Genomic DNA, 49,602 nt, shown 5'->3' with positions numbered 1-49,602 from the left:
ATACCAACTCAGCCCCTCCAATGTGCAAACCTTTACAGACGCTCTTAAAAATTTGGTTTTAAATTACCATATCCCAAAAGAGTTATTGTCTGGGGTACCCTAAAGGGCAATGAGTTGCCATAGCTTTTGGGAGAAAAACCCTAGAGATTGAGCGTGGCTTGGATTCAAAATGCTACAATAGCACTAGCGGATTAGCCGCAAAAATCTTTTTTGGAGGACATGATGAAAAAGCATGTAGTGTTTTTTGAGGCTGTGGGTGGCACAGATAAGGGTAGAGACGGGCATAGACGCGACACCATGCCCATGATGGATTATCTAAAAAAACTTGGCTGGCAGGCTGAAGTGGTGCAACTCACCGATGAAATCTTAAAAGATAGCGGAAAAACACAGGGCATTTACGAATATGTGCAAAAGGTGGCAGATGCCTATGTTTCACGGGTCAATCCGGGCAATTTGAAAGAAGAGAAACTATATTTTGATCTCTTGCGCAAACTCTGCGACCATGGCGTGGTTGGCATGCCCCACCCAGATGCGATGATTGGTTATGGAGCAAAGGACGCGCTCACCAAACTCGCCGATACCGAGCTAGTGCCTGATGACACTTATGCCTATTATGACAAAGAGGAGGCAAAGCGCATTGGAGTGACTTGGAGCGATAAGCATGACTTGAAAAAGACTTTCCCTAAAACTCTGGCTAAGGGTGAGCGAGTCTTAAAGCAAAATCGTGGCTCCACTGGTGAGGGCATTTGGCATGTGCAACTAGAAGAGCCTCTGCCTGCGGGAGTGAGTGAAGTCCCCCTAAATGCCAAAATTAAATGCATTGAAGCGGTGGATAACCATGTAGAACACCGCCAATTGGGCGAATTTATGGATTTTTGCGAAAAATACCTAGTTGGGGATAATGGCATGCTAGTGGATATGACCTTTTTACCCCGCATTAAAGAGGGCGAGATTCGCATTCTGATGCTCTACAAACACCCCATTTATGTGGTGCATAAAAAACCCGCTGAAGGGGCGGACGCATTTAGTGCCACTCTCTTTAGTGGGGCAAAGTACCGCTATGACAAGCCAGAGCAATGGGATGAGCTCGTGCATTACTTTTTAAGGCAGCTCCCCCATATCCAAACCAAACTGGGCAATTATGACCTGCCCCTGATTTGGACAGCCGATTTCATTTTAGACACGAATGAACATGGCAAGGACAAATACATTCTAGGCGAAATCAATTGTTCTTGCGTGGGCTTTACCACCCCGGTAGAGTTTTTGGACAAAACCGCGCGCAAAGTGGCTAATACGATTATCGATATTCTTGAGGACAAACTAGGCTAATTTAGGTAAATTGGAGGGGTTGGTGCCTAAAAAGTAAGCTTGTATATTGATCTGTTTGTGGTAAAATGGACGAAACCTCCAATCATGATCTTAAAATAAGGGAAATTATGGCTAGCAATAGTATTTATGTTAAAAACCGCATACGGGGCAAAATCTCTTTGCACGAGAGGGGGCAGGGAAACTATCGAGTGCATTTTGAAACCAAAGATGTTGTGGTGCAGGCCAAATGCCCCATTGCAGATGTCGAAAATTGTCAAGTTGATGATGATATCACCATCATCCTTAAGGTCATATCTATGCTGATTCCTAATTTTAGCCAGCACCTAAAGCTAGACCCTATGGCTTTTACCGGACGGATTTTAACTATTAAACCCGACCGCAAGGAAGTTAATATGCAACGCATAGAGGTCCATCTAGATGATTGTAGCGTGGATTTTGTCTTAGATCAAGGCTCCATTGAGCTTTATCGCCTAGAAAATGGCAAGGAGCTTGTGCTTTTTTGCAAGCCCGAACACATCACCATTTACTAACCCCTCTTAGAGTTTAAAGGGTTTTGAGCTCCTCAGGAGATAGTTCTTTGTAGAAGCGTTCAACATCCAAATGCGCACCCAAATATTCGGCGATTTCCTTAGCGTCCTTGAGCGCATTTTCTAAACAGCTGGTCGCGCCCGGGGAGGGAGTCATGTTAAAGGTGATTCCCCGACCAGTAACGATTTTCTTTTCCCCTAATTCTAATTTTTTGCGGGTACGATCGAGCACTTGGGGGCGTACTTCCCCAAAACCATAGGCATACTGCAGATCGCCCAAGTAGAGTGAAGGGATGATCTTGCGCGCATCGTGTAAAAACTTGCGCTTGCCAAAGAAGGGCAATTCAAAAACCAAGTTTTTAAAGACATAGTTGCGGATGTCTCTTTCTGAGAAAAGATCATAGACAATCCCCATTACATCGGGGTTAAAGTCCATTTTAAAGAGCTCCCAACTCACACCCTTTAAGAGATTTTTATTACGCTCTAATTTAGGCATCGCAAAAGCTGTTGGTCCTAAGCGGGTCTTGCCTTTGATCCACACATCCGGGTCGCCATGCAAGGCTGCAAAGGGGAGTTTGGGGTTTTGCACGGTATAGACCTTACCACGCAACAAATTGCCGGGTACAAAGTAGAAACTCCCCGCTACAGGCAAACAACCCAGTTCCAAACCATAGCCCATAGACTGGGCTAGGGGCAAGGAATACGACCCAGCATCAACTAGGACAAACTTCCCATAGATTTCATCTCCCTCTGTAGAGATCACCGCCCATTCGTCATCCATGCACGACTCAATGCGGGACACTTTGAAGTTAAAAAAGACATGGTTTTCGGAGTGGATTTTCATGGCCTCTTGAACAAAATTCTCGCTCAATAACTCAAAGTTCATACCACACCAATATTTCTCAAAACCACTCCCAACAACATTTTCGGGGCGATCTAGGCCTTGTTCGCCCAAAATCACCTTGGGTTCAATTTGCTTGATCTTGGCTTTATCAAAAAAAGTGAGACCAGGGTAAATTTCTTGAAATTCTTCATGCCTTTTGGTTATGAAGGCGCATTCCTTATCACCCACCCCAATTGCCATCTTCTGCATTTCAAAGATAACCGTATTTTGTAGGTTTTTGTTGAGGGCGTAATTTTTGAGTTTTTCAGCTGCAAGCCTAACTTTCTTGGCTTTTTGGGCGGTGTAATTGGTTTCAATCGCACCGTCATGGATAGTTTGAGAGTTGGCTTTGGCATTCGAGCTCACCTTAGCCAAACCACCTCTTCTCTCCACCAAAGCGATTTTTTTTAGGTCTGTATATTGGCTCAACGTCCAAAGTAGGGCACAACCAGACACCCCGCCCCCCACAATCACCACATCAAAATCCCGCTTCATGTAAGTCCTTTATTTGAATTAAAAAGCCCGATCTTAGCATATTATATTTAGCATAATCAATACACCACCAGCTTTAAGCTATAATCATAAAGATCGGACATCGCCTTGACCCGATCGATTAGGAGTTTGGAATGTGCAAACATGTCCTTGTGTTCTTTGCCCAGTCTTAAAGTTGTGATCACTGCTTTACCAATGTTGTAAATGTGGGTCTTTTTGCGGTGCTTGGGCACAGAGATTGCCCAAATATTATGCGCCACGATGGCTTTTCTGTGGCGCGTACCCAGATAGAGCATGATATGCCCTTTGAGCCAAAGAATGGTCGCAAAGGGGGTGGCGTGTTTGATGATGTAGGCTTCTTTTTTATGTGCAGACATGTGGCTAAGGTCGATGGCATTTTTGGCATACTGCACTTGGGCTAGAGAGTTCCGGGGTAATAAAATCCCAAAACTAGCAAAGCTATCCCGCGTGAAAGCCGAACAATCACGGTCTTGATGCGCTCCCCCCCAGCCGTATTTTTGCCCTAGCATGGTGTCTATGATGGTCGCCATAGTCTTTTGGGTGAGCGGACGGGGAAAGGGGGTAAAATCTTTGGGATTGACAAAAGCCGGGCTCAGATACGCATAACCCTCTTGATCTTGTTTGTAGATATAGACCTGCCTAGAAGTATTGGGGATTTTTAAGAAAATCTCACCCATGTGCGCTGTTGCTAGATAGTTCCTGCGTTGATCATAGAGGGCTATTTTGTCGCGTAAAGGGGTGAGGTATTCTTTAAAACGCATCACTTGCTGGATCATTTGGGGTTTGATGGGAGCAATGTCTTCCACACGCACCCAGCCAAAAACAAAACTGCTTTGGATATGGGCGTAAGTGTGTTCCTTGTTGTAATGGGTGATGAGCACGGGTGTACCGGCAAAAATAAAGGAATTTTGCCAGCGATCAAAGGGGTAACCATCTTTGGTGCGGTAATAAGGCTCATCAGTAGGCACAGCGCGTACGCTGGTATCGGCTAAAATGACTGCTTTAAGGGCTGTGCTGGGGTAGTGGGGGATGTCCATACTTTCATAGAGAGCTTGCATGCGTACGGGGTCATTGGGCTTGCCATCTTTGCCAAAACCCAAAGCACTGAAAGTATCCAGCATCCAAAAAACTTCATGAGTATCCATCACGGGCATATCCACCCAAGGGGCATACCATTGCTCCAAATACGCTTTTTTGAGTTTGGCTTTAGAGGGAATGGGTAGGGCGTGTTTGGGGAGGTAATAGGTCGCTTTTTGGGGGAGTCTGATTAAATCCAATAAAACCCCATCATGGGCTAATGCTCCTGCTAAAAACACCACAAGAAGGAGCAAGACTTTAGGCATGGCAATGCTTTAAGAGTTCTTGAACTCCCTGAGTGATGAGCCCATAGACCTGCTCTAAATCTTTCTCTTGGGTGAAGGTGTAAGGATCGGGGATGTCTATTCCGCCTAGTCCAAAGTCCCCTAATTTGTAAATGTGGGGGTGGGTGATGCCCAGCGTGCCTAGAGATTTGACATTGCTTGTATCCATGGCAATGATCCAATCATGACGGGTGGCTAAGGTTTGGGTAATGGGTTTGCTTTTAAAGGGAGTTAAATCAATGCCATGCCTTTTGGCTAGGGCAATGATGGGTGGGTGGGCATGTTCGCCCTCATGGTAGTTAGAAATACCCGCCCCATCGACTTTTAAATTTAATTGTTGCTTTTGGATCAGCTCAAGTGCAATACCCCGTGCCAACATGGAACGGCAGATATTGCCCAAACATAAAAATAAGAGGCTTTGGGGTTTCATATACGCAAGTAGCTTCTGAGCAAACGCCCATATTGGGGGCTACGCAATTTTTTAATGGCACTGCTCTCAATTTGGCGTACCCGCTCGCGCGTAACATTGAGCTCTTTGCCAATCTCTTCTAGCGTGCGATCGCTCTCGTCTTCAAGCAAACCAAAGCGCATACGGATCACGGATTTTTCGCGTTCGTTGAGTTGATCGAGCACCCCATCAATCTGGGCTTTTAAGTCCTCACGCATGATATGTTCCATCGAGCCGACCACATTTTTATCTTCCACAAAGTCCCCAAATTTGCCATCATCATCGTTGCCCACCGGCGACTCGAGGCTAATAGGCTCTTTAGTGATTTTGATCACATTTTTGACCTTATCTAAAGGCAAACCCACCTCCTTGGCCACCAAATCTAAATCTGGCTCCTTGCCATTTTCTTGCATGCACTTGCGCATGACCTTGTTGATGCGGTTGATGGTGTCGATCATGTGGATGGGGATGCGAATAGTGCGGGCTTGATCGGCGATTGCACGGCTAATGGCTTGTTTGATCCACCAAGTGGCGTAAGTGGAAAACTTGTAATTTTTTTCATGTTCAAACTTATCCACCGCCTTCATCAAACCAATATTACCCTCTTGGATCAAGTCCAAAAAGGGCAACCCACGGGAGGTATAGCGTTTAGCGATGCTCACCACAAGGCGTAAGTTGGAGCGTGCCATTTTGTTTTTGGCTTTATCTGAAATGAGCTTGCCCCGCTTGATTTGCTCTAAAATCTCCTTGAGTTTGCTAGGTTCTAAATCAAAGCCATCTTCGCTCGCCTCCTTAGTTTGGAAGAGCTTTTTAATCTCCATGTAAATGCTGATCATGGTTGCCTCTGGGACCATGCTAGCAATCTCCTCCTTGCTCATGGTGGTGATGGTCTTTAAAATGTTTCTGTGGTTCTCAATAAGGCTTTCATTGAACAAAGACAGCTTGTATTCGAGGCGTTTGAGTTCCTTTTCAAACCCATCCCCACTTTTAAGTGAAGTTTCCATTGCTTTGACCAATTCGCTGATGAGCTTGCTTGTGGGTCCTAGGTCGTAGAGCTTTTCTTTCAACACACGGCGTTTATAGGCCAAAGTCAAGGCGTATAAAAGCTCGTCCTCTTGAGAAGTGGGCGGAGTGTTGAGCGATTTGAGCCAATCTTTTTTGGCCTTATCTAGGGCTTTAAAGCTCTCCAAGACTTTTTCAACACGATTTTTATCCTTCTCGGAGAGATTTTTTTTCACCTCCAAGCCTTCCTCATCTTCGCCCTCCTCCATCTCAACTTCCTCGTCTTTCTTGGTCGCACTCTCCTCGTCATCGAAGTTTCTAAACAACTCCTTGACTCGTCTTTCGCGATTGATCAACGCCTCTTTATAGCCATAGATGAAGTCAATCAAATAAGGCACAGAACAGATGGCATCTAAGATAATGTTTTCGCCTAGCTTGATCTGTTTGCTTAATTCCACTTCCTCATCTTTGCTCAAAAGTGGGATTTCGCCCATTTCGCGTAAATACATCCGCACGGGACTATCGCTCCTAGACCACTCGTGCAATTCCTTTTCCTTGATAAAGTCAAGGCTGTCCTCCTCTTCTTCTAAGGCTTTGGATCGTTTGCGTGTCGTTTTTCTTTCCATAGAGTGGAGAGAAGTGAGCGCATATTCTGAGGAGTGTATGAAACTCTTGTGGTATTTGAGTGCCAAATCCTTGATCTTCTTGATCTGTGCTAGCGTGGGGATTTTTTGGATAATATCCACAATGCGCTCATAAGAAACACTAGAGTCGCTCTCTTGGAAGAGTTGTTCTAGCTCTTCTTGAATTTTATGGGGGTTTTTGGTAGATTTGTGGTTAGCATTTTCCATGTTCAAACATCCTATACAATTTGGAGTAGGCGCACCAACGCCACAGCAACAATTTAGAAAGAGAAAAACGTACGTATTATATTTAATTTTAGCTTACAAACAAATTAATACAGAGGTGCTCATCTTATCGAGTAATATGCTATAATCAGGTCATGTTTGGAATGGGTTTTTTTGAGTTATTGGTCGTGCTTGTGGTCGCCATCATTTTTTTAGGACCTGAAAAATTCCCTAAGGCTTTAGTGGATATTGTTAAGTGTTTCCGTGCGGTTAAAAAAAACGCTCAGTGATGCTAAAGAGACTCTAGATAAGGAGATTCACATCGAGGAACTTAGGCAACAGTCTTTGGAATACAAAAAATATTTTGAAGAAAGCGCGCAGAATGTGCAAAACTCTTTAAAAAGAGAACTAGAAGAGGTCAAGGAGATCAAGGAGTTGCAAGAGTTCAAAGAAATCACCCAAAGCATTGCCAAAGACAACCCCTTAGATAGTTTGGCTGAGGAGGTGCATGCTGATGAGAAACCTAAAGTGAGTTTGGAGAAAAAACCCCCCGATGCTCCTAGATGATCTCAAACCCCATTTACAAGATTTACGCAAACGCCTGCTGATCTCCATCGCCGTTTTAGTAGTCACCTTCGGGCTGTGTTTCCATTTTTGGCAGGTTATTTTTGAGTGGATCAAAGCTTCCTACCATGGTAAGCTCATACAGATTTCCCCGATTGAGGGAATCATGGTGGCTATCAAGGTGAGTTTTTTTGCTGCTTTAGTGGTGTCCATGCCCGTGATCTTTTGGCAAGCATGGCTTTTTATCGCTCCCGGGCTTTATAAAAATGAAAAAAAGGTGGTTTTGCCCTTTGTTTTCTTTGGAACTTTGATGTTTATTGCAGGCGCATCATTTTCTTACTACATTGTCTTCCCCTTTGTGATCAATTACCTCTCTACCTTTGGGAATGCGGTTTTTGAGGCCAATATCTCTGCTTCTAGCTATGTGAGCTTTTTTACCCGTTTGATTCTAGGTTTTGGCATTGCGTTTGAATTGCCGGTTTTGGCGTTTTTCTTAGCCAAAGTGGGTTTGATCACCGATGAAAGTTTGAAAAATTACTTCAAATATGCCATTGTGGTGATCTTTATCATCGCCGCCATCATCACCCCCCCCGATGTGATGAGTCAGGTCCTAATGGCACTCCCCCTCATTGGACTCTATGGACTCTCTATTTTAATCGCCAAATGGGTTAATCCCGCTTCCAAACTCTAATGCCCGTCCCTAGAGAGTTCTTGCGCACGAGCTATACCTACCATTTGCCACCACACTTGATCGCGACGCACCCCATTAGTCCCAAAGAAGAGGCTAAATTAATGGTCTATGAACGCACCAGTGACAAACTCACCCACACAACTTTTAAAGAAATCTTTAATTTTTTCCCCCCCAATGCCCTTGTGGTTCTCAATGATACCAAAGTGATCAAGGCCCGCCTTTATGGGTACAAAGAGCAGGGCAAACCAGTAGAGATTTTGATCCACCAGCCTCAAGGTTTATTGGACTGTATGGTGCAAATGCGTGGGAGAGTGCGTGCAGGTTTGGTACTTGATTTAAGGCATGGGTATTGTGTCCAAGTGCAAAAAGTGTTAGAAAATGGCATGCGCTTGGTGCGTTTTATCAAGGAGAGAGAGGGGTTTTTAGAATGGGCAGGGGTTTTAGAGATGTTGGAACTCTTAGGGCATGTGCCCCTCCCACCTTATTTAAAACGCTCTGATGAGGTGCAAGATTTGCAAGATTACCAAAGCGTCTTTGCTAAATATCCCGGAGCCATTGCTGCGCCCACCGCATCTTTACATTTCTCACAGAGCGCAAAAAACCACTTATTAAAGAACTTTAGGCATGTTTTTATCACCTTGCATGTGGGGGCGGGGACTTTTTTAAGCGTACAGAGTGAGGATATCAGGCAACACCCCATGCACGCCGAGTTTGTGCAGGTATCCCCACAAGCGGGGGAGGCCCTAGACAATGCCCCCTACATTTTATGTGTGGGCACCACTGCTTTAAGAGCCACGGAGCATTACAAAAGGGGTTTTGGGCTTGAACCTTGCAATCTCTTTTTGCACCCAGGCAATCCCGTTAGGCACGCCCAAGCCCTACTGACTAATTTTCATCTGCCTGAATCAACTTTAATCATGTTGGTCGCGTCTATGGTGGGCTTGGACAAATGCCTAGAACTCTACAAAATTGCCATAGAACACCATTATCGTTTTTATTCTTATGGCGATGGGATGTTGATCTTATGAGGGCTAAACTAGACCTATTTGCCCATTTGCTTTTAGAGTGGGGGGGTGTGCATAATTTGAGCGGTGCAAAAAGCCATCAAGACATTAAGAACAATATCCAAGACAGCTTGCAAGTTTTGGACTTTATCCAGCCCTTTAGGTCCTGCTTAGATATAGGGAGTGGGGCGGGCTTTCCAGCCATCCCCTTAAGTCTAGCTTGCCCCCATGCCCGCTTTATTCTGTTGGAGCCCAACGCTAAAAAAGTGGCTTTTTTACACCACTTAAAGGGGGCATTGGGATTAGATAATCTTGAGATCAAACGTGTACGCATTGAGGCATTAAGCCCCAAAACAGAGTTAGTGGATTTGATCACCTCACGAGCTTTGATGCAAGCCAAAGATTTGATTGCCTTAAGCGTGCCTTTTTTAAGGAATCAAGGACATTTTTTATTTTACAAGGGTAGCCAGCTACGCACCGAGATCGCTTGTGCTGATTGCGAATGCCATGTATATGGCAAACGGGTTTATTTTTACTCCCAAAGGAGAGATTTTGCTTAGGTTATTGATTCCCCTACTCATCATTGGCTGGATTTGCTGGCTATTTTTGCGCCCCAAAAAGAGCAAACCCCGTCCTTCTAATCCTTCCCAAATTGAGAGCTTATTAGAGTGTGCGCATTGCCAAACCTATGTTTCCAGCCAAGAAGCGTTTTTTAGCAATGGGCGTGCCTATTGTTGCCAAGCGTGCTTGCAAAAGGGGGATTCATGTTAGTTTTTGGACACCCTAAAATCCCCTGCATGCCCTTTAAATGCGTAGCTGATATACGGGCGATCGCCCAAGTACCTAGCCACACGATCCCCTTTTTCCAAACCTATAATACAGACGCTTTTGGACTTTCTAAGCATTGTAGCGATCAAGGTGTCAAATACGCTGTATGGGTGCAAAACCCTTTAGAGTGTACCTTAATGGCTAATTTTAAACCGGCATATATCTTGGCAGAAAACCAACTAGAAGAGTGTCAAAGCATTGCTAATGACTACTTACTAGATGCGCGTATTTTAAAAGTGATTGAGCGGGAGGAAGAATTAGAAGAGGTGCTCAAATTGCGTTTAGATGGTGCGGTGTTCCAGTCTTTTTTGTGGCTTTAGAGTGTTTTTAGCCTTTATAGACTAGAATAGTTCTCTTGGAGAGATGTCCGAGTGGTTGAAGGAGCACGCCTGGAACGCGTGTAAGGTGCGAGCCTTCAAGGGTTCGAATCCCTTTCTCTCCGCCATTTTCCCCTGTTTTTATATTTTTGACAAATAAGATCAACTTAGAATAAATAATATTATCTTGCATGCCAAGATATTAACAAAGGTTAGCCAAAACAGACTAGAATCCGTCCCGTTGGTAGCCTAGCTATTCAATAATACAAATTTGGTAGAAGGAGTTTAGGATGAAATTGACCCCTAAAGAGCTAGACAAGCTCATGTTGCATTATGCGGGCGAATTGGCTAAAAAACGCAAAGCGAATGGCGTTAAGCTCAATTATACCGAGGCGGTGGCTCTCATCAGTGCCCATGTGATGGAAGAAGCGCGTGCGGGTAAGAAAAGTGTAGCAGATTTGATGCAAGAAGGCAGGACTTTGCTCAAAGCTGATGATGTCATGCCCGGTGTGGCCCATATGATCCACGAAGTGGGGATTGAAGCTAATTTCCCTGATGGGACAAAACTGGTAACCATCCACACTCCCGTTGAAGATGGTGGGCATAAACTTGCTCCCGGTGAAGTGATTTTGAAAAACGAAGACATTACTTTGAATGCGGGCAAACAAGCCATCACTTTAGAAGTGCATAACAAAGGCGATCGCCCTGTGCAAGTGGGCTCTCACTTCCACTTCTTTGAAGTTAATAAGCTTCTCGAATTTGATCGCGAAAAAGCCTATGGCAAACGCTTAGACATTGCTTCTGGAACTGCTGTGCGCTTTGAACCCGGTGAGAAGAAAACCGTGGAATTGATTCAAATTGGTGGTAACCAACGCATTTACGGCTTTAACTCTCTAGTGGATCGCCAAGCCGATACCGATGGCAAAAAACTTGCCTTGAAGCGCGCCAAAGAACATGGTTTTGGCGTTGTTAATTGCGGTTGCGACAAAAAATAAGGAAAGGACAATCCGATGAAAAAAATTTCTCGAAAAGAATATGTTTCTATGTACGGGCCCACTACGGGCGATAAAGTGAGATTGGGTGATACCGATCTAATCCTAGAAGTCGAACATGACTGCACCACTTACGGCGAAGAAATTAAGTTTGGTGGCGGTAAAACCATCCGCGATGGGATGGCGCAAACCAATAGCCCTAGTAGCCATGAGCTCGATTTAGTCATCACCAACGCCTTGATCGTGGATTACACCGGCATTTACAAAGCTGACATTGGCATTAAAAACGGCAAAATCCATGGCATTGGCAAGGCGGGTAATAAAGACATGCAAGATGGCGTTTGCAACAATCTTTGCGTGGGTCCTGCTACTGAGGCTTTGGCTGCCGAAGGTTTGATTGTTACAGCCGGTGGGATTGACACCCACATCCACTTTATTTCTCCCCAACAAATCCCAACTGCCTTTGCTAGCGGGATTACAACCATGATTGGTGGGGGAACAGGACCTGCTGATGGGACCAATGCGACCACCATCACTCCAGGACGCTGGAATCTCAAAACCATGCTCCGCGCTTCTGAAGAATATGCCATGAACTTGGGCTATCTAGGTAAGGGGAATGTATCCTATGAACCATCCCTAGTTGATCAACTCGAAGCTGGAGCCATTGGCTTTAAAATCCACGAAGACTGGGGTAGTACACCTGCAGCGATTCACCATTGCTTGAATGTGGCTGACAAATACGATGTGCAAGTGGCTATCCACACCGATACCCTGAACGAAGCGGGCTGTGTGGAAGACACTTTGCAAGCCATTGCTGGGCGCACTATCCACACTTTCCACACTGAAGGTGCTGGTGGGGGACACGCTCCTGATGTCATTAAAATGTCTGGCGAATTTAATATCCTACCAGCCTCTACCAACCCCACCATCCCTTTCACCGTGAATACAGAAGCCGAACACATGGATATGTTGATGGTGTGCCACCACTTGGATAAAAACATCAAAGAAGATGTCCAATTTGCTGATTCTAGGATTCGTCCCCAAACAATCGCCGCTGAAGATAAACTCCACGATATGGGGATTTTCTCTATTACTAGCTCTGACTCCCAAGCCATGGGCCGTGTAGGCGAGGTTATCACACGCACTTGGCAAACAGCGGACAAAAACAAAAAAGAATTTGGTCGCTTGCCTGAGGAAAAAGGCGATAATGACAACTTCCGCATTAAACGCTACATCTCCAAATACACCATCAATCCTGCCATTGCACACGGCATTTCTGAATATGTCGGCTCTGTAGAAGTGGGCAAATTTGCGGATTTGGTACTTTGGAGCCCCGCTTTCTTTGGCATTAAACCCAACATGATCATTAAGGGCGGATTCATCGCGCTTTCTCAAATGGGCGATGCTAATGCGTCTATCCCCACTCCCCAACCCGTGTATTACCGCGAAATGTTTGGCCACCATGGCAAAGCCAAATTTGATACCAATATTACTTTTGTGTCCCAAGTGGCTTATGACAACGGCATCAAGGAAGAATTGGGCTTGCAAAGAGTGGTTTTGCCAGTTAAAAACTGCCGCAACATCACCAAAAAAGATCTCAAATTCAACGATGTGACCGCTCACATTGAGGTCAATCCTGAAACCTACAAAGTGAAAGTAGATGGTAAGGAAGTTACCTCTAAAGCAGCAGACAAAATCAGCCTAGCACAACTTTACAACTTGTTCTAGGTCTTTTTTAAGGAGGGATGGAGGGGGTTTTCTGTTTTGATTTTTGGCATTGTTGGGGGGAGTCGATTTACTTTATTGGTTTATAATGAAGTCAAGAGAATTTTTTTCGCCACAGCCTACAGCACTTGTTTTGGGGGTTTTGCGTGCGTGATGGGGGCGATAGGAAACTCTAAATTTTCACCAAAGGATGGTCATGTTAGGACTTGTGCTGTTGTATGTTGCAATCGTTTTGATTAGCAACGGGGTTTGCGGGCTTGCCAATGTCGATGCTAGAAGCAAGGCCGTGATGAATGTGTTTGTAGGCGGGCTTTCCATCATCTGTAATGTGATTGCCATCGTCTATTCCACTTTCAACCCCACACCCGCAGTAACAGGTGCAGAGGATGTCGCTCAAGTATCTCACCACTTGATTAACTTCTATGGACCTGCTACTGGCTTGTTATTCGGTTTCACCTATATGTATGCGGCGATCAACAACATCTATAATTTGGATTGGAAGCCTTATGGGTGGTATTGTTTGTTTGTTACCATCAACACCATCCCCGCAGCGATCCTCTCCCACTACTCAGATGCGCTTGATGATCACCGCCTTTTGGGCATTACCGAGGGTGATTGGTGGGCGTTTATTTGGCTCGCTTGGGGCGTGTTGTGGCTCACTGGTTGGATTGAATGTGCACTGGGCAAAAGCTTAGGCAAATTTGTCCCATGGCTTGCCATCATCGAAGGCGTGATCACCGCTTGGATTCCCGCTTGGTTGCTCTTCATCCAACACTGGTCTTGAGGTCAAGCTTTGCGCATAGAAAGCATTTTAGGGAATTTAAAGGAGGGGGGTAGCTCTAAGGAGCTAGATTTTATCGATTTGGAGTGGTTTGATGCCCAAAAGAGAATGGGGCGTTTCACTTCACAAAAAGGTGCGGAGTTGGTTCTTAAGCTCAAAAACCCCCCCAAGATGGGCTTATGCGATGGGGATATTCTCTTTGAAGATGCCACAAGCCTGATTGCTATCAACATTATCCCCACTCCCACCCTCCATGTCTATACTGATAGCACGGCACAGGTGGCTCGTTTGTGCTATGAAGTGGGGAATCGCCATGCTTCGCTTTACTATGGGGATAGCCCTTTGAGTTTTAAAACCCCATTTGAGAGACCCTTGCAGGTCTTGTTTGACAAATTAGCTTTACGCTATGAGGTTTTAAAAAGCAAATTGGATGCCTCGCAACGCATCAGTGTGAGCGCGCCCCATGCCGATCCTCTGCAGGAGGGCGGTGCGCCTTTGAAGTTTAAAAGTGCTCCTGATTTGCAAATCGTGATGAAAAAGTAGGTCCATGCAAAAAGATTTTTTATTGCTCCAAGTGAATGATGCCATGTTCCCCATTGGGAGTTACACCCACTCCTTCGGGTTAGAAACCTATATCCAGCACAAGGAAGTTTCTAACAAAGAGAGTGCACTTGATTACATGCGTGCTTATCTCTCTACCCAATTTTTATATACCGAACTCTTAGCTCTCAAATTGGCTTATGGCTATGCCAATCAAGAGGATTTGGAGTTAATTTTGGAGATGGAGGAGCAGATTTGTTTAGCCACCCCGCCCTTAGAATTGCGTAGTGCCAACCAAAAATTGGGGAATCGTTTTTTAAAGACTATTGGCGTGTTGGATCTCCCCCTGAGTCCATTTTTTAAAGACTACATGCAAAAAAGCACCACCCCCACCCATGCAAGTGCTTATGGAGTCTTCTGTGCCTGCTTGGGATTGGGATTAGAGGCTGGTCTAAAACACTATCTCTATGCGCAAAGCTCTAATATGGTGATTAATTGTGTCAAAACCATCCCCCTAGCCCAAAATGACGGGCAACGCATTTTATTAGCCCTACAAGAGAGCTTTACAACCCTGCTCGCCACTTTAGAGGGCTTAGACGCAAGCCATCTATGCGCAGCAAGTATCCAAAACGACATCAAGGCGATGCAACACGAGCATTTGTACTCCAGACTTTATATGTCTTAATCCATCTAGCAAAGGAAAATCATGGTTAAAATCGGTGTTTGTGGTCCTGTGGGCAGTGGCAAAACGGCTTTAATTGAAGCCCTAACTAGGGCAATGAGCCAACAATACAGCATAGGTGTCATCACTAATGATATCTACACCAAAGAGGATGCTGAGTTTTTGTGTAGAAACTCTGTGATGCCCAGAGAGAGGATCATTGGGGTAGAGACGGGGGGGTGCCCGCACACCGCCATTAGAGAGGACGCATCGATGAATTTGGAAGCAGTGGAAGAATTGCATGCCAAATTCCCCGATATTGAGTTGATGTTTATTGAGAGTGGCGGGGATAATCTCTCCACCACCTTTAACCCCGAGCTAGCTGACTTCACGATCTTTGTGATCGATGTGGCCGAGGGGGATAAAATCCCTAGAAAAGGGGGTCCGGGCATTACCCGTTCCGATCTGCTCATCATCAATAAAATTGACCTAGCCCCCTATGTGGGAGCAGATTTGGGCGTGATGGATCGCGATTCTAAGAAAATGCGTGGAGAAAAACCCTTTTTATTCACCAATATCCGCTCTAAAGAGGGCTTAGATCATGTGATTGGCTGGATTAAAAAATACGCGTTGCTAGAGGACTAAACTTGGCAGTGCAACACCCCACCAGCTACGCCCAAGCTTCTAGGCTTTATTTGAGGACCAAAATCGGGCAAAATGGTAAGTGCGTGATCGCCGATAACTACTTTAGCCCGCCCTTTAAGCTCATGCCCCCTTTCTATGAAAAAGGCAACATGGCTGAGATCATCTTGATCGCTGTCAGCCCGGGGATGCTCAAAGGAGATGCCCAAGAGATTCAAATGGACATTGGGGAAAATTGCCGGCTTGAGCTTTCGTCTCAAAGTTTTGAGAAGATCCAAGATACTGAGGATGGGTATGCTAGCCGCAATACCCAAATCCATATCCACCAAAACGCTTTGCTAGACTTCTCCCCCCTACCCATTATCCCCTTTGCCAATGCGCATTTTAAAAATCATAGCCATATTGTGTTGCACCCAAATGCCCAATTGCTTTACAGCGAGATCATCACGGCTGGGCGCATTGCGATGGGCGAGGCTTTTGCCTTCCATAAAATCCACTCTACGCTCAAAATTTCTACCCAGGAAGGCGAGTCTCTTAGAAGTGTCTTTTTAGATAACACGATTTTAGAACCCACTAGCATGGATTTAAGAAACCCGTGCATGTTTGGCAATTACACGCATTACTTGAATGGGATTTTTTTAACGCGCCTATTAAAATTAGAGGATCTTTTAGAGTTGCTGGAGAGCGCACAGATCAATGCCGGGGTGAGCCTCTTGCCCACTAGATTGCCAGAGGGCTATCATAGCCTATGCCTCAAGGCTCTAGCCAATGGCTCGGAGCCTTTATTAGCCTTGCGCAAACGCATTTCACTTTTGCTTTTAGAACGCATGGAGAGTTGAGCGGGGTTTAGGGTGCTCTGTGTCAAAGCCTCAGCGTTTGCCACATGACCTAGACTCAAAATCCTCCATTATTGGGTTTTCCAAAACAGCCAATAAAGACTAGCCACCCAAGCCCCATATTTAGATTCTTTGTGTTAGCATGTCTTAGATGGGGGATTTGGAAATACCTGATCTGAGAAGTGGTGGCTATTTGATAATAAAGGATAATCATGTCTTATAACATTAGCAAGAAAATTTTAAATATTGTTGGGCGCACCAATGCCACCTATAACTTGATTGGCGAGGGCGATCGCATTTTGGTGGGACTAAGTGGGGGCAAGGATTCGATTTTACTCTCTTGTTTGTTAGCCCGCATGAAAGCCCATGCCCCCTTTAAATTTGAATTTAAAGCCGCTACGGTGCATTATGGACTTAAAGAGGATTTGGCGTGGCTTAGCGATCTATGTCTAGAACAAAATATCCCCCATGAGATTCTTTATACCAATATCGCCCAAACGATCAGAGAAAAACGGCGTGAAAAAAGCTCATATTGTAGTTTTTGTTCGCGCATGCGCCGGGGTGTACTTTACAACTATGCCCTAGAACATGGCTACAACAAGCTAGCCATCGCCCACCATTTGGATGATGCGGTGGAGAGCTTTTTTATGAATTTTACTTATAATGGGAGTTTGCGTAGCATGCCCCCCATTTACAAGGCTGAAAATGGGCTTTTTGTGATCCGTCCGCTGATCCACATTAGAGAACGCCAGAGTATTGACTTTGTGTACTCCCAAAATATCCCCACCGCCCCGGATTGCAACTGCCCAGCTAAACAGCCCGACTCAGACAAACCCCCTATTGCAAGGCTAGCCACCAAGAACTTTTTACAAGAAATGGAGAGAAATAACCCTACTCTCTTCACTTCACTCAAAAACGCCTTTTGCAATGTGCATGCCAATAGCTTTAGCGATGGGGCATTTTTAGATACTTAAAAGGACAACCCATGTTCTCCGATCTGCTTGTTTTTTTAATCTTCATGGTGGTAGCCCTGCTCATTGACTTGAAAGCCCACAGCCAAGATCAGACCATCACGCTTAAAAGTGCGTCTCTGTGGTCGCTCTTTTGGGTGGGGGTTGCCCTGCTTTTTGCGCTTTATTTGCTCATCCATGATGGTAAAACTAATGCCTCCTTATTTTTAACTGGTTATGTGTTAGAAAAAGCCCTATCGGTAGATAATCTCTTTGTGATGATGGCGATTTTTTCGTGGTTTAAAGTGCCCGAAATTTACCGCCACCGCGTGCTTTATTATGGCATCTTGGGCGCGATTATTTTTAGGTTGATTTTTGTCTTGATCGGGGCGGGATTATTGCACCTATCAGCGTATGTGGAGATTCTTTTTGGCTTGCTAGTGGGTTATAGCTGTGTGGTGATGATTCAAAACCAAAACAAAGAAGAGGAAGAACAAGGCGAGGATTACTCCCAACACCTTGCCTATAGATTGGTCCATAAATTTTTCCCGGTTTATCCAAAACTTATCGGGCATGATTTTTTTGTGAGCAAGGAGCGCTTAGACGTGCTTGAAAAAAACCTAGATTCTCACGAAGTGAATGCTTTACACCACCAGAGTGCCTTCAGCAAGGCTAAGATCATCGCCACCCCTTTGTTTCTGTGCTTGGCCGTGATTGAGCTTAGCGATGTGATGTTTGCCTTTGATAGCGTACCGGCTGTGATTGCGGTGAGCAAAGAACCTTTGATCATTTACAGTGCAATGATGTTTGCGATTTTAGGCTTGCGTAGCCTTTATTTTGTGTTGGAAGTGCTAAAGGGTTATTTGGTCTATCTGGAAAAAAGTGTAATCGTGGTGCTAGGCTTTATCAGCCTTAAGCTCATTTTAGATGCTACCTCTCACCTCTTCGGTTTTGGTTTGCAGATCAGCCCCACCCTCAGCCTCTACATCGTCTTAGGCGTGCTGGGCGCGGGCGTGCTCCTTAGCTTTTTCAAACCCAAAGAATCTTAGTCCTTTTGTTCGGGGGGTGTGTGCCTTAATCGGGTGATGGTCTCCCCGCCCAAGCCACAATTATCAGTATGGATTTCATCAATGATCACAATTGTAGCTTCTCTCTTTTTGCCCAATATATCCACCACCAAATCGGTAACCCCGCTAATGAGTGCGCGTTTTTGCTCTGCGCTAGCTCCCCCATGTTCTTTTGAGATACGAATGTTAATGTATGGCATCAATTTCCTTTCCATTTTTGCGAATATCCTAACATATACTTTCCTCAAATAGACTTAAAGCTTGCGAGATAAAACCCTATCTCAATATTGGTTTTTCTTATTATTAACTATGTTATGCTATAAGCGAGAGATATTTTGGTGTAAAGGAGAGTGAAATGTTAAAGGAGAAGCTCAAACAACTTAGAAATGCAAACAACTTAACTCAAGAAGAGCTAGCACTCAAGTGTGGCGTGAGTTTGCAAAGCATCAAGCGCTATGAGAGTGAGCAAAAAAGTAATATTACTCTAGATACCCTAGAAAAGCTCGCCAGTGCTCTCAATACCGATCTGCATTTTTTCACATCTACTCATAGGGAGGTTGAAGATATTGTCATGGTGCCCTATTTTAAGGATATGCGGGCTGGCATGTCCAAGAATCAAGAGGGCAATCACATGGTTTTTCTCCCACAGAGCCGATCTTTTCTCAAAAAACATTTTGGGATCACCTCTACTGATCATTTGGGCTTGTTACAAGCAGTGGGGAACTCTATGGAGCCACTCATCAAGGAAGGGGATTTGCTTTTATTCCAAAATGACGACACCCGCTATGAAGGGGCAGTTTATGTCGTGAATTTGGATAGTGAATACTATGTCAAACGGCTTTGCAAACGCCCGCAAGTGTCTTTGATTAGCGATAATCCGGTTTATCAGCCTATTATTTTGCAATCCTTAGATGAGATTGAGATTTTGGGGAGAGTGGTGGGGGTTTTGCACACTTTCAGCTTATAGAACGATAGTGGAGGGGAATTTAAGATATCCATTATTTTATTTACGTTTGTGTTTTTTTCGTTAGCTTTGCTGTGCAATAATTCCCAAAATAGTTCCAAACTGCAAGGGAAGTCAATGGGTGTCTTGGAGGCTCTCAGAATCAGGAGATATTTCGTATTTTGGATCTTCGTGGGGGGGTGCGTATTGGGGGTCGTTTTGAGCGTTTTGACCGTGCAGGCGGTGGAATGGACTGGGGATGATAAATTTTGTGGAATCTGTCATATCATGACACCTGAGCTCAATTCTTACCATTTGGACAAACATGGGGGCAAAAATGGCGTGGGGTTTCAAGCAGCTTGCGTGGATTGCCACTTACCCCATGACAATGTGTTGAATTATTTTATCCGCAAAAGCATTTTAGGCATTGAAGATGTTTATGGCAACACCTTTAAAGACCCTAAAAAATTTGATTGGGAGAAGAACAGAAAGAGAGCAAAAGAATATGTCTTTGACACAGGCTGTTTGCGTTGCCATGCCAATCTCAAGGATGCCACTTCCTCCAACATGAAAGCCTTTCTGCCCCACCGAGACTACTTCAATGGATTGAGTCAAAAAAAATGTGTAGAATGCCATTTAGATGAAGTCGGGCATAAAAACTTGGGCTTACACTTGAAAGAGTACTTGAAAGAAAACTACAAGCCCTATCCCAATGCATTTCTTGTCGATGGGAAAAAGATGAGTCTAGAGGAACTCTCAACAATTCCCAATCCTAAACTGGGCACAAAAGCAACGAAATCCCAAACAAAGGAGTGAAGATGTCAAACTTGATCATAGGAGATAACCATGCGTGTGGTTAAAAAATGCCAGTCATTGGTCTTAGTCGTTTGTGCAGTGCTCGGGAGCTTGTCTGCACAGACACACAAGACACAACACAATGGAGGCGGGACAAGTGTCAATAATGCGATGGATGTGCAGTTGCCCCTAAAGACTTTTAGAAACTTGGGAGCTGAAGCTAAGGGCTGTATCGAATGCCATGCAAAGGAGACTCCCGGGATTGTGGCTGATTGGAAGATGAGTCGCCATGCCCATGCAGGCGTGAGCTGTATTGATTGCCATAGTGTTACCAAGGATAGCCCCATGCTTACCATGGATGGCCACCATGGTTCTAAAATCCCCATCTCTGTGCTTGTTTCCACAAATACCTGTGCTAAGTGCCATGAAAAAGAGGTGGAGGAGTTTAGACACAGCGGGCATGCTAGGGGTGCGGTGCAAGTATTTGCCAAACAGAGCATGCGCGATTTGATGCGTCTAGTCGAGGGTAGAGGGCATCCGGATTTAGGGCGTGCTCCAGAGGCAACCGGCTGTATCCAATGCCATGGCTCTATCATCAAATTAGACAAACACAGACGACCCACCCCCGAGACATGGCCTACCTATGGGATTGGCACCGCCTTCCCCGATGGGTCTGTGGGCAATTGTGCTAGTTGCCACAGCGCGCATAAATTCAGTCTAGAGGAAGCTAGAAAACCAGCTGCCTGTGCGAGTTGCCACTTGGGTCCTGATCACCCCGATATTGAGATTTACAACAACTCCATGCACGGGCATATCTTTAATGCTGAGGGCAACAAATGGAATTTTGATGCTGCCCCGGGGACTTGGAAAGTTCCTGACTTTAGAGCCCCCACCTGTGCGACCTGCCATATGAGCGGAAACTCTAAGAGTGCGGTTACCCACAATGTGAGTCGCCGTTTAAAATGGAATTTGTTCATGCCCTTAAGCGAGCTTAGAACTGGGGGGTATGAAACGGCTAGCGATGCTTTCAAATTTGAAAACAAAATCACGCATGGTAACCCCCTTGCAGGTAACCCTCAAGGTCCAGAGGCTGCGCGTGCTGAGATGAAAGCGGGTTGTATGGATTGCCATAATTCTACACACATTGATAATTTCTTCACCATGGCCGACAAGAATATTTTGCTCTACAATGAGTATTGGAAAGAGGCGGTGAAGATGAAAGAGGAATTGGCTAAAAAGAACTTGTTGGGTAAAGACATGTGGGCTGATGAATTCCAAAATACCATGTATCACCTCTGGCACCATGAGGGTCGCCGTATGCGCCAAGGGGGTATCATGGGTGGTCCGGATTTCTCCCACTGGCATGGGGTCTTTGAGGTACAACAAGATATCCGCAAATTGCGTAAAATCTATGAAAAACGCCTCAAAACCAATAAGATCGAGGATTGATGGGGTGTGTAGCTTGGGCACTTATTTTCTTAAAATAAGCTACCAAGAGTAACAGAAGACCCTAAAGATTGGAGGGGCGGGGGCGATTTGTCTCAAAATATTCTCCATTTTGCTAAAATAGCCATCGATGTTACAATCAAAAGCCGTTTTCAAAGTTATGTTTTTGTTCTTCCCGATCCAACTCTTATCTAAAGCCCCAACCTCTGGTAAAGGGCGCAACACCACAACCAAGCAATTCAGTGATATTTTCCTAACAACCAACCCAAAAACCCCCATGCTTTTTGCTAAAACACTGAGCGGGTGTGTGCCCCTGCGGGGGGGGGGGGGGGGGGTAACCCCGCCACGTCAAAAAGAGCTTCTAAGCTTCGTGATAGGAGAGTTGGATGTGGCTTAGTAGATTTGTCAAAACGCTTTGGTTGCTTTGTTGTGTGGGTGGGGATCTTTTACCGGCGCGATCGTTGCTAGAAACACCCACCCCGCTTGTCCCCCACAAAAAACAATTTATCAACTTGCTCTCTGAAAATGATGCCTATGTCTATGCACGGGATTTTTACTATAGTGCGGGGAATGGACTAAGTTACACCTCCAAAGAATATAATTTTTGGGGAGCGGCCTATTCTAAATCGTGGATGTCATGGAGTCGCTATATCACCTTAATGTTTAAAACCCCTAAAATGACGCGTTTTAGTATCGGGGTTGATCAGAGTATCTACACCCCCCATTTGAGTAACCACCTAGCACGCTCCATTGTCCCGGGGGATCACTTATATGCCGGCTATCTTAGAGGCAGTTTGATTTTCTACCAACGCACAGAGCATGCCCTAGAACGCATCGCCATCTCTTTAGGCACGGTGGGGCCTAATTCTTTGGCCGGTCAAACCCAAACTTGGTTGCACACGCTTTGGGGGGATAAAACCTTCCAAGGCTGGCAAAACCAAATCCGTAACGAATTTATTTTCCAATTCAACTACCAATGGCTCTATAAAGTCCCCATCCTCACCACCCGCTTTTTCTCTATGGACATTATCCCGGGGGTGGATATTGCCTTGGGGAATGCCATTGTCCATGCCCGCTTGGGCTCACTTTTTAGATTTGGCTATAACCTCAACGCTGATTTTGGACCTAACAAAATCAACACTAATTTTAGCGGGGGGCAACCCTATAGCAACAAATTTTCCTTTTACTTCTTTGTGGGGGCTAGCGGGAGTTACCAACCCATAGACATCTTTGTGCAGGGCAATAGTCCCCTAACTCGGGGGATCACCCAAATACCCTACGCCCTCTATGCGGTGCAGGGGGGCATGGCTATTCTTTACAAGGGCTTTAGACTCTCTTTGACCGCTACCAACATAGGCAAAACCTTTAGAGAACAGCCTGAGAGCCACAATATCGGGAGCATAGAGCTCGACATTGCTTTCTAGCCATTGAATTGATCTAATTTAAACCTTGGACAGGTCTGTCCAAAACCACCTTAAAGGTGTTTTCATACTGGTTGGGTTGAGTGGAGCTGGGGGTGCTGGTGATCTTTAGGACAAAGCCATAACGATCGCAAATACGGCGGACTAAATCTAAGCCGATCCCATAGCCCTGTGTGTGCCCTTCGATGCGGGTATAACGCCGCGTGAGCTCCTCGATTTTATGGGAGGGGATAGCCCGCCCGCTATTGGTGATGATCAAATCCTGATCCAAACAGACACGCACAAATCCATGCGGTTGGTTATACTTGATCGCATTCATCAATAGGTTCCCCACCAAAGTAACTATATCTTCCTCGCACGCCTTTAGTGTCTTGGGCTTGAGGTCGTGGCTCAAAGTGAGTTTATAAAAGTTAGCGATAGGCTCAAAAGAGGTGATTTGCCCGGAAATGAGATTTTGCAAGTCCAGCAAATGCGCTTCCTCGTGGCGTAAATCCTCCATAAAGATATAGGCAAGTTGGTGGTAAAGATAATAAATACGCTGGGCACTCATCAAAATCCCCAGAGTTTTAGGGTTGTCCTCCACTTTGAGCAGGGCTTTAGCCCCCATTAAGAGCGTGGCAATGGGCGTATTGAGCTCATGAGCTATGTCCTTGCTAAAGGCATCAATGCGCGCTACCTCGTCTTTAAGGGGCTTTAAAAAGAGTTGGGCCAGAAAAATGGCAATCCCCCCCACGCACACGAAGGCACACAAGAACACCAATAAAACCTGCTTGTAAAGCGGGGCAAAGAGATTGTGGGTGTGATTTTCTTGCACAATCACAAAATGCACGCCCAAATGCCCAAAAGTCTTATTATCGACCAAGTAGAAGGTATTATTCTTATCCCAAAACGAAGGGAAATGGGTCGCTTGGCTAAAAAAGGTCAAACTGGTCGCATTCCCAAAGCGATAATTAAAAAGCACCCGATTATGGCGATCTAAGAGCACAAAGCGCGCGTGGCTATGCTTGTGGGCTAGGGTCTTAAAGGGCTCATCGACAGCTTGCATGTGCGCCTCGATCACATCTTGGGTGATTTTGTTTGCCTGATCTTGGAGGCGTATTTTAGTATTCTCCAAGAGCAAGTTTTTAGCATAGGCGACAAACAAAAGGGCAATCACCACCATGAGCACAAAAGAAGAGCCCAGATAAAGTCCCAAGAAACTTCTAAGCGATTGCTTTTCGTAGGTATTGAGTTTCATACGCATGCCTTAAAACAATAGCCCAAGCCCTTGACATTTTGGATATGCTCCTTGCCTAATAATTTGCGCAAGTTTTTAATGTGGGTGCGTAGGGTGGAGTGATCGACACTGCCCTCATAGCTCCAAACATTAGCAATAATTTGGTCATTAGGGAGGATTTGGTTTTTATGGTGCAAGAAAAACTCCAAAAGTTGCTTTTCTTTGGCACTCAAAATAAAACTTTGATCCTGTCTAAACAACCTGCCCTGCTCATAAAAACAATCTTCATTGATCGTGACCTTTTGGATAATTAAAAGCCGTTCAATACGGATCAACAACTCCTCCAAATCAAAGGGCTTTTTGAGGTAGTCGCTAGCCCCCAAATGAAAAGCCTTTTTTAAAGAGACCATGTCTTTGAGCACGCTAATAAAGATCGTGGGCGTGTTAATGTGGGACTGGCGCAAGACTTGCAAGGTCTCAAAACTATCCAACCCGGGCACCTGAATATCCAACAACCACAGATCAAAAACTTCTTGATTTAAAATCTCCAAAGCCCGATCGCCATCATAAGCCCCACGCACCTCAAAACCGCTTTGCTCTAAAAATTCTGCCACCATGTGGTGCAAGAGGGGATCATCTTCCAATAAAAACAGCCTGCCTTTATACACTTTTGCCATAACTACCTACTTTAATAGATTAGAAAGGGCATTCTAACATTTTTCCCCTAACAGAGTGGGGCAGGGGGTTAGTAACCAAATTTAAAACTCTTGCGGTGCTCTTTAATCAGTCCATGCTTGGTAATGGCTAGGGCGTGGGCGCGCGTGCCATAGCCACAATGCCTAGCAAAGCCATACTCTGGGTAAAGCTCATCTAAGGCTAACATCTCCCGATCCTTATGTGCCTTAGCCAAGATGGAGGCCATGCCAATTTGGGGGATTTTGTCATCGCCCTTGATAATGGCCTCAAAGCTCTCTAAATGTGCAAACTCTAATTTAAAAAGCGTGTTCCCATCTAGGCGCACATGTTTAATAGTGGGCAAGCCCAGAATAATTTCTGTGATCGCCTCTTGCATGCACACACTCAAACCCTTATTATCAATCTCTAACGCGCTTTTGCTCACCACCACGCTAGCAATGCGTGTATCTTGGCTAATTTGTGTGGCAAATCCAAAGCGTTTGGCTCTGCTGAGTTGTTTGCTCTCTTTAAGCCCCAAATACACAAATTCATTAGCCACACTCAGATCACAGCCCACCCCCGCCACAAATAGCGACCCACACCAACACCCCCGCCCCGCTTCATCAATGCCTAAAAGCATATTAACCCTCTTGCTATCAAATCTATTTTCATGTTATTATACCCGCCATTTTTGACACAAGGAGACTTTATGCAAAACACATTAAACCAACTCACTAAGCAGCTCAAAGCCACCAAGCGCGCCCACCGCTTGTTTTTATCTCTAGCTGAGGATGTGGGGGGGGGGGGTGAAGCCCTCCAAGAGGAAGTTAGCGATTTAAGCACCAAGTTTAACCAACTCTTAGACACACTCAACGCGTTTAACAAAGCCCTAGAAGAGGCTTACCACCAAAACACAGAAGATGACACAGAGTTAGAAAATGCCCTAGCGCAATTTAAAAAACTCAAAGTTAGAACAAACACCCATTTAAACGCCCTAAGCCACGCCACAGAAGGCACACAAACTTTAGAAAACGCAGGCAGATTGTCTAAATCTTTGGAGGATTTAGAAATGTTATTAGAAGCCCTCCAAGCTAACCACCAAACCTGGTTTGCAAACACCCCCTCAAGCCCTAGTCAAGAAACCCCCCAAAATCCACAAGCACAATCTGCACCTAGTGACAACACCCCACAAGTCAAACCCCTATGGAAATATGGGTCTAACACTCTGCAAGCTTTTCAAGATTACATGAAAGCTAAAGATTTGGGCAGTGCTGGAGCTTGGCTAGAACTAGGCAAAATGGCAGTAGAGGGCATCGTTTTATACCCGGATAACCATGTCGCTATGCGTTGCTTTGAAAAAGCCATAGAGTTAGGCTCAGTGGGAGCGATGGTGGAGCTAGGAAAGATTTACATGGAAAATGGGGATACGCAGGTGGTGGAGTATGGGAGTGGGGAAGTTTTAGAGGGGGTGGCTGTAGAAAAAGGACTTACAAATTGCGATGATGAAATCGATGCTGATGTGGATAGTTATGCAGGGTTTTTAGAACACTGCCATGTGTTTGCGGATAAAAAGATGCAAAATTGCCAACAAAAGGCAAAAGAACTTTTTGAAAAAGCAGGGGAGTTAGGAGAGGGGCGCGCTTACCGCCATTTGGGTGAGTTGTACCGCCGGTATAATGATTTTGGGGAAACCTCTGAGGGTTCTAAGGCAAAATCTTACGAGTATTATAAAAAGGCGGTGGAATTATTAAAACGCCAAGCCAAACAAGGCGACATAGAGGCGCACGCCGAAATGGGGCAGGCATTTGTCAATCGGCTTTGGTTGGCAGAGGAGGGCGATCCAGATTATAGAGATGAAAATTTGGTCGAAAAAGCCATAGAGGCGTTTCAAAAGGCGATAGACCTTGATTGCCATGTCGGGTGTCATTATTTGGCGAGGTTTTACGATTGGATCAAATATTTCGATGGGCATGAAAGCAAACAAGATGAGCAAAAGTCCATTCAGGCTTATAAAAAAGGTATCCAACTAGGGAGCGGTCTTTGTGCAAGGCTACTTGTATGGGATCACTCTACACCGCCGGACTTTAACCCGCTGATGCTCTCGTTAATGGAGGGCAAATCCAAGCCCGAAATCATGCAATCTTACTTTAATGCCTTTGATCAAAATATCAAATGGCTTAAAATGGCAGTGTCTTATCGGCACTATAAAGCCCTGCCCCTTCTCTTAGAATATTTAGCCACCCAGCCTTACCTAGCCGAGGAATACGGTTTTAAAGAGGAGGAGGAGAAACGCTTGAATCAGTATGAGCGAGATTATAGCACTTACCTTAGATTTGCTAGCCAGCTGGGTCCCAAACATTGGCATTTTTGGAATGATCGCGGTGTCTTTGATCCCAAGCAGTTTTTAGGGCATGGTGTGAGTGGTTGGCGTTTGATCACGGGCACTCTGAGTTAATCACAAACAAACTTCTTTTTTGCAAGGATTAGTGGCGGGCTGTTACCCCGCCCCCAGCTCACCCCAACGCAACACCATAGATCTTTGGAGAGGGTTACTAAAGCCAAAACTTTTGGTCAAAACCCCAGTTACAGCCCTAAACTCCTATTTATTTATTCGGAGTAGATCGCCCATGCCCTCTAACCTGTGTTCCGTCCTTTTTTATATAGGGATGCACACGCACGATCTTTTTACCACTATTAGTTTTTGCCATAGATAATTACCACCTTCTTTAAATAGATTTCTTGACAGACCACTCTACACGCTTTGCTATAATGTAAAGAGTCCTAAATCTTAGAATATCATATCATAAAAAGGGCAAGCATGAAAATCGAGCTAAAAAATATCGGCACTCTTCATGAGGCAGATTTAGAAATAGGCGATTTGACTTTAATTTGTGGAGAAAACAACACTGGAAAAACTTATGCGGCCTATGGTCTTTATGGGTATTTGGATTTTATGCATTTCCTCAGCGATAATTTTCTAGGCAGAACTAGAGGGGGACGAAGGGGTATTTTTGAGATAGCTAATAATTATCAACAATATAGTTATGCAGAAATGAACGCAGAATTCCAAAAACATTTGAATCGGAAAACTTGCTTTTATGCTCAAGATGTGCTTAGTCAAGTGATGGCAGGCAGTAGCGAAGATTTTGAAACAACAGAGTTTCAAGTTTCTTACAATGTCTCTTTAGAGGAAATTAAAAAGGCAGTGCAACGCTTGAAAGATAGAGATGAAAATCTGTATGGAGTAGAATATGAACTTGATGATGAGGGTTTTAAAATCAGTATTCCAAAGCATTTAGATGGCGCAAAATATCGGGATTATTTAGTAGATAGCCTCATTGCTATTCTTATGCCAAGCCCCTTTATTCTCAGTGTAGAAAGAACGGGGGCTTCAATTTTTCAAGAGGAGTTAGATTTTGTCAAAATCAATAAGCTCGAGGCTGTGCAACAAATACTCAAGGGCGATAAATTAGATATTCTTGATTTATTTGAAATACATCGAAAAACCGATCAGAGAAAACAAATTTACCCTAAGCCCGTTAGAGATAATATTAACTTCATTAGGGAGCTGAAACAAATTAGCAAACAAGATAGTTTCTTCAAACAAAATAAGGAGTATCACAAATCTATCTTGGATCTGCTGGGCAAACTTGTAGGGGGTAAGTATAAAATAACGGATTTTGGTTTGCTTTTTCAACCCAAAGGCTCTAAATCTGCCTATGCTCTTGAAGTTGCCTCTAGTTCTGCGCGCTCTTTGATCATGCTCCATTACTATATTTTGCATGTGGCGCAAAAAAATGATATTTTGATGATCGATGAACCAGAACTCAACCTCCACCCCAATAACCAAATTTTAGTGGCGCGTTTGCTAGCCTTGTTGGTGAATGCAGGGATCAAGGTCTTTATCACCACGCATAGCGACTATATTGTGCGCGAATTGAGCAATTGCATCATGTTAAAAAAACTCAATGAGACGCAAATAGAAAGCCTTAAAAAGCAGGGCTATACTCAAGAATACGGCCTAGATGCCCATCGTGTTAAGGCCTATGTTACTAAGACCATTAAGAAACAAAACACCCTAATTCCCGTGAAAATCACCCAAGAGCAGGGCATTTTCATGCAAACTTTTGATGATCCTATTAGAGCCCAAAATGAAAATCAAAGCCTAATTGCTGAAAAAGTTTTCCAAAACTTGAGAAACAACCATGACAGCTAAAGAGTTTCAAGAGATAGAAAGAGCTATTCATGAAGATTTAAAAATTACACATAGGGGAAAAAGAGGAAACTGCTTTGTGGTGCATGAAAAGCAAGAACAAAGCAGTATCAAGCAGATAAATTTTTGTTTTGGAGGCAATGATTCCGTGTTTATCTTAAAACAAGATGAGAACAAACACACCATTAAATTTTTTAAAAAGGCAAATGAGAAAAAACACCATAAACCCACAAATGAAAGTTGTGCGGCAGAACAGACAACAGATTGCTGTTGTGATAGCATCATTTTTAAGCTTAATCAAAAAGAGGGCGATGTTTCTGTTTATTTGTGCGAGATAAAATCGAGTCGCCATAAGGAACACCTTCAAAAGGCCCAAAGACAATTCAAAGCTTCTGAATGCTTTGTTAAATATTTTATAGAGTGTTACAAAAGTTACTACCAAAAAGATTTATCAAATAGTATCCGAAACTTCTATTATTACTACTTTTATCCAAAGATCACAGATTCTTCTATTTTTAAAAAGTCTGAGACACAAGGAAACAATCCACAAGATACAGTCAACATTATTTTCAAACCCCTAGAAATTCCCAGTGATGGTTGTGTGACTATTTCCGCAAAACAAATGCGGGATTTTTTGATCCCCTAATCTCAAAGTTTGTCTCTAGAACATACGCCCTGCCTTTGCCCCCAACTAAAGCGAGTATGACATATCCCCAAAAGATGGGAAATGCCGTTGCTCCAAAGCCCACTTCCTAAATCCCCACAAATACCCCTCTACACAAAACCTAACCAACACATCTAGATAGATTGTGTTTTTGTTTTGCTATAATCGCGCCATATCAAGACCCCAAGGGGAAGATGAAACAAACGGCTGTTTTGATTGGTGTTGCTTGTTTTGTCGTGTGTAGCTTGCACGCTTCAAAATCCAAACAGCGCACGCAGATACGCCACAAGGCACCGCCAGATAGGCACTCTTTAGAAGTTAAGGATCACTTGGGCAGTTACACCTTAATTTCTAACCCCCAACTCACCCAACAAGCTAACCAAACCCTAGAGCAAGCCTTGCAAAATGTCCCGGGGGTGCGTGTTTTTAACGCTACAGGTGTGGGGGCGGTGCCCAGTTTCTCAATGCGGGGTTTGGGTGGGGGGTATGGGCGAGCTGGGCTTGTCTTACTCAATCATATCCCCCTAGAGGCCGCACCCTATGGACTCATCGGACTTTTTATTTTCCCCGCGACTTTGCAGATGAGCGATCAAATCAGCGTGATCAAGGGGGGGCAGGGCGTGCAATATGGCCCCAATGCCTTTGGGGGCGTGATCAACATCAGCACTAAACCCATTGCAAAAGAATGGACCAACCAAATCGCCCAGCGGGTAACCTTTTGGGAGCGTTCGCTCAAAAGTTTCATCGCGCCTTTTTCTTTTAGTAAAAATGTGGGCAATAGCTTTTTATACAACACCTATTTGCGATCGGGGGGCATGTTTAACCGGTTTGTGGGCGTGCAAGCGCAAGCCAATTTCATAACCGGGCAGGGTTTTAGATACCACAGCCCGGCTACAATTCAAAATTACTTATTTGATGGGATTTACCAGATCAACCCCCATAACAAACTCACGGCTTCTTTCCAATATTACAAATTTTCTTTGCACGATCCGGGGTCTTTGAGCCCACAGGCTTACGCCCAAAACTTTTTCCAAAACGATCGCCCCTATAACACCAAGAGTGCAGAGGCGATGCGTTGGAGCGCGATTTATCAAGGTTCTTTTAAGGGCAGGGTGAGTGGAGATTTTAGCCTCACCTACTTTGGGCACAGAATGCAAAGTGCCTTCCAGTGGGACTCTAATTATTTAAATGCCAATAGCAATCCGGCTAGAGGGCTTGTTTATACAAATGACAATTATGCGGGGTTTTTTACCACCCAACGCAAGGGGTATTTCACACTCAATGCCCTAGAACCTAACCTGCATTTAAACATCTCTAGCAAAAAGCTCCAGCAAACCCTGCAAGTGGGCATGCGCTTGATGATGAATAACATCAAGCTAACTAAATCTATTTGCCACAATTTTAAAAACAACCCATGCACCCAAAACCCCACACTGGGTAACAGTCCCGAGTTGTTGGATCGCTACCTAGCTACTTATGTGAGCGACAAAATGGAATTTTTGCAAGGCAAACTCACCCTAACCCCCGGATTGCGCTACACCTTTTTAAATTACCAACTTGCACCAAAAGATACCATCTACAAAATACACCAAAGTGTGTGGAGTCCGGCATTCAATATCGGTTATAAGCCCCTAGCAGATTGGTTGTTGTATGCCAATTACCGCCATAGCTTTATCCCGCCACAAGAGCGCATGGTAGGGCCAACAAGCCCAAGCACCCAGACTTTTAATCAAATTGAGATCGGTTCGCGCTATGGCTATCAAAACCAACTCAGTCTTAATATTGCCTATTTTCTTATTTTTGCCCACAATTACTACGCTTGGGGGGATAACCAACCCATCAATGCCCGCTCTCAGGGCTTGGAATTAGAACTTGACTATGCCCCCCTTAGAGGCCTGCAATTGCATTTGGCTTATACTTACATTGATGCGCTTGTGAGTAGTCATATACGGGGCAGTCTTGAAGGGTTTTCACCCTCTTTTGATCTCAAGGGTAAGCAATTACCCTATGTCAGTCCACACCAATTAATTTTGGATATGCGCTACACCTACAAAAAAACCACTTTGGGTTTGAGCAGTTATTTTTATAGCCGTGCCTATTCCTCTATGCTCAACCAATCCCAATCAAAGACCACTTGTTTCCCCCTCAAGCCCCACCAAGCAGAGGGCGTGTCTTATGGTTGTAATAGTGTGGGGCTCTTGCCTTGGTATTGGATTTGGAATATCCAGTTAAGCCAAATTTTTTGGGAGAGTGGGCGGCATAAAATTGTGGGGAGCTTGCAGGTCAATAATATTTTGGGGATGCCATACTACTTTAGAGGCTTGGAAACCAGCCCCACAGGCAGAGAACCGGGTCCGGGACGTTCAGTAACGGCTTATTTGAGTTACCGGTTTTAGGGTTTTGTACCTATGGCATGAGAAAATTAGGTTAGTTTTGCTATAAACCCTTTTATAAATTCAAATAGGAGAATAGATGAGCGAGGTTAATAATTTGTTGGCGCGCATCCAGCAACCTTTAAAGCGGATCAAGCAAAAGTTATTGGGGAGCATAGAGCGCAGGCTCGAGTATTTTGAATATAAAATGTCAGTGAGCCACATGATCGCAAGTTGCGTACGCCACCCTGAGGATCGTGTCTTGCTCCATACTGCTCTCATTAATAGCGATGGTGTACATGCAAAAACACGGATCGTGATTGATTCGCGTCCTAGTTGCGTGGAGATGATGGATGCGTATTTAAATTGGGTGCGCCCCGTGGCCATGCCTTATTTGGTCCGCATCGCTACTCAGGGTGATGGCGGGTATGTGATGTCCCCCCCCCCCCCCCCCAATTCTGAAAGGCAACCCAAAGCCGTTTCACTAGGGGTGAGCGAATCGTCCCCTTGGGATTTAGAGATGGCCAACATGGGGTACTTGGTCCTCCAATATGACGCCAGCATTGATCGGGGTCCCTATGTACATCCTAATATCCTCTTCCATAAAAAGTTTGTCGGCACGCAAAGCGATCACCAAACCACCACGCTAGAACAAATCATGCAAGATCACAGCTTTGATCCTAGCCTACACAATATTTTGCAAATTGACATTGAGGGGGCTGAATGGGATATTTTTGAAAAACTAGATTTTAGTATCTTAGAGAAATATTTTGCACAAATCATCATTGAGTTCCACTGGTGCGATCCGCGCAAACTAGAGCAAACCCGGCAACACCTCGCTGTCTTGGAAAAACTCCACCAAACGTTCCAGCCCATCCATCTACACTACAATAATTGTTGCACTTGCTTTTTCTACATCCAGGAGCGTTTCTTTTGCAATGTCTTTGAAGTGAGCTATTTGAGGCGGGATTTAGTCCCCCCAAATTTGCCCTTGCGCGAAACTTGCGGGGATATTGCCGGGCTAGATTACCCCAATGATGAACGACTCCCCGATGTGCCCATTCGTTTTGCACTAAATTAAATAAGTTTTGTCCATCGTGCCTCACTTTGCCTTAGCTACCGGTTTTAAATCTAGGGCTTATCAAATCCTCTAGTTTCAGCTATAATAAGGCAAATTGATAGAAAAGGTTTTTGTGTGGTCAAAAATGTATTTGAAAAGATTGTAGCAGGGGAGATTCCGTGTCAAAAGGTGTTGGAAAATGAGGCATTTTTAGCCTTTGAGGATATCAACCCCAAAGCCCCGGTTCATGTGTTGGTGATCCCCAAAGTGGGTGTGAAAGATTTTAATGCCATCACCCCAGAGCTGATGGCCAACATGAGCGCGTTTATCTTGGAGGTGGTCGCCAAATTGGGGATCAAAGAGAGCGGGTATCGCCTCATCACTAATGTTGGCGCAGATGGCGGGCAGGAAGTGCCCCATTTGCATTTCCATATCTTAGGAGGAGCCAAGCTCACATGGCCCAAACTCTTTTAGAGACTCCTAAGTCCAGCCAAAGGTTTTTAGACTCGATCTTTGCGCCCCTTTTAGTCCCCACTAGCAAGCAAGAACAGCTTGCTCAAATCCGCTCCAGCGTGGTGCTCAAAAAGGGTGTGCGTTACTTTGATTGGACAGCCTCAGGGCTGGCTAGCACCCTGATTGAAAAACGCCTAGCCAAGCTTTTACCCTTTTATGCCAACGCCCACTCAGGGCATGCCAAACACGCTAACTGGATGCAAGAGGTGTATTTACACAGCAAGCAGAGCATTAAAAAGAGTTTGGGACTAGGAGAGGATTTTGTGATCTTAACAAGTGGTTTTGGGGCCAGCCATGCGATCAAGCGTTTTCAAGAAATTTTGGGGGTCTATATCCCCCCTAAAGCGAGGCATTTGTTCCAAATACAGGACTCAGACTTGCCACAAGTGATCATCGGTCCCTTTGAGCACCATTCCAATGAAATTAGTTGGCGGGAGGGTTTGTGTGAGGTGGTGCGCTTGCCACTCAACAATGTGGGCTTGTTTGATATGCAGTCTTTAGAGCAGGCCTTACAAGAAGCCATTAAGCATGCCAAAACTCCCATTGTTTCTATCGGGGTTGCTTCCAATGTGACCGGGCTTGTTGTCCCCTATGAGTCCATCTCTAAACTTTGCCAACAATACAAGGCAACTCTAGCCTTTGATTTAGCCGCCTTTGCGCCCCACCAGAATTTGGGGGATTTAAATTTAGATGCATGTTTTGTAGCCGCCCATAAGTTTTTAGGCGGGGTGGGGGCTTGTGGGCTTTTGGGGATCAAAAAGAATCTTATCGACACGCAGTTACCCCCCAGCTTTAGTGGGGGTGGGGTGGTCAAGTATGTGAGTCGGAGTAGCCAAGAATATATTGATGCGGTGGATTTAAGAGAAGAGTTTGGCACTTATGGTCTAACCCAGCTTTTAAGGGCGGCTTTGGCTTTGCAATTACGCAATGAGTTAGGATTAGCCCATATCAAAGCGCGTGAAAGCATGCTCTCTAAAGTCTTCATGCATGCCTTAAGACAAATCCCGGCTATTAGCATTTATGGCAATTTGCAGGCAGAGAGGCTAGGCAATGTGGCTTTCAATGCAAGTGGGGTGTCTTGCTATGCGCTGGCGCAATTACTCAGTTATGATTATGGCATTGAAACAAGGGCGGGGTGCAGTTGTGCCGGACCCTATGGACATGATCTCTTGGGGCTTGAGGATAGTAGCTTTGGGGTCTTGCAAGAGAGAGGAGAAAAGCCGGGTTGGTTGCGTGTGAGTTTGCATTACAGCCACACCTTAGAGGATGTGGATTACTTGGTTGAGAGCCTCAAAAGGGCGATCAAAACATTGCGCGGAGGTTGATATGGAACTACCAGAAGAAAACACTTGGATTCAATTAGAAGAGTTTTTAGAGATTTCTAAACTGCCCAAAGAGCGGGTTTTAGCCCTCATTGAAGAACAGAGCATTGTGAGCAAGCATGATGAGGAACGCATTTGGGTGGATTTGCATAGTGCTGCCCAAGCTCTAGCTAAACGCATGGTGGGCAAGAATGTTACTCCAGCGGCTAAAGCGGGTTACCCCGCCTTGCTAGAAAGCATGAACAACAATTTAGACCCCGTGTTTGTAGAAAAGACCATCAACACTATTTTGGGCTTGCATGATAAGGTGGTAGGGGCTAAAGATGAAACCATCAATGCTTATAAAAATGAAAACATGTTTTTAAAAGATGCGGTGATTGACATGCAGGAGGTCTATGAGGAGGACAAAAAGACGATTGCGGTTTTGCAAGAGGAATTAGCCAAAGTGCGTGAGGAGGTGGAGTTTATGAAACGCAAATACCGCCTCATGTGGGGTAAAGTGAGCGACATGGGGAGTGTCAAGTAAATTAGGGGATTTTGTTTAGGAGTTCTTGGAGCTTGGTGTTCAAGCGCGCGATCTCTTGGATTTTTTTGAGATGGGCCTTAAAGAGTTCGATAGGCTCGATCTCTTTGTTATGGAAGTTTAGCTTGATCTCCTCTAGTGTCTTTGGATCACAACGATCGTCTAAGGTGATCTTGTAACGCCTCCCGGCTATGGAGATCTCAATCACTTCGCCAAATTTAGAATCCGTCATACATCAATGACTTTTAAGATTTTGTCATAAAGTTCTTGTAAGCCCTTATCTTTGGCGGCGATTTCTTCATAGAGCGTGTTGAGCTGGCGATCTTTTTCCTCATTTTGGGTTGCCAGCGTGGCGTTTTTAAGCTGTAATTCTTTGTTTTCCTCCTCTAAGAGAGCGAGTTTGACCAGTAAATCATCGACCTTTTCATGGATTTTGTCTAAAATATCTACCCCCATGCACCATCCTTTGCTAAGATAAACCCGCATTATAGCAAAAAAACACGCTTAAGAATCCTTGTCAAAATTTATACGCCACTTCAAAGCGGGCGTTAAATCCGGGTTGCGCAATGGCGCGCACGACTTTATCGGTCGCCGGATCATCGGGGCTCATGATAAAGGGGGAGGCTTGATCGACATAATATTTGTTGAAAATATTGTTAAACACGGCCGAGAGCAAGAGCCCTTTAAAGCGTTTGAAGGGCATATCCCAATTCACATACAAGGAATGCACGCCATAGCCGGGTTTGTGCAATTTGACTAACCCAGGCCCATAACCGCCCTCATAGTTGGGGGCATAGATGTCATAGCCCAAATAATCTAAATTGGTTACAAAACGGGCTAGCCATGAGATATTGAGACCGGCACGCTTGAAGGTGTAATCAGCTTTAGCGATGATCACATTCCCCGTTGAGGCGGCTAGCTCATAGCTATCAGCCAGCAAATGTCCCTTGACAGTAGGCCAGCTCCTAGAGACAGCCACATCTAACATAAAACCCTTATATTTGAAAGTCCCGCCTACTTCGTAGCCATAAATTTGGATCATAGGCTTGAGATTACCCACTACCAAGACTTGGGCGTATTGGTTGATAAAGTTGCTAATGGTTTGGTAAAACCCAGCCGCACGCCCGCTAAAATACTTGCTTTGCCAATCGATATTAACCTCACTATTTTGCCCCACTTCAGGTTTGAGATTTTTCACATAACGCAAGTCTTGTTGGCGCATATACACTCCATCCCCGGGCAACGCCCCCCGGGTTACATAGGCATAGGAAAGTTTGATGCTCAAGGATTCTACCGGGTTGATCACCAAAGCTACACTCGGGCTAAATCCCTGTGTAACATGGAATTGCCAATCCTTGTCATAAAGGGTATAAACATCATAGCGAGTCCCCGCCCCCAAAGTCACGACCGGGTGGAAAGTGTAGTTGGCTTGGATATAACCCCCGTAAATATTCCCATTAGACTGCCCTCTTTGGCATAGGGGCTTGTTATCGCCGTAGTCTTTGACCTCAATATTATAGGAGCAATCTCTAATGATGGCAGACTTGGGGATACGGGCATCAAAGATACTCAAGTTTTGGTAGTTAAAGCCATATTCAAAGAGGTTATTGTTTAGGGCATTGATAGTGTGGGCAACCTTGAGATTAACCCCGGAGTTGTTTAAAAACACATTACGCGCTTGGGATGCGGGCAAATCTACATCTTCATAACTCTTCACCACGCTCCCATCTAAAAAATGCAAACCATTAGGGGCTTGGAGCAGTGTCCCCTTGGGGTTAAAGAGGGGGTCAAATTTGCCATTGCGGATACTCGCATAAGCAGTAATATCCAATTTGGGATCGCCAAATTTGCTCCCTGCTTCCCGCACATACTTTAAAGACACATTGTGAGCGACATTCACGCTATGGAATAAAAACTTAGTGAAGTCGATCGAAACGAGCGGATCATCGGGGTCTTGGGCAACACCAATCGCATTAGAACGCAAAGGGCGGGTGGCGGAGTCGCGAGTCATGTTATAGCTCAAGGTGAGCGTATCTCTTTCGCTGATATAGCCATTCATTTTCACCATGATATTATTTTGTTCGCTGGGCGTGCCAATTTCTTTGTCTTGCGCGGTGGGGTGGAAAAGATTTTTAAAGGCATAATTGCCATTGCGGTAATAAAAAATATTTTGGTGGGTGTAGTAGGCGAGCACATCGATATAAGTCCCCTGCCATGCGATCGTGGCGTTTTCACGATCCCCAAAGTTTGTAAAAAACGAGGCTGAAGCCGAGGCGGCGTAACTTTTACCTTTGGGGATAAAATCGGCCGCCCCCTTGGTTTCCATTGCAATCGCTCCGGCCATTGCTCCGGGCCCCGCACTGGCGTTAGCTGCCCCCTTGGTAACAATTACACTCTTAAGCATTTGGGGATCGATCACCGTATTGCCTTGGTGGTGGTAGATATTGCCATTTTGGGCCGCCCCATCCACCGTAACCCTCAAAAGGCGATCTTCAATGCCCCGCACATAGATTTTCTGCCCCATCACGCCCCCGCCACCGACATTCACATCTGGATTTGTGCGGAACATATCATCAACTTGGTTGCTCTGCCTTTGGGCCAGTTCCTTAGAACCCACTACAAATTCATTATTGTAAGTGAAAATGCGCTCCCCCTGCGTGGTAACTTTGCTCAATGTGTGTTCTTCTTCTGCGTTTAAAGCAACAAGAGAAACTAGCATCGCCACCAACGGGCTAAAACCCGATTGTCTATTTGTTTTATGCATTAAAGGAACTCCTAGAAGTCTTATTTTTTGAGCGATATTTATATAGTAAGAATTATAAGTATTATCTTAATCTGTGTGAATCATACTCAACAAGCGTATCTTTATAAAAAATTTAGCAAGGATTGGGTAAAAAGCCCTTATCAAATTCTGATCCCAAAGGTGAAGCGTGTCTTTATTAGTCTCTCAAGAATGTATTGCGTGCGATGCGTGTCGCGAGGAATGCCCCACAGAAGCTATTGATGAAAATGACCCGATTTACAGCATTGACCCCGATCGTTGCACCGAATGCGTGGGTTATAGCGATGAACCTGGTTGCGTGAGCGTGTGTCCGGTCGATGCTATCGTGCCCGACCCCCATAACGCAGAAAGCCCCGAAGAACTCCAACAAAAATATCAGGCCTTACAAGACGAAAATTAGCCATGGCAAAGATCACGGCTGTCATTGACATCGGGTCTAATTCGGTGCGCATGGCAATTTTCAAAAAAACAAGCCAATTTGGGTTTTATTTACTCTATGAGATCAAATCCAAAGTGCGCATTTCACAGGGCACTTATGCCCGCAAGGGAGCATTGCAAAAAGCCCCCATGAAGCGAGCATTAAAAGCCTTGAGCGAATTTAAAGAGATCGCCCAAAAATACAAGAGTCGTAAAATCCTCTGCGTGGCGACCAGTGCGGTGCGTGATGCGCCCAACTCTAAGGAATTTGTCGCTTTGGTGAAACGCTTATGCGATCTGCAAGTTAAGGTGATTGATGGCTATAAAGAAGCCTTTTATGGGGGCGTGGCGTGCGCAAATTTATTGCACCATAAAGATGGGATCACCATTGATATTGGCGGGGGGAGCACAGAATGCGCCCTGATTGAAGATGGCAAGATTAGAGATTTGATCTCGCTCAATTTGGGCACGATTCGCCTAAAAGAACTCTTTTTTGACAAGCACCTCAAAGCTGGTTTGGCTAAAGACTTTATTAGAGAGGAGATCAAAAAAATTCCCGCTCATTTCAAAACCACCCATATTTTTGGCGTGGGAGGCACGATCCGCGCTTTGGCTAAGGTCGTGATGCAACACAATAACTACCCCATCGATGTCATCCATGGCTTTGAGATGGGTGTTAGGCAAAATTGGGCTTTGATGCAAGAGATCATCCACACTCCCGAAGAGGATTTAGAGGGCTTGGGCGTGAGTGCGGATCGCCAAGATACCATTAGGAGTGGGACTCTCATTTTTACCATGCTCTTGGAGCATTTCAACGCCCAAATGGTGGTAACTAGCGGTGTTGGTGTGCGTGAGGGTGTGTTTTTGAGCGACATGCTCAGAAACCACAACTACACCTTCCCCAACAATATCAATCCCTCGATCTTGTCCTTGTTGGATCGCTTTTTGCCCCACTCCAAGCACAGCCAAGAGGTCAAAAAAGCGTGTAGTAAACTCTTTGAAGTCTTAAAACCCCTGCATGGCATTGAGGACAAATACCTCTATCACCTCAAAATCGCCGGACAACTTTCCAGCATTGGCAAGGTTTTAAACTTTTATGATGCCCACAAACATGGGGCTTATTTGAGTCTGCACTCTTTGAGCTATGGATTCTCACACCAAGATCGCGCCATTATCTGCTTGCTCGTGCAATTTAGCCATAAAAAAATCCCTAAAGATAGCAATATTGCCCACATTAATTCTATCATGCCCCCAATCTTAACCTTGCAGTGGCTCAGTTTCATCTTGGGGCTAGCCGAAGCCCTTTGTTTAATCAGTGTCCCCAAAGACACGCAATATAGCCTCAAAAATAAAACCCTCAACATCAAGAGCCAGAAAAATTTTTATCTCTGCCAAGAGGCGGTCGCCAAGCTTGCCCAACCCATCCCTCTAAGCATTGAATTTACATGAACATTGCTATTATTAGGCTTTCAGCGTTGGGCGATGTGGTGGTGAGTGCGGTGTTTTTGCCCTTTATCAAGGAACATTACCCAGAGGCACGGATTCATTGGTTGATTGATGAAGCCTTTGCCCCTCTGCTCAAAAACTGCCCCTACATTGATGCATTACACGCTCTGCCCTATAAAAAAACCCTGCGTTCTAAAAACCCCTTTGCTATTGGGAAGTTTTATCGGGGTCTGCGCCATTTGGGGCTTTTTGATCTCATCATTGATATGCAGGGCTTGCTCAAATCTGCCCTCATTGGGTTTTTTTTGGCTAAAAAATCCCCAAAACGCTTTGTGGGCTTTGATGCGCGCTCCATTAAAGAACCCCTAGCCAGCCTCTTTTACACCCATAAGGTGCCAATTCCCTACCAAGAGCACATTTTAAAGCGCAACCAACGGGTGCTACAAGAGGGCTTAAGCGTGCTCTACCCCCACCAAACTTGGGAACAAACCCTGAATAAGCGCCACCTAGCCTTTTTTTGCCCCCCCAGTCCTCACGACTTAGGCACACAACCCTGCGTCTTATTCGTGCTGGAGAGCTCCAAGGCAACCAAGACTTACCCCCTAGATCGTTTCTGTGAATTGGGGCTTTTATTGAAAGATTGTAGCTTAAGCGTGGCGATTTTGTGGCATGCCCACCCCCAAAATGCCCAAAAACTCCACCAAACCCTAAGCCCCCACCTACCCACGATTTTACTCCCCCGTATGGATTTAGAGCAGGTCAAAACCCTCGTTTCATCAGTTAGTGTGGTGGTGGGCGGGGATACGGGCATTGTGCATTTGGCTTGGGCACTTAAAACCCCCTCTGTTACACTTTATGGCAACACCCCCCCCAAGCGTTTTAGTCTTGAGGGCGCGCGCCATATCTCTTTGTGTGGCAACCCACAGGCCAATTACCATAAAAAGGATTTTTCAATCCAAAACATCCTCCCCCTTGCGATCAAGGACGCGATTTTGCAGGTATTAGAAAGGTCATCATGTTAAAAGAAGGGTTGCTTAGAGAATGGCGTATTTTTTGTATCCACATTGTGGAGTGGTCGGTTAATTGTTTAGGCTGGATTTTAGCCAAAATGCCTCATAGATGCTTTGTGGGCTGTGTTAAGACTTTGGGGTTTGTGATGTTTAAACTGGATAGACGGCGTTATTTTGATGCTAAAGCTAACTTGGATTTTGCCTTTGGGGATAGCAAGAGCGAAGCAGAAAAACGAGCCATTATCCAGCGCGCTTATTGTAATTTTGCCTTCATTATCCTAGAGAGCGTGCGGGTGATCTTCTTGCCCAAGATTCAATACGATGCCCGCTTTACCCTCATCGATCAACAAAATGTTTTAGATTCCTTGGCACAAAATGGACAGGCAGTGGTGATGGGCATGCACTTTGGCTACTGGGAAGCGGTGGGCACTTCTTTGGCACAATATTATAGCCACTATAAGCGGGGCTGTTTGGGGCGTTTGACTAAATTTGCCCCCATTAACAACATGATCATCAAGAGGCGCGAGGCTTTCGGGGTTAAATTCATCAATAAAATCGGGGCATTTAAAGAACTTTTGAAAATTTACAATCAAGGTAAGGGTTTGGTGGGTATTTTGATCGATCAAAATATCTCACCCAAAGAGGGTGTTGTGGTGAAATTCTTTGGCCAAGAGGTCACCCACACCACGATTGCCTCCATCCTCTCAAGGCGTTACAATATTGACATTGTGGCGGTGATCATTGATTTTAATGAGGATTATAGCCATTTTACAGCCACCTACTACCCCCCAATCCGCGCTAAAAATACTGAAGATGCCCAAGCCGATATTTTAGAAGCCACCCAAGCCCAAGCCACTTTGAGCGAGCAGATCATTAGGGAACACCCTGAAAGTTGGTTTTGGTTCCACCGCCGTTTTAAAAGCACACATCCAGAGATTTATAGAAGAGTCCTCCCTTAAGAGGCGGGTTATCGTTTTAGCAAGATCATAACTGGAGAATAACCCTTTTGGTTTGCCCTATATGGGGCAATCAGTCTTTCTCTCCCTTGTTTCTTTTAAGATACCATTTTGGCAATTTTTCAAGCACATCACAACCAGAAAACATATCCATCATTTTACCAACACTGGATACATCCCAATTTTCTAAAGACTGGTTAAATTCCAAACACCCCAAAAACATCTTATGCATGTTTGTAACCTTAGACACATCCCACTTTTCCAAAGGCTGGTTGAAGTAGATACACACACGAAACATCGAATGCATATTAGTAACACTGGATACATCCCAATTTGAGATGTCATGGTTAAAGTATTTCAAACCACAGAACATCCTCGCCATATTTTTGACATGGCTAACATCCCAAGTCTCCAAGCCTCTGAAGTTTTGGCGTTCAAAATCTGCGTTGAAATTAATGCCGCCATCCCCATCAAACTCATGGTTGGAAAACACAAAACTCATATCCTCTACCGCATGCACATCAATCTCGCCCAAATGCACACTCTCATCTTTTACAAGTGCTTTAAGTGCGGCATTTGTCTTGGGGAAGTAGCGTTTAATCATCTGATTGGACATCTTGTTACCCCTGTGTCAATCTGGGCTTAGCAAATCCTTATCGATTTAAAGGCAATTACTTGTTGAGGATTTCCATAAATTTGTCTTCTAAAAGCTTCCTTCTGTCCTCTATAAAACCACCAAAATTCTCCAGCGATAAATCCACATTGGGAATCAGATGCCTTTGTAAAAAGCCCTCTCTATCTTGTCCGCAATTCTCATTGACCCATCGTTCTAAAGGTTTGTCATTTTTGGACTTGTTTTCATGTTCATCCAACATTTGGAGATTCACAAGGGAGTCGTAAATTTCAAAGGGCTTAAAATCCCCTTGCTCAGAGAGCTTTTGGTATTTTGCATAGGCACTTTGGGGGTGCAAGTGATCCTTGTGAAACTTGTGGCTGTAGTCTAGGTTAGGGTAGAGCAAGGCGAGCAAAGCGAAGGTTTTAGGGTCTTTGGAACGCACAAACAAGACATTATTCTCTAAAAACTCTGAATCCACATTTTGGTGGTATTTGCCCTCTGTTTCGATGGCTTTTTGGGGGAAGGGCATGTTTGCTTGGTCAAAATACACGCCACTTTGGGCATCAAATTCTTTAATGAAAGCCCTGCGCATGTTAGATAAGGTTGTGTCGCTACTTGCCCCTAAAGGTTTAAACACAATGGCGCGTAAAACCCAAGTCTTCATGGAGGCTCTGTTATCCTGTTGCCCTATGGAATGGACAATGTGGTCGCTCAAATTTTGGTGGTAAATGTAATAAACAAGGGGCAAGGCTAAATTATAGGCCCCAAGTGTTTCCCCACTCAAGCCAAAACTTTTGAGCAACTCAAATGTTTCCAAGAAAGCAACTTTAATCGCTTTCCATTTTTGCTCGACCGCTTGGATAAAACCGCTACCAAAACTTTTAATTTGGTAGCGGATGTCGTTGTGGAACAAAAATAAAAAGCCCTTTAAAATCAAATCCTTACTGGCATTCTCAAAACCTTTATTATTCTTGATCTGATCCACTAAATCATGGATTTCTGTCCGCGCATCAATCTCTTTCCAATTGGCAATGGCGACACTGAAGAGAATGTCAGCATATCCCAACGCTGTTCCTCCAGAATTGATGCGGATAAAGATATTCACCGCTTTTTCTGGGTTTTGATCTGTCTCCAAATAAAAATTAATCTTGGATTGGTCGGGTGTGTTAAAGATCAATGTGAAGAAATCCAATAGCCGTTTGCGTTCCTCTTTATTAAGCCCTTGCTCTATTGCAAAATCTAAGGCTTCATCCAAGTTTTTGAAATCATAGACCGCCCCACATCTAAACCATTTTTGCCCATGTTCATCTCCAAACACGGCTTCTGTCTTGTCGCGCTCGAGCCACAAAAATTCATATCCCACATCAGAAAGCTGTGTGGGTCTGCTTTGGGTGAGATTAAAATACAAATAGTTACTGGTGAAGTTTTTATCTTCATTTGTCCATTTCTTGTTGCGTTTGTGGATATCGTAACGCCCAAATAGTCCCAAGTAAAGAGAAGTGAGTCTTTGTTGCCCGTCCAAAATGGCGTAAAAATCCTTATGCCCTGCGGTTTCAAAATGTTGGTTATGGACTTTATGCACGGGTCTAAAATGTTGCAAAAAGTCATAAAACTTCCAAGATTTCTTGCTCTCATCCTTGACTTCCCAAAAGAGCATCGAGCTAATGGGGTAACCACGCATTAAGGAGTCAAATAATCTAGCCACTTGTTCAGGTCCCCAAACATACTCCCTTTGGAATGCGGGGATCAGGTACTCTCTGCTCTTAATCTTTTGCATTGCCTCATTAATGCTAACAGGGGATTGGAAACCTGCCATGTTTTACTCCTAGACTTTTTGCCAATTCTAGTGCCCCACCAATAAAAAATTCCTTAGTAAGTAGCAATTCTGTGATCCTCCATAGAAAGCCCATATTGAAAATGAATTGCACGAAGGTGGGCGAGAATTTAGCTGTTGCCCCCATATCATTTTTAGGGTTATTGATATCTTGGGCTTGTTGGGCGTAGTTTTGATTCATGGTTGAGCAAGTTTGGTTTTATTATTAGGATTGGTTGTAGTCCATTGGTGATTATCCGGAGTGGTGCTTTTACCCATTAACCAAGAACTCCCCCCAATCATCACGCCCGCAAAAACCCCAAAATGCGTTTATGCCTTTCATAAAAGTTGAAAAGGGCATCAATATCCACGCCGTAAAAAGATTGGCAGAGGTTTAATTGACAATACTCCAGTTAATAGAACTGAAATTCCACACATACAAAGCGTGTGATCTCCTCACGACCAAAGAGGTACGCCTAGTAGAAAATGTCGGGGCGTTGCAGTGTATAGAGGTTATTAGGGTGTTTGATGCACATAGGCGGGCATGTTTGCCACTCCGGTATACGAAATTGGGTGAGCAAAAGCCAACAGATCATATGAACATTGCCATCAACTCAGTCATAACCCAAACACATGCTCTTGCCTTCTCTGTAATTTTACTCAGCTGGTTGTAATGGCGCAAGCGCATCTTGTATGAGGTGTTGTAAATCCACTAACTTTTCCTTGAGCTCCTCTGCTCTATTGGGATCTCTTTTTGCTATCTTGGCAATTATAGATTCAATCTCGCGAAAACTTGCTTGCTTTTGCTGATTTGCTTGTTTTTCCAAGAATGTAAAGAGTGTGTCTAAATTATTCTTTGTCTCTTCTGTGAATTCGAGATTTGGAGTGTTCTTAAGGGCACTAGAGACTACGGCGGCTATTCCTGTTTTATCCTCACGATCCTTTGATTTGCAACTCCGCAAGCTAAATTTCTCCTGATCCTCTTGGCTAAAAAGAGACTCCAGTGTGGCATTTTCACGAGATCCACCTAAAGCCTCTGTAAGCGTAGTAATCCCAATATCCAGCATTTGTTTCGCTTCTTCTTCCATATTTTTGCCTGCTTGATCTCCATCCACAAGTAAGAAAGGATAATTAATGTCCAAGTCTTCAATAAAATTGCCAAGGGCTTCAACTTTCTCCTTTATTTCCTTGTTATTTCCACCGACCCCTCCAATGGGCAGGAATATGAATTGTGTGAATTGTTTTTTATCCCCCCTGTAGTTTTTCTGGTAAGCACCAAAGATATTATAATCCATGATACCCTCAACAAAAATCACCCTTTTATCCTTAAGGTGGAGTTTGGGAGTGCCAAGAGCCTCAAAGATTTCTTTTAAGGTATCGACTTTTCCATAGCTTGGCTGATGCAGGACAGAAAAATCATTAGCGATCCACGATCCCCTAGCCCCCTCTTTTGTATTTCTAACCACCATCCGCACCTCATTTAGATGATCCATGTCTAGCATATTAGGCGAGTGGGTGCTCACAATGAAAGTGATGCCCCGCCCTATTCCAAAGTCTCTAAGAAAACTCCCAAACTTTTTTTGAGCAGGGATACTTAGGCTATTTTCTGCCTCATCGATGAGCACAATATCGCCCTGTCTAATCTCATCCTTGTAGAGAAAATTAAAAAAGAAATGGAAGAATTTCTGAAATCCTTCACTTTGGCTATCTAGAGAGACAAGAGCGGGACTATCGTTCCTATCTTTGTTCTCGTACTTGTAGATATCAAACCCTACATCACCACCATCTCCAAGGCTTATCCCAAAAGCATAAGTCCCAGCCTTCTCATAGAGCTCATACATCGCATTAAATGGCCCATCAATTTTCTGTTTTATACGATCACAAATTTCTCTTTCTGCCGATCTTAAAGAGTTTAATTTTCCTTCTTCTAGCTTTTCTCTGTAGGCCTCTGTAATTGTGCTTGGTTTTTTATCCAAAACTTTAAATAACATTTTAAAAAATGCGGATTGTTCTACCCCCTGATAATTAATCCGCAACTCCTCATCTTTTACCTTGACCTCCTCATAAGCAAAAATTTTAGGAAAGGCAATGCCGGTCCCCTGAAAATCCCTATCATCACACTCTACTCTATCCAAACCGACCTTTTTTTTGTATGGCTTAAGCGCCACATTTTGATCTGTCTGTTTTTTAACTCCCGGCACATCGCCTTGTTTAAGCAACTCTTTTAATTCGGAAAGATTACCAGAACCACCAACACTAACCCTCACACCGGTTAGGCGTTTATCTCCTGTTTTGATATCTCTACCATCCTCAAAGACACGGATACATGCCGAAGAGTCTATTGCACAAGTGAGCACAATCCCGCCAAACTTTTCCAATTTAAAGAATATTGCTTCCCCCTGATCATTTTCACCATAAATGGCTTCGACTGGCTCACTAAACAACTCTTGGTACGATTCATCGTCTATTTTGTATCTTGTCCTAAACCAAGGTTGCTTAAAAAACTTGCTCGCTGGTTCGCGAAACCCAGAGATCGTGAAGACTTCTTTGAGCAAATCTTCATTGACAAGATACTCCACAGACACCCATGTCTCTCCAGCTTTAAGACCGGGAAAGTCAGGTTTATCTCTACCAGTGAGCTTGCCATCTCCCCATTCTGAAATCCCATCCAATACATTGCTCTTCCCCTCATTGTTGGCTCCGATAAGACAGATCAACCCCCCAGTTCCAATCACACCCAGATCAAGTCTTGTTTCGCATGTTTCAGATTTATTAGAACCATAGACCCCCAAATTCCTAAAGTCTTCAAACACAATTTTGCGTATGCCAGTGATACCCATGTTAAACCTTTTATTTTTTTTAATGTAAAGACCAAGATTATATAGAAAATCATATTTAGATGCAAATTTTAAGTCTTTAAGATTAACACTGCCCACAGCTAATGCTGGGGCATTTTGGGATCACCAAAGCTTCCTATTGAATGGACTAAGGGGATGCCCACCTTAACGCAAAAATTGCACACAATAAAAGAAACTGTACACAAGAAACATGAAGAAACCAAAAGCGCGCCTTGCAACGCCGCCTTTTAGAGCTCAAAAAAGAAGGACACGACATCTATTTATGCATTGAAACCTCCATGCGCCGGGGCTTTAATGATGTATTTGCACCCAAGAGCAAAGCTACACCACGGGGCTTTTTGGATTGCTTTTTAATGCCTCCCCCACACCCTTAAGTGATAAAATGAAAGTCCATTTGGGGGGGATTCCAAGATTTACAAGGCCTACCAAGCGGCCGAGGACATTTTTAGATTAACCAAGCAGAGCGAGCAACAAGAGGCCTTTATTAGGGCCATACGCGCCGATGAGAGCGGGACACCCTGCGCTCTTAAGCTGTCCTCAATGTGCATTAATTGGCTATTGAGTTGCCCCTTATGTTCCACCACAATCGCCACTCTTAAAAAGTCGCCAATAGCGGTTATATCCCCTTGCTTGCGTTTAATCTTGCTCTCAATACTCCCCACACTCTTAAGCAAATTCCCCGCCTCTAATGTGCTACTAGGCTGGCTTAATCCCTCTAAGAGTTGCTTAAAACCCTGCTCTTGCTCTTTGGCGGTGGTGTAAAGCTCTTGGGCTTGACTCTTAAGCTTGGGGGTGGTAGGGTTGTCTTGGGCGGTAGGTAGTTTAGGACTATAACCGCCTTGATAATTGGTGAAATTGCGATCGCTGTAAAAATCAAAAATCTTTTTACCATCGTTAAATTCATCTACTACCACCCTTAAGGTTATGCCATCTGGCTCTTTAAGCACATAGGCATAGCGCAAGGCATCGCCTCTAAGCTCAAAGCTGGTAGCGTCCATTTCTCCATGCCGCAACACAAAGCCCATATTTAAGAGTTCTGCACTATTTAGTCCGCCTGTTTTTTCTTCTCCAAAGTGTTTGATAAGGATTTTTCTAGCCCCTATTTTACGGCTACCCGTTTCTAAAGTGTAGAGCTCTTGTAAATCTTTGCCTTGTAGAGTAGTGGCGGGTATCTCACCACGAAATACCTTTAAAATCTCTTGTTGTTCAGAACTTAACGCGCTAGGATCTATTTTATTTAACTCTTCTTGGGCGTTGTTAGCTTTAGTTTGGGCTTGATTCTTAAGCTTGGGGGTGGTAGGGTTGGTATGCGGGTTCAAGCTTGAATCGCCTGCTCGGCTAGTAAAGGCTTGGATAAGGCTAGCGTTTTATTTTGTCTTGCAAATATTTTTCACGCAACTTGGGTATAAATGTACCTTATACTAATAAAGGAGATTAATGGATATATTTAGCCTTAAAGAATATGTTGGTTGGTTTGTACGGGTTGTGAGTAGCCCAGAGGGCATGGTTGAAGAAGGCATTTTTGTGGGTTACGATGGTCCTGCCTACGACCCCGAAGAAGAGAATGATGTCATTATGATCAAACATAAATACGGCTATACATGCTATAGAGCCCAAGACATCGCGGAGTTCATCCCCATACGAAAGGCGACTAAGGAGGAATACGAAGCGTGAAGTAACGGCACTTTTTATAAGAGCCAGCAGAGCATCCGCAAAAACTTATAGCTTAGAGAGAGTTAGAGGGTTTAGATCCCCTACCTTAAGGGCTGTAGCACACCTTACAACCTAGTAGGGGCGGACTAAACTCACTAAAGACAAGAGATGTGCACAGTTTGTATAAACCTTCCGGCGACTATTGTAAAGCCCGTGGGGGGGAGCGTATAATAAAAATGCTTAATCTCAAATTAAAAGCCAACGCCACTAAAGCCCTCATTAGAGAGCTAGAGGGGGGCTTACCTCCAGATGACCCACCCCCTTCAGGAGGAGGGGGAATATCCCCAAACCCCCATTTGGGGGATAGTGGGGGTAAAGG

At 44.5% G+C, this 49,602-nt stretch carries 47 protein-coding genes, 1 tRNA gene and 2 pseudogenes; 35 read left to right on the top strand and 15 right to left on the bottom strand.

Annotated features, from left to right (window positions below):
- Nucleotides 1-222 precede the first annotated feature (222 nt).
- Entirely contained in the window at nucleotides 223-1,329 is a 1,107-nt protein-coding gene (locus tag EAO36_RS05275; protein ID WP_120955798.1) for a Cj0069 family protein, read from the top strand.
- Between the two features lie 107 nt (nucleotides 1,330-1,436).
- On the top strand, nucleotides 1,437-1,859 hold the full coding sequence (locus EAO36_RS05270; protein ID WP_120948402.1) for a hypothetical protein: 423 nt from the start codon (nucleotides 1,437-1,439) through the stop codon (nucleotides 1,857-1,859).
- A 13-nt stretch (nucleotides 1,860-1,872) separates the two neighbouring features.
- Here EAO36_RS05270 and EAO36_RS05265 read toward each other — a convergent pair whose 3' ends face one another.
- Genes EAO36_RS05265 through rpoD form a run of 4 tightly spaced genes read right to left on the bottom strand, consistent with a single transcriptional unit; the run spans nucleotide 1,873 to nucleotide 6,914 of the window.
- The gene (locus EAO36_RS05265; RefSeq protein WP_120955797.1) at nucleotides 1,873-3,234 is read right to left on the bottom strand and encodes an FAD-dependent oxidoreductase; all 1,362 of its coding nucleotides are present in this window, start codon (nucleotides 3,232-3,234) and stop codon (nucleotides 1,873-1,875) included.
- Nucleotides 3,235-3,290: 56 nt separating this feature from the next.
- Nucleotides 3,291-4,595 carry an SH3 domain-containing protein gene (locus tag EAO36_RS05260; RefSeq protein WP_120955796.1) on the bottom strand — a complete coding sequence of 435 codons (1,305 nt, stop codon included), beginning with the start codon at nucleotides 4,593-4,595 and terminating at the stop codon, nucleotides 3,291-3,293.
- Nucleotides 4,588-5,043 carry a low molecular weight protein-tyrosine-phosphatase gene (locus tag EAO36_RS05255; RefSeq protein ID WP_120948405.1) on the bottom strand — a complete coding sequence of 152 codons (456 nt, stop codon included), beginning with the start codon at nucleotides 5,041-5,043 and terminating at the stop codon, nucleotides 4,588-4,590. The genes EAO36_RS05260 and EAO36_RS05255 overlap by 8 nt, the downstream gene beginning before the upstream one ends.
- A complete protein-coding gene (gene rpoD / locus EAO36_RS05250; protein ID WP_120948406.1) occupies nucleotides 5,040-6,914 on the bottom strand; it encodes an RNA polymerase sigma factor RpoD in 1,875 nt (624 codons plus the stop codon). Before rpoD ends, EAO36_RS05255 begins: the two co-directional genes overlap by 4 nt.
- Before the next feature lie 152 nt (nucleotides 6,915-7,066).
- Here rpoD and tatB point away from each other — a divergent pair.
- The 16 genes and pseudogenes from tatB to EAO36_RS05170 all read left to right on the top strand — a co-directional run bounded on the left by tatB (nucleotide 7,067) and on the right by EAO36_RS05170 (nucleotide 18,491).
- Nucleotides 7,067-7,478 (top strand): annotated as a pseudogene (gene tatB / locus EAO36_RS05245) (Sec-independent protein translocase protein TatB).
- Nucleotides 7,465-8,166, top strand: coding sequence for a twin-arginine translocase subunit TatC (gene tatC / locus EAO36_RS05240; protein ID WP_120948408.1), 702 nt, complete (start codon nucleotides 7,465-7,467; stop codon nucleotides 8,164-8,166). Before tatB ends, tatC begins: the two are co-directional and overlap by 14 nt.
- Nucleotides 8,166-9,194, top strand: a complete 1,029-nt coding sequence (gene queA, locus EAO36_RS05235) for a tRNA preQ1(34) S-adenosylmethionine ribosyltransferase-isomerase QueA (protein WP_120948409.1) — start codon at nucleotides 8,166-8,168, stop codon at nucleotides 9,192-9,194. The genes tatC and queA overlap by 1 nt, the downstream gene beginning before the upstream one ends.
- A complete protein-coding gene (gene rsmG / locus EAO36_RS05230) occupies nucleotides 9,191-9,730 on the top strand; it encodes a 16S rRNA (guanine(527)-N(7))-methyltransferase RsmG (protein ID WP_120955795.1) in 540 nt (179 codons plus the stop codon). The genes queA and rsmG overlap by 4 nt, the downstream gene beginning before the upstream one ends.
- Nucleotides 9,723-9,941, top strand: a complete 219-nt coding sequence (locus EAO36_RS05225; RefSeq protein WP_006017449.1) for a PP0621 family protein — start codon at nucleotides 9,723-9,725, stop codon at nucleotides 9,939-9,941. The genes rsmG and EAO36_RS05225 overlap by 8 nt, the downstream gene beginning before the upstream one ends.
- Nucleotides 9,935-10,318 (top strand): hypothetical protein, encoded by a 384-nt coding sequence (locus tag EAO36_RS05220; RefSeq protein ID WP_120955794.1) that lies wholly within the window; start codon nucleotides 9,935-9,937, stop codon nucleotides 10,316-10,318. The genes EAO36_RS05225 and EAO36_RS05220 overlap by 7 nt, the downstream gene beginning before the upstream one ends.
- 37 nt (nucleotides 10,319-10,355) lie before the next feature.
- Nucleotides 10,356-10,443: transfer RNA gene (locus tag EAO36_RS05215), tRNA-Ser, on the top strand.
- Nucleotides 10,444-10,605: 162 nt separating this feature from the next.
- Nucleotides 10,606-11,310 carry an urease subunit alpha gene (gene ureA / locus EAO36_RS05210; RefSeq protein ID WP_104640777.1) on the top strand — a complete coding sequence of 235 codons (705 nt, stop codon included), beginning with the start codon at nucleotides 10,606-10,608 and terminating at the stop codon, nucleotides 11,308-11,310.
- A gap of 15 nt (nucleotides 11,311-11,325) precedes the next feature.
- Nucleotides 11,326-13,035: an urease subunit beta gene (gene ureB, locus EAO36_RS05205; RefSeq protein WP_120948412.1), complete on the top strand. Its 1,710-nt coding sequence runs from the start codon at nucleotides 11,326-11,328 to the stop codon at nucleotides 13,033-13,035.
- Between the two features lie 193 nt (nucleotides 13,036-13,228).
- Nucleotides 13,229-13,816 (top strand): AmiS/UreI family transporter, encoded by a 588-nt coding sequence (locus EAO36_RS05200; protein WP_120948413.1) that lies wholly within the window; start codon nucleotides 13,229-13,231, stop codon nucleotides 13,814-13,816.
- A gap of 9 nt (nucleotides 13,817-13,825) precedes the next feature.
- Nucleotides 13,826-14,356 (top strand): urease accessory protein UreE, encoded by a 531-nt coding sequence (locus tag EAO36_RS05195; RefSeq protein ID WP_120948414.1) that lies wholly within the window; start codon nucleotides 13,826-13,828, stop codon nucleotides 14,354-14,356.
- Between the two features lie 4 nt (nucleotides 14,357-14,360).
- Nucleotides 14,361-15,038, top strand: a complete 678-nt coding sequence (locus tag EAO36_RS05190; RefSeq protein ID WP_120948415.1) for an urease accessory protein UreF — start codon at nucleotides 14,361-14,363, stop codon at nucleotides 15,036-15,038.
- Nucleotides 15,039-15,059: 21 nt separating this feature from the next.
- A complete protein-coding gene (gene ureG, locus EAO36_RS05185; RefSeq protein ID WP_120948416.1) occupies nucleotides 15,060-15,659 on the top strand; it encodes an urease accessory protein UreG in 600 nt (199 codons plus the stop codon).
- A gap of 2 nt (nucleotides 15,660-15,661) precedes the next feature.
- Complete coding sequence (locus tag EAO36_RS05180) at nucleotides 15,662-16,495, top strand: urease accessory protein UreD (RefSeq protein ID WP_120948417.1); 834 nt, start codon at nucleotides 15,662-15,664, stop codon at nucleotides 16,493-16,495.
- Between the two features lie 209 nt (nucleotides 16,496-16,704).
- A complete protein-coding gene (locus EAO36_RS05175) occupies nucleotides 16,705-17,466 on the top strand; it encodes an ATP-binding protein (RefSeq protein WP_120948418.1) in 762 nt (253 codons plus the stop codon).
- Nucleotides 17,467-17,477: 11 nt separating this feature from the next.
- Nucleotides 17,478-18,491 carry a TerC/Alx family metal homeostasis membrane protein gene (locus EAO36_RS05170; protein WP_120948419.1) on the top strand — a complete coding sequence of 338 codons (1,014 nt, stop codon included), beginning with the start codon at nucleotides 17,478-17,480 and terminating at the stop codon, nucleotides 18,489-18,491.
- Here EAO36_RS05170 and EAO36_RS05165 read toward each other — a convergent pair.
- Complete coding sequence (locus tag EAO36_RS05165) at nucleotides 18,488-18,709, bottom strand: tautomerase family protein (protein WP_120948420.1); 222 nt, start codon at nucleotides 18,707-18,709, stop codon at nucleotides 18,488-18,490. The genes EAO36_RS05170 and EAO36_RS05165 overlap by 4 nt on opposite strands.
- Before the next feature lie 155 nt (nucleotides 18,710-18,864).
- Between EAO36_RS05165 and EAO36_RS05160 the strand changes: the two genes are divergently transcribed.
- The 4 genes from EAO36_RS05160 to EAO36_RS05140 all read left to right on the top strand — a co-directional run bounded on the left by EAO36_RS05160 (nucleotide 18,865) and on the right by EAO36_RS05140 (nucleotide 23,117).
- Nucleotides 18,865-19,476, top strand: coding sequence for an XRE family transcriptional regulator (locus tag EAO36_RS05160; RefSeq protein ID WP_120948421.1), 612 nt, complete (start codon nucleotides 18,865-18,867; stop codon nucleotides 19,474-19,476).
- Between the two features lie 195 nt (nucleotides 19,477-19,671).
- Nucleotides 19,672-20,268, top strand: coding sequence for a cytochrome c3 family protein (locus EAO36_RS05155; protein ID WP_235852379.1), 597 nt, complete (start codon nucleotides 19,672-19,674; stop codon nucleotides 20,266-20,268).
- Nucleotides 20,269-20,298: 30 nt separating this feature from the next.
- A complete protein-coding gene (locus EAO36_RS05150) occupies nucleotides 20,299-21,696 on the top strand; it encodes a multiheme c-type cytochrome (RefSeq protein WP_120948423.1) in 1,398 nt (465 codons plus the stop codon).
- Between the two features lie 383 nt (nucleotides 21,697-22,079).
- A complete protein-coding gene (locus tag EAO36_RS05140) occupies nucleotides 22,080-23,117 on the top strand; it encodes a lipid A deacylase LpxR family protein (RefSeq protein ID WP_120948425.1) in 1,038 nt (345 codons plus the stop codon).
- A gap of 13 nt (nucleotides 23,118-23,130) precedes the next feature.
- Here the strand turns inward: EAO36_RS05140 and EAO36_RS05135 are convergent, their stop codons facing one another.
- The 3 genes from EAO36_RS05135 to EAO36_RS05125 all read right to left on the bottom strand — a co-directional run bounded on the left by EAO36_RS05135 (nucleotide 23,131) and on the right by EAO36_RS05125 (nucleotide 25,645).
- Nucleotides 23,131-24,351: a sensor histidine kinase gene (locus EAO36_RS05135; protein ID WP_120948426.1), complete on the bottom strand. Its 1,221-nt coding sequence runs from the start codon at nucleotides 24,349-24,351 to the stop codon at nucleotides 23,131-23,133.
- Complete coding sequence (gene crdR / locus EAO36_RS05130; RefSeq protein ID WP_120955792.1) at nucleotides 24,348-25,007, bottom strand: copper response regulator transcription factor CrdR; 660 nt, start codon at nucleotides 25,005-25,007, stop codon at nucleotides 24,348-24,350. The genes EAO36_RS05135 and crdR overlap by 4 nt, the downstream gene beginning before the upstream one ends.
- A gap of 68 nt (nucleotides 25,008-25,075) precedes the next feature.
- Nucleotides 25,076-25,645, bottom strand: coding sequence for a ribonuclease HII (locus EAO36_RS05125; RefSeq protein ID WP_120948428.1), 570 nt, complete (start codon nucleotides 25,643-25,645; stop codon nucleotides 25,076-25,078).
- A gap of 69 nt (nucleotides 25,646-25,714) precedes the next feature.
- Here EAO36_RS05125 and EAO36_RS05120 point away from each other — a divergent pair, with 69 nt between their 5' ends.
- From EAO36_RS05120 to EAO36_RS05085, 8 genes are all read left to right on the top strand, one after another.
- Nucleotides 25,715-27,460 (top strand): tetratricopeptide repeat protein, encoded by a 1,746-nt coding sequence (locus tag EAO36_RS05120; RefSeq protein WP_120955791.1) that lies wholly within the window; start codon nucleotides 25,715-25,717, stop codon nucleotides 27,458-27,460.
- Between the two features lie 363 nt (nucleotides 27,461-27,823).
- Nucleotides 27,824-29,221, top strand: coding sequence for an AAA family ATPase (locus EAO36_RS05115; protein ID WP_120955790.1), 1,398 nt, complete (start codon nucleotides 27,824-27,826; stop codon nucleotides 29,219-29,221).
- Nucleotides 29,211-29,864 carry a hypothetical protein gene (locus EAO36_RS05110; RefSeq protein WP_120948431.1) on the top strand — a complete coding sequence of 218 codons (654 nt, stop codon included), beginning with the start codon at nucleotides 29,211-29,213 and terminating at the stop codon, nucleotides 29,862-29,864. The genes EAO36_RS05115 and EAO36_RS05110 overlap by 11 nt, the downstream gene beginning before the upstream one ends.
- 212 nt (nucleotides 29,865-30,076) lie before the next feature.
- The gene (locus EAO36_RS05105; protein ID WP_120948432.1) at nucleotides 30,077-32,278 is read left to right on the top strand and encodes a TonB-dependent receptor family protein; all 2,202 of its coding nucleotides are present in this window, start codon (nucleotides 30,077-30,079) and stop codon (nucleotides 32,276-32,278) included.
- A gap of 76 nt (nucleotides 32,279-32,354) precedes the next feature.
- Nucleotides 32,355-33,335, top strand: a complete 981-nt coding sequence (locus tag EAO36_RS08730) for an FkbM family methyltransferase (RefSeq protein ID WP_235852378.1) — start codon at nucleotides 32,355-32,357, stop codon at nucleotides 33,333-33,335.
- 114 nt (nucleotides 33,336-33,449) lie between these two features.
- A complete protein-coding gene (locus EAO36_RS05095) occupies nucleotides 33,450-33,788 on the top strand; it encodes a histidine triad nucleotide-binding protein (RefSeq protein WP_120955789.1) in 339 nt (112 codons plus the stop codon).
- A complete protein-coding gene (locus EAO36_RS05090) occupies nucleotides 33,770-35,152 on the top strand; it encodes an aminotransferase class V-fold PLP-dependent enzyme (RefSeq protein WP_120948435.1) in 1,383 nt (460 codons plus the stop codon). The genes EAO36_RS05095 and EAO36_RS05090 overlap by 19 nt, the downstream gene beginning before the upstream one ends.
- 1 nt (nucleotide 35,153) lies before the next feature.
- Nucleotides 35,154-35,675: a DUF3972 domain-containing protein gene (locus EAO36_RS05085; protein WP_104639908.1), complete on the top strand. Its 522-nt coding sequence runs from the start codon at nucleotides 35,154-35,156 to the stop codon at nucleotides 35,673-35,675.
- Between the two features lies 1 nt (nucleotide 35,676).
- Here EAO36_RS05085 and EAO36_RS05080 read toward each other — a convergent pair whose 3' ends face one another.
- The 3 genes and pseudogenes from EAO36_RS05080 to EAO36_RS05070 all read right to left on the bottom strand — a co-directional run.
- Nucleotides 35,677-35,904 (bottom strand): hypothetical protein, encoded by a 228-nt coding sequence (locus EAO36_RS05080; RefSeq protein WP_120948436.1) that lies wholly within the window; start codon nucleotides 35,902-35,904, stop codon nucleotides 35,677-35,679.
- Complete coding sequence (locus EAO36_RS05075) at nucleotides 35,901-36,128, bottom strand: DUF904 domain-containing protein (RefSeq protein ID WP_120948437.1); 228 nt, start codon at nucleotides 36,126-36,128, stop codon at nucleotides 35,901-35,903. Before EAO36_RS05075 ends, EAO36_RS05080 begins: the two co-directional genes overlap by 4 nt.
- 61 nt (nucleotides 36,129-36,189) lie before the next feature.
- A pseudogene (locus tag EAO36_RS05070) lies at nucleotides 36,190-38,358 on the bottom strand (TonB-dependent receptor); the annotation flags it as partial.
- Between the two features lie 244 nt (nucleotides 38,359-38,602).
- On the opposite strand from EAO36_RS05070, the gene EAO36_RS05065 reads away from it, so the two are divergent.
- From EAO36_RS05065 to EAO36_RS05050, 4 genes are read left to right on the top strand one after another with little or no spacing between them, the layout of a single operon-like run.
- Complete coding sequence (locus tag EAO36_RS05065) at nucleotides 38,603-38,854, top strand: YfhL family 4Fe-4S dicluster ferredoxin (protein WP_120948438.1); 252 nt, start codon at nucleotides 38,603-38,605, stop codon at nucleotides 38,852-38,854.
- A gap of 2 nt (nucleotides 38,855-38,856) precedes the next feature.
- Nucleotides 38,857-40,320 (top strand): Ppx/GppA phosphatase family protein, encoded by a 1,464-nt coding sequence (locus tag EAO36_RS05060; protein ID WP_120948439.1) that lies wholly within the window; start codon nucleotides 38,857-38,859, stop codon nucleotides 40,318-40,320.
- On the top strand, nucleotides 40,317-41,339 hold the full coding sequence (gene waaC / locus EAO36_RS05055; RefSeq protein WP_120948440.1) for a lipopolysaccharide heptosyltransferase I: 1,023 nt from the start codon (nucleotides 40,317-40,319) through the stop codon (nucleotides 41,337-41,339). The genes EAO36_RS05060 and waaC overlap by 4 nt, the downstream gene beginning before the upstream one ends.
- Nucleotides 41,333-42,286, top strand: a complete 954-nt coding sequence (locus tag EAO36_RS05050; protein WP_120948441.1) for a lipid A biosynthesis lauroyl acyltransferase — start codon at nucleotides 41,333-41,335, stop codon at nucleotides 42,284-42,286. The genes waaC and EAO36_RS05050 overlap by 7 nt, the downstream gene beginning before the upstream one ends.
- A gap of 70 nt (nucleotides 42,287-42,356) precedes the next feature.
- Here the strand turns inward: EAO36_RS05050 and EAO36_RS05045 are convergent, their stop codons facing one another.
- The 4 genes from EAO36_RS05045 to EAO36_RS05020 all read right to left on the bottom strand — a co-directional run bounded on the left by EAO36_RS05045 (nucleotide 42,357) and on the right by EAO36_RS05020 (nucleotide 48,889).
- The gene (locus EAO36_RS05045; RefSeq protein ID WP_120955788.1) at nucleotides 42,357-42,899 is read right to left on the bottom strand and encodes a BspA family leucine-rich repeat surface protein; all 543 of its coding nucleotides are present in this window, start codon (nucleotides 42,897-42,899) and stop codon (nucleotides 42,357-42,359) included.
- Between the two features lie 55 nt (nucleotides 42,900-42,954).
- Nucleotides 42,955-44,715 carry a DUF262 domain-containing protein gene (locus tag EAO36_RS05040; protein ID WP_120955787.1) on the bottom strand — a complete coding sequence of 587 codons (1,761 nt, stop codon included), beginning with the start codon at nucleotides 44,713-44,715 and terminating at the stop codon, nucleotides 42,955-42,957.
- 653 nt (nucleotides 44,716-45,368) lie between these two features.
- On the bottom strand, nucleotides 45,369-47,552 hold the full coding sequence (locus EAO36_RS05025) for an AAA family ATPase (RefSeq protein ID WP_162983266.1): 2,184 nt from the start codon (nucleotides 47,550-47,552) through the stop codon (nucleotides 45,369-45,371).
- A gap of 440 nt (nucleotides 47,553-47,992) precedes the next feature.
- Complete coding sequence (locus EAO36_RS05020; RefSeq protein ID WP_120955784.1) at nucleotides 47,993-48,889, bottom strand: hypothetical protein; 897 nt, start codon at nucleotides 48,887-48,889, stop codon at nucleotides 47,993-47,995.
- 118 nt (nucleotides 48,890-49,007) lie between these two features.
- On the opposite strand from EAO36_RS05020, the gene EAO36_RS05015 reads away from it, so the two are divergent.
- Nucleotides 49,008-49,244, top strand: a complete 237-nt coding sequence (locus EAO36_RS05015; RefSeq protein ID WP_120955783.1) for a hypothetical protein — start codon at nucleotides 49,008-49,010, stop codon at nucleotides 49,242-49,244.
- The last annotated feature ends 358 nt before the right edge of the window (nucleotides 49,245-49,602 follow it).

The sequence above is a fragment of the Helicobacter mehlei genome, assembly GCF_003660265.1.
GTDB classification, from domain to species: domain Bacteria; phylum Campylobacterota; class Campylobacteria; order Campylobacterales; family Helicobacteraceae; genus Helicobacter; species Helicobacter mehlei.
Note: the sequence above shows the minus strand (reverse complement) of the source record. Positions and strands in the feature narration are given on the sequence as shown.

Coding starts and splice junctions, on each gene's coding strand:
- EAO36_RS05275 (WP_120955798.1), top strand. CDS start 223: ATGAAAAAGCATGTAGTGTTTTTTGAGGCTGTGGGTGGCACAGATAAG.
- EAO36_RS05270 (WP_120948402.1), top strand. CDS start 1,437: ATGGCTAGCAATAGTATTTATGTTAAAAACCGCATACGGGGCAAAATC.
- EAO36_RS05265 (WP_120955797.1), bottom strand. CDS start 3,234: ATGAAGCGGGATTTTGATGTGGTGATTGTGGGGGGCGGGGTGTCTGGT.
- EAO36_RS05260 (WP_120955796.1), bottom strand. CDS start 4,595: ATGCCTAAAGTCTTGCTCCTTCTTGTGGTGTTTTTAGCAGGAGCATTA.
- EAO36_RS05255 (WP_120948405.1), bottom strand. CDS start 5,043: ATGAAACCCCAAAGCCTCTTATTTTTATGTTTGGGCAATATCTGCCGT.
- rpoD (WP_120948406.1), bottom strand. CDS start 6,914: ATGGAAAATGCTAACCACAAATCTACCAAAAACCCCCATAAAATTCAA.
- tatC (WP_120948408.1), top strand. CDS start 7,465: ATGCTCCTAGATGATCTCAAACCCCATTTACAAGATTTACGCAAACGC.
- queA (WP_120948409.1), top strand. CDS start 8,166: ATGCCCGTCCCTAGAGAGTTCTTGCGCACGAGCTATACCTACCATTTG.
- rsmG (WP_120955795.1), top strand. CDS start 9,191: ATGAGGGCTAAACTAGACCTATTTGCCCATTTGCTTTTAGAGTGGGGG.
- EAO36_RS05220 (WP_120955794.1), top strand. CDS start 9,935: ATGTTAGTTTTTGGACACCCTAAAATCCCCTGCATGCCCTTTAAATGC.
- ureA (WP_104640777.1), top strand. CDS start 10,606: ATGAAATTGACCCCTAAAGAGCTAGACAAGCTCATGTTGCATTATGCG.
- ureB (WP_120948412.1), top strand. CDS start 11,326: ATGAAAAAAATTTCTCGAAAAGAATATGTTTCTATGTACGGGCCCACT.
- EAO36_RS05200 (WP_120948413.1), top strand. CDS start 13,229: ATGTTAGGACTTGTGCTGTTGTATGTTGCAATCGTTTTGATTAGCAAC.
- EAO36_RS05190 (WP_120948415.1), top strand. CDS start 14,361: ATGCAAAAAGATTTTTTATTGCTCCAAGTGAATGATGCCATGTTCCCC.
- ureG (WP_120948416.1), top strand. CDS start 15,060: ATGGTTAAAATCGGTGTTTGTGGTCCTGTGGGCAGTGGCAAAACGGCT.
- EAO36_RS05175 (WP_120948418.1), top strand. CDS start 16,705: ATGTCTTATAACATTAGCAAGAAAATTTTAAATATTGTTGGGCGCACC.
- EAO36_RS05170 (WP_120948419.1), top strand. CDS start 17,478: ATGTTCTCCGATCTGCTTGTTTTTTTAATCTTCATGGTGGTAGCCCTG.
- EAO36_RS05165 (WP_120948420.1), bottom strand. CDS start 18,709: ATGCCATACATTAACATTCGTATCTCAAAAGAACATGGGGGAGCTAGC.
- EAO36_RS05160 (WP_120948421.1), top strand. CDS start 18,865: ATGTTAAAGGAGAAGCTCAAACAACTTAGAAATGCAAACAACTTAACT.
- EAO36_RS05150 (WP_120948423.1), top strand. CDS start 20,299: ATGCGTGTGGTTAAAAAATGCCAGTCATTGGTCTTAGTCGTTTGTGCA.
- EAO36_RS05140 (WP_120948425.1), top strand. CDS start 22,080: ATGTGGCTTAGTAGATTTGTCAAAACGCTTTGGTTGCTTTGTTGTGTG.
- EAO36_RS05135 (WP_120948426.1), bottom strand. CDS start 24,351: ATGAAACTCAATACCTACGAAAAGCAATCGCTTAGAAGTTTCTTGGGA.
- crdR (WP_120955792.1), bottom strand. CDS start 25,007: ATGGCAAAAGTGTATAAAGGCAGGCTGTTTTTATTGGAAGATGATCCC.
- EAO36_RS05125 (WP_120948428.1), bottom strand. CDS start 25,645: ATGCTTTTAGGCATTGATGAAGCGGGGCGGGGGTGTTGGTGTGGGTCG.
- EAO36_RS05120 (WP_120955791.1), top strand. CDS start 25,715: ATGCAAAACACATTAAACCAACTCACTAAGCAGCTCAAAGCCACCAAG.
- EAO36_RS05115 (WP_120955790.1), top strand. CDS start 27,824: ATGAAAATCGAGCTAAAAAATATCGGCACTCTTCATGAGGCAGATTTA.
- EAO36_RS05110 (WP_120948431.1), top strand. CDS start 29,211: ATGACAGCTAAAGAGTTTCAAGAGATAGAAAGAGCTATTCATGAAGAT.
- EAO36_RS05105 (WP_120948432.1), top strand. CDS start 30,077: ATGAAACAAACGGCTGTTTTGATTGGTGTTGCTTGTTTTGTCGTGTGT.
- EAO36_RS08730 (WP_235852378.1), top strand. CDS start 32,355: ATGAGCGAGGTTAATAATTTGTTGGCGCGCATCCAGCAACCTTTAAAG.
- EAO36_RS05090 (WP_120948435.1), top strand. CDS start 33,770: ATGGCCCAAACTCTTTTAGAGACTCCTAAGTCCAGCCAAAGGTTTTTA.
- EAO36_RS05085 (WP_104639908.1), top strand. CDS start 35,154: ATGGAACTACCAGAAGAAAACACTTGGATTCAATTAGAAGAGTTTTTA.
- EAO36_RS05080 (WP_120948436.1), bottom strand. CDS start 35,904: ATGACGGATTCTAAATTTGGCGAAGTGATTGAGATCTCCATAGCCGGG.
- EAO36_RS05075 (WP_120948437.1), bottom strand. CDS start 36,128: ATGGGGGTAGATATTTTAGACAAAATCCATGAAAAGGTCGATGATTTA.
- EAO36_RS05060 (WP_120948439.1), top strand. CDS start 38,857: ATGGCAAAGATCACGGCTGTCATTGACATCGGGTCTAATTCGGTGCGC.
- waaC (WP_120948440.1), top strand. CDS start 40,317: ATGAACATTGCTATTATTAGGCTTTCAGCGTTGGGCGATGTGGTGGTG.
- EAO36_RS05050 (WP_120948441.1), top strand. CDS start 41,333: ATGTTAAAAGAAGGGTTGCTTAGAGAATGGCGTATTTTTTGTATCCAC.
- EAO36_RS05045 (WP_120955788.1), bottom strand. CDS start 42,899: ATGTCCAATCAGATGATTAAACGCTACTTCCCCAAGACAAATGCCGCA.
- EAO36_RS05040 (WP_120955787.1), bottom strand. CDS start 44,715: ATGGCAGGTTTCCAATCCCCTGTTAGCATTAATGAGGCAATGCAAAAG.
- EAO36_RS05025 (WP_162983266.1), bottom strand. CDS start 47,552: ATGGGTATCACTGGCATACGCAAAATTGTGTTTGAAGACTTTAGGAAT.
- EAO36_RS05015 (WP_120955783.1), top strand. CDS start 49,008: ATGGATATATTTAGCCTTAAAGAATATGTTGGTTGGTTTGTACGGGTT.